At 46.7% G+C, this 51,304-nt stretch carries 43 protein-coding genes and 1 pseudogene; 17 read left to right on the plus strand and 27 right to left on the minus strand.

Annotated elements, in window-relative coordinates:
* Positions 1-512: 512 nt before the first annotated feature.
* From NDI35_RS24975 to NDI35_RS24985, 3 genes are all read right to left on the minus strand, one after another.
* Positions 513-2,501 carry a calcium-binding protein gene (locus NDI35_RS24975; RefSeq protein WP_445315068.1) on the minus strand — a complete coding sequence of 663 codons (1,989 nt, stop codon included), beginning with the start codon at positions 2,499-2,501 and terminating at the stop codon, positions 513-515.
* Between the two features lie 6 nt (positions 2,502-2,507).
* A complete protein-coding gene (locus NDI35_RS24980; RefSeq protein ID WP_333086295.1) occupies positions 2,508-2,693 on the minus strand; it encodes a hypothetical protein in 186 nt (61 codons plus the stop codon).
* 271 nt (positions 2,694-2,964) lie between these two features.
* Positions 2,965-4,098, minus strand: coding sequence for a cob(I)yrinic acid a,c-diamide adenosyltransferase (locus NDI35_RS24985; protein ID WP_333039380.1), 1,134 nt, complete (start codon positions 4,096-4,098; stop codon positions 2,965-2,967).
* 227 nt (positions 4,099-4,325) lie between these two features.
* Here NDI35_RS24985 and fraC point away from each other — a divergent pair, with 227 nt between their 5' ends.
* The 4 genes from fraC to larE all read left to right on the plus strand — a co-directional run bounded on the left by fraC (position 4,326) and on the right by larE (position 7,959).
* Entirely contained in the window at positions 4,326-4,844 is a 519-nt protein-coding gene (gene fraC / locus NDI35_RS24990) for a filament integrity protein FraC (RefSeq protein ID WP_445315069.1), read from the plus strand.
* Between the two features lie 5 nt (positions 4,845-4,849).
* Entirely contained in the window at positions 4,850-5,848 is a 999-nt protein-coding gene (locus tag NDI35_RS24995) for a DUF5357 family protein (RefSeq protein WP_445315070.1), read from the plus strand.
* A 152-nt stretch (positions 5,849-6,000) separates the two neighbouring features.
* On the plus strand, positions 6,001-6,774 hold the full coding sequence (locus NDI35_RS25000) for an ABC transporter permease (protein ID WP_445315071.1): 774 nt from the start codon (positions 6,001-6,003) through the stop codon (positions 6,772-6,774).
* Positions 6,775-7,131: 357 nt separating this feature from the next.
* The gene (gene larE, locus NDI35_RS25005; protein WP_445315072.1) at positions 7,132-7,959 is read left to right on the plus strand and encodes an ATP-dependent sacrificial sulfur transferase LarE; all 828 of its coding nucleotides are present in this window, start codon (positions 7,132-7,134) and stop codon (positions 7,957-7,959) included.
* A 476-nt stretch (positions 7,960-8,435) separates the two neighbouring features.
* Here larE and NDI35_RS25010 read toward each other — a convergent pair whose 3' ends face one another.
* The gene (locus tag NDI35_RS25010) at positions 8,436-10,298 is read right to left on the minus strand and encodes a polysaccharide biosynthesis/export family protein (protein ID WP_445315073.1); all 1,863 of its coding nucleotides are present in this window, start codon (positions 10,296-10,298) and stop codon (positions 8,436-8,438) included.
* 332 nt (positions 10,299-10,630) lie between these two features.
* Here NDI35_RS25010 and NDI35_RS25015 point away from each other — a divergent pair, with 332 nt between their 5' ends.
* Positions 10,631-11,332 carry a class I SAM-dependent methyltransferase gene (locus NDI35_RS25015; RefSeq protein ID WP_445315074.1) on the plus strand — a complete coding sequence of 234 codons (702 nt, stop codon included), beginning with the start codon at positions 10,631-10,633 and terminating at the stop codon, positions 11,330-11,332.
* 7 nt (positions 11,333-11,339) lie between these two features.
* Here NDI35_RS25015 and NDI35_RS25020 read toward each other — a convergent pair whose 3' ends face one another.
* The 3 genes from NDI35_RS25020 to NDI35_RS25030 all read right to left on the minus strand — a co-directional run bounded on the left by NDI35_RS25020 (position 11,340) and on the right by NDI35_RS25030 (position 12,333).
* The gene (locus NDI35_RS25020; protein WP_445315075.1) at positions 11,340-11,696 is read right to left on the minus strand and encodes a DUF4864 domain-containing protein; all 357 of its coding nucleotides are present in this window, start codon (positions 11,694-11,696) and stop codon (positions 11,340-11,342) included.
* Between the two features lie 71 nt (positions 11,697-11,767).
* On the minus strand, positions 11,768-12,010 hold the full coding sequence (locus NDI35_RS25025) for a type II toxin-antitoxin system RelE/ParE family toxin (RefSeq protein WP_445315076.1): 243 nt from the start codon (positions 12,008-12,010) through the stop codon (positions 11,768-11,770).
* Positions 11,998-12,333 carry a hypothetical protein gene (locus NDI35_RS25030; RefSeq protein ID WP_445315077.1) on the minus strand — a complete coding sequence of 112 codons (336 nt, stop codon included), beginning with the start codon at positions 12,331-12,333 and terminating at the stop codon, positions 11,998-12,000. Before NDI35_RS25030 ends, NDI35_RS25025 begins: the two co-directional genes overlap by 13 nt.
* 597 nt (positions 12,334-12,930) lie before the next feature.
* Between NDI35_RS25030 and NDI35_RS25035 the strand changes: the two genes are divergently transcribed.
* Positions 12,931-13,569, plus strand: coding sequence for a histidine phosphatase family protein (locus NDI35_RS25035; protein WP_445315078.1), 639 nt, complete (start codon positions 12,931-12,933; stop codon positions 13,567-13,569).
* 145 nt (positions 13,570-13,714) lie between these two features.
* The gene (locus NDI35_RS25040; protein WP_445315079.1) at positions 13,715-14,482 is read left to right on the plus strand and encodes a YebC/PmpR family DNA-binding transcriptional regulator; all 768 of its coding nucleotides are present in this window, start codon (positions 13,715-13,717) and stop codon (positions 14,480-14,482) included.
* A 9-nt stretch (positions 14,483-14,491) separates the two neighbouring features.
* Here NDI35_RS25040 and NDI35_RS25045 read toward each other — a convergent pair whose 3' ends face one another.
* The 8 genes from NDI35_RS25045 to NDI35_RS25080 form a co-directional block, all read right to left on the minus strand.
* On the minus strand, positions 14,492-15,094 hold the full coding sequence (locus NDI35_RS25045; RefSeq protein ID WP_445315080.1) for a Uma2 family endonuclease: 603 nt from the start codon (positions 15,092-15,094) through the stop codon (positions 14,492-14,494).
* Between the two features lie 120 nt (positions 15,095-15,214).
* A complete protein-coding gene (locus NDI35_RS25050; protein ID WP_445315081.1) occupies positions 15,215-17,089 on the minus strand; it encodes an adenylate/guanylate cyclase domain-containing protein in 1,875 nt (624 codons plus the stop codon).
* Positions 17,090-17,248: 159 nt separating this feature from the next.
* Positions 17,249-20,557 carry a PAS domain-containing sensor histidine kinase gene (locus NDI35_RS25055; RefSeq protein ID WP_445315082.1) on the minus strand — a complete coding sequence of 1,103 codons (3,309 nt, stop codon included), beginning with the start codon at positions 20,555-20,557 and terminating at the stop codon, positions 17,249-17,251.
* Positions 20,558-20,932: 375 nt separating this feature from the next.
* On the minus strand, positions 20,933-24,052 hold the full coding sequence (locus tag NDI35_RS25060) for an AAA family ATPase (RefSeq protein ID WP_445315083.1): 3,120 nt from the start codon (positions 24,050-24,052) through the stop codon (positions 20,933-20,935).
* A 64-nt stretch (positions 24,053-24,116) separates the two neighbouring features.
* Positions 24,117-24,458: a type II toxin-antitoxin system PemK/MazF family toxin gene (locus NDI35_RS25065; RefSeq protein WP_445315084.1), complete on the minus strand. Its 342-nt coding sequence runs from the start codon at positions 24,456-24,458 to the stop codon at positions 24,117-24,119.
* Positions 24,451-24,780, minus strand: a complete 330-nt coding sequence (locus NDI35_RS25070) for a hypothetical protein (protein WP_445315107.1) — start codon at positions 24,778-24,780, stop codon at positions 24,451-24,453. The genes NDI35_RS25065 and NDI35_RS25070 overlap by 8 nt, the downstream gene beginning before the upstream one ends.
* 281 nt (positions 24,781-25,061) lie before the next feature.
* Positions 25,062-26,099, minus strand: coding sequence for a hypothetical protein (locus tag NDI35_RS25075; RefSeq protein WP_445315085.1), 1,038 nt, complete (start codon positions 26,097-26,099; stop codon positions 25,062-25,064).
* Positions 26,100-26,416: 317 nt separating this feature from the next.
* Entirely contained in the window at positions 26,417-26,680 is a 264-nt protein-coding gene (locus NDI35_RS25080; RefSeq protein WP_445315086.1) for a hypothetical protein, read from the minus strand.
* Between the two features lie 148 nt (positions 26,681-26,828).
* On the opposite strand from NDI35_RS25080, the gene NDI35_RS25085 reads away from it, so the two are divergent.
* Positions 26,829-27,368, plus strand: a complete 540-nt coding sequence (locus NDI35_RS25085; protein ID WP_445315087.1) for a cyclic nucleotide-binding domain-containing protein — start codon at positions 26,829-26,831, stop codon at positions 27,366-27,368.
* On the plus strand, positions 27,338-27,511 hold the full coding sequence (locus NDI35_RS25090; RefSeq protein WP_445315088.1) for a hypothetical protein: 174 nt from the start codon (positions 27,338-27,340) through the stop codon (positions 27,509-27,511). The genes NDI35_RS25085 and NDI35_RS25090 overlap by 31 nt, the downstream gene beginning before the upstream one ends.
* Here NDI35_RS25090 and NDI35_RS25095 read toward each other — a convergent pair.
* From NDI35_RS25095 to NDI35_RS25110, 4 genes and pseudogenes are all read right to left on the minus strand, one after another.
* Positions 27,508-27,921 (minus strand): hypothetical protein, encoded by a 414-nt coding sequence (locus NDI35_RS25095; protein WP_445315089.1) that lies wholly within the window; start codon positions 27,919-27,921, stop codon positions 27,508-27,510. The genes NDI35_RS25090 and NDI35_RS25095 overlap by 4 nt on opposite strands.
* Before the next feature lie 112 nt (positions 27,922-28,033).
* A complete protein-coding gene (locus tag NDI35_RS25100; protein ID WP_445315090.1) occupies positions 28,034-28,894 on the minus strand; it encodes an FAD-binding domain-containing protein in 861 nt (286 codons plus the stop codon).
* A gap of 74 nt (positions 28,895-28,968) precedes the next feature.
* Positions 28,969-29,205, minus strand: a complete 237-nt coding sequence (locus NDI35_RS25105) for a hypothetical protein (RefSeq protein WP_445315091.1) — start codon at positions 29,203-29,205, stop codon at positions 28,969-28,971.
* Between the two features lie 21 nt (positions 29,206-29,226).
* A pseudogene (locus NDI35_RS25110) lies at positions 29,227-30,498 on the minus strand (RNA-guided endonuclease InsQ/TnpB family protein).
* Positions 30,499-30,617: 119 nt separating this feature from the next.
* Between NDI35_RS25110 and ribD the strand changes: the two are divergent.
* The gene (ribD, locus tag NDI35_RS25115; RefSeq protein ID WP_445315092.1) at positions 30,618-31,793 is read left to right on the plus strand and encodes a bifunctional diaminohydroxyphosphoribosylaminopyrimidine deaminase/5-amino-6-(5-phosphoribosylamino)uracil reductase RibD; all 1,176 of its coding nucleotides are present in this window, start codon (positions 30,618-30,620) and stop codon (positions 31,791-31,793) included.
* Between the two features lie 52 nt (positions 31,794-31,845).
* Complete coding sequence (locus NDI35_RS25120) at positions 31,846-32,457, plus strand: hypothetical protein (RefSeq protein ID WP_445315093.1); 612 nt, start codon at positions 31,846-31,848, stop codon at positions 32,455-32,457.
* Between the two features lie 284 nt (positions 32,458-32,741).
* Here the strand turns inward: NDI35_RS25120 and NDI35_RS25125 are convergent, their stop codons facing one another.
* The gene (locus NDI35_RS25125) at positions 32,742-33,653 is read right to left on the minus strand and encodes a PPC domain-containing protein (protein ID WP_445315094.1); all 912 of its coding nucleotides are present in this window, start codon (positions 33,651-33,653) and stop codon (positions 32,742-32,744) included.
* Positions 33,654-33,746: 93 nt separating this feature from the next.
* On the opposite strand from NDI35_RS25125, the gene NDI35_RS25130 reads away from it, so the two are divergent.
* Entirely contained in the window at positions 33,747-35,450 is a 1,704-nt protein-coding gene (locus NDI35_RS25130; protein ID WP_445315095.1) for a flavin monoamine oxidase family protein, read from the plus strand.
* 130 nt (positions 35,451-35,580) lie between these two features.
* Here NDI35_RS25130 and NDI35_RS25135 read toward each other — a convergent pair whose 3' ends face one another.
* Positions 35,581-36,336 carry a Uma2 family endonuclease gene (locus NDI35_RS25135; protein ID WP_445315096.1) on the minus strand — a complete coding sequence of 252 codons (756 nt, stop codon included), beginning with the start codon at positions 36,334-36,336 and terminating at the stop codon, positions 35,581-35,583.
* A 232-nt stretch (positions 36,337-36,568) separates the two neighbouring features.
* On the opposite strand from NDI35_RS25135, the gene NDI35_RS25140 reads away from it, so the two are divergent.
* Together NDI35_RS25140 and NDI35_RS25145 are read left to right on the plus strand one after the other, a co-directional pair.
* Positions 36,569-36,961, plus strand: a complete 393-nt coding sequence (locus NDI35_RS25140; RefSeq protein ID WP_445315097.1) for an FxLYD domain-containing protein — start codon at positions 36,569-36,571, stop codon at positions 36,959-36,961.
* 307 nt (positions 36,962-37,268) lie between these two features.
* The gene (locus NDI35_RS25145; RefSeq protein ID WP_445315098.1) at positions 37,269-38,996 is read left to right on the plus strand and encodes an ABC transporter ATP-binding protein; all 1,728 of its coding nucleotides are present in this window, start codon (positions 37,269-37,271) and stop codon (positions 38,994-38,996) included.
* A 211-nt stretch (positions 38,997-39,207) separates the two neighbouring features.
* On the opposite strand, the gene NDI35_RS25150 is transcribed toward NDI35_RS25145, so the two are convergent.
* From NDI35_RS25150 to NDI35_RS25160, 3 genes are read right to left on the minus strand one after another with little or no spacing between them, the layout of a single operon-like run.
* On the minus strand, positions 39,208-39,651 hold the full coding sequence (locus NDI35_RS25150; protein WP_445315099.1) for a type II toxin-antitoxin system VapC family toxin: 444 nt from the start codon (positions 39,649-39,651) through the stop codon (positions 39,208-39,210).
* The gene (locus tag NDI35_RS25155; protein WP_445315100.1) at positions 39,639-39,875 is read right to left on the minus strand and encodes a hypothetical protein; all 237 of its coding nucleotides are present in this window, start codon (positions 39,873-39,875) and stop codon (positions 39,639-39,641) included. Before NDI35_RS25155 ends, NDI35_RS25150 begins: the two co-directional genes overlap by 13 nt.
* A 19-nt stretch (positions 39,876-39,894) precedes the next feature.
* Positions 39,895-44,382, minus strand: a complete 4,488-nt coding sequence (locus NDI35_RS25160) for a WD40 domain-containing protein (RefSeq protein WP_445315101.1) — start codon at positions 44,380-44,382, stop codon at positions 39,895-39,897.
* A 363-nt stretch (positions 44,383-44,745) separates the two neighbouring features.
* On the opposite strand from NDI35_RS25160, the gene NDI35_RS25165 reads away from it, so the two are divergent.
* Positions 44,746-45,102 carry a hypothetical protein gene (locus NDI35_RS25165; RefSeq protein WP_006631047.1) on the plus strand — a complete coding sequence of 119 codons (357 nt, stop codon included), beginning with the start codon at positions 44,746-44,748 and terminating at the stop codon, positions 45,100-45,102.
* A gap of 52 nt (positions 45,103-45,154) precedes the next feature.
* Here NDI35_RS25165 and NDI35_RS25170 read toward each other — a convergent pair whose 3' ends face one another.
* The 3 genes from NDI35_RS25170 to NDI35_RS25180 all read right to left on the minus strand — a co-directional run bounded on the left by NDI35_RS25170 (position 45,155) and on the right by NDI35_RS25180 (position 48,965).
* Positions 45,155-46,123, minus strand: a complete 969-nt coding sequence (locus NDI35_RS25170; RefSeq protein ID WP_445315102.1) for a YegS/Rv2252/BmrU family lipid kinase — start codon at positions 46,121-46,123, stop codon at positions 45,155-45,157.
* A 268-nt stretch (positions 46,124-46,391) separates the two neighbouring features.
* Positions 46,392-47,120 carry a DUF3891 family protein gene (locus tag NDI35_RS25175; protein WP_445315103.1) on the minus strand — a complete coding sequence of 243 codons (729 nt, stop codon included), beginning with the start codon at positions 47,118-47,120 and terminating at the stop codon, positions 46,392-46,394.
* A 240-nt stretch (positions 47,121-47,360) separates the two neighbouring features.
* Positions 47,361-48,965: a metallophosphoesterase family protein gene (locus tag NDI35_RS25180; protein WP_445315104.1), complete on the minus strand. Its 1,605-nt coding sequence runs from the start codon at positions 48,963-48,965 to the stop codon at positions 47,361-47,363.
* Between the two features lie 356 nt (positions 48,966-49,321).
* On the opposite strand from NDI35_RS25180, the gene NDI35_RS25185 reads away from it, so the two are divergent.
* Complete coding sequence (locus tag NDI35_RS25185; protein WP_445315105.1) at positions 49,322-50,497, plus strand: DNA cytosine methyltransferase; 1,176 nt, start codon at positions 49,322-49,324, stop codon at positions 50,495-50,497.
* 487 nt (positions 50,498-50,984) lie between these two features.
* Complete coding sequence (locus NDI35_RS25190; RefSeq protein WP_445315106.1) at positions 50,985-51,203, plus strand: helix-turn-helix domain-containing protein; 219 nt, start codon at positions 50,985-50,987, stop codon at positions 51,201-51,203.
* Positions 51,204-51,304 lie beyond the last annotated feature (101 nt).

Consider the following 51,304-nt stretch of genomic DNA (forward strand, 5'->3'; position numbering starts at 1 on the left):
ACAAACCGAAAATCACACCGATTTACGGTTCAATGATTATTAAAAGCTATAGTTGGGCAAGTTATAGTCAATAAAAAGTTATGTGTTGCCGAGCTTGAATTGCCCATCAAGTGCGATCGCAATTTTTCCTAACTTATTCAGTAAGCCCTAATTGTTTTTGAAGGACAAAAGAGAATATTAGTCGGCTACAATAATCGACTTTTACTCATATGTCAATTATATCGTCTTTGAGTTGGAGGGCGGGTTTATCAAAATTATTGAGGGGTGGTAAAATTCATGGGTGAACTCGCCCCTACAGATGCTACTTTTTGGCCCGATCCCTCCGCTACGCAGGGCGAAGATGCTGTTTGGCGAAGATGCTTTTTGGTCAATGCCCTATTTGGCCGATGCCCAATTCCCAATGCCCACAAAAAAGCCAGGGATGGATATCCCCAGCTCGAAACATACCACAATTAGTTTTGAGAGTTGGTAGGGCGATGTTTCAGAACCGACCCCACCCACTTTTACCCAAATTAAATCAGGGTAATGTCAGCAGCCGTAATGCCCGGTCTGCCATTCAGAATTGCCAGCGTAACTACTCCGTCAGCATTACCAACACCGTTAGAGTCATATCCTAGTCGTCCGGTTTCATTTTCATAAAAGACGAACGGATCTGACGGGGCCGCCCCGGCTGGACCAAAACTGCTGTTGTACCGCCCACTCTCAAGCGCCAAGAACGCCTGCGAAGAAAGTCGATTCGTATTTTGCACTCCCCTCAAGTTGGGGAAGCCGTCGGAGCCATTGATTTGGAAGATAAACTTGTCTTGGCCGATCGTAAAATCGCCGATTTGGTCTGGGTTAGTACCATCGGCGCCCTCGCCGAAGTTGTTGTAGTAGAAACTGTCATTACCCGATCCGCCAATCAGGGTGTCAGCACCAGGCCCGCCGCCGAGAGAGTCGTTACCGTCGCCGCCGATCAAATAGTCGTTCCCAAAGCCGCCCAGCATGGTGTCGTTTCCAGCACCTGCATTTAAGGTATCGTCCCCGGCTCCTCCATCGGCGTCGGTAGCATCGAATGAGTCGCCGAACAGGATGTCATCCCCGTTACCAGTAGTGATCACATCAGTGCCGTTGCCACCAATAATGAAGTTGCTGCCTAAGGTATCGCTAATCAAGTTTGGCGCTGTAATATCGTCAAAGCTGACGCCGCTAGCGTAGGAGATGAAGTCGTTACCCGCAACGTTGCCAATCACGCGATCGCGCGCGCTGCCAAATATGATGGTGTCACTTCCCTCACCACCGTTCATCAGGTTGGTGACGGTGAAGCTGCTGCCAGTAGTAGGATTGGTGTAGCCAATTAACAGATCGCCGCCGATCCCGCCTTCGAGAGTAATCAAAGCAGTACCAGTACCAGCAAAAATGGCCCTGGTAGCATTGATAGTATCGTTGCCATCTCCACCGGCTGCGTTAGTAAAGGTACCGCTCAGGCTGTCGTTGCCTTCGCCGCCGACCATTGTATCAGTCACAAAAGCTGCAACGATCGTGTCATTGCCTACTCCGCCGTCGAGCAAGTTGCGACCCGCGAAGCCTCCAAATGAACTCTGGGCGCCTCCGCTCAAAGTTAGATTCGATACCCTGGATGACTCGATGAAGTCGTCGCCTCCACCTCCCAAAGCGGTATCCTGCGTGGCAAAAACCGTGATCGTGTCGTTGCCGTCGCCGCCGTCTAACAAGTTTCTGCCGGCCTCAAACTCGCCGATACCGCCGGTGAGAGAATCGTTGCCGCCACCACCAATCAAGGTGGTTCTCTCAATTCCGATCGTAATGACGCTGCCCTGAGCAAACGGGCTGCTTTGCGTACTGTTGGTAATGAATAAGATGTCGTCGTCAAGATCGCCCGACAGGTAGCTGTTGCTGGCCACACCTCTTAGGGTGTCGTTGCCTCTACCGCCAAAGAGACTGTCTCTTACATTGATACCTACAACTAAGTCGTCGCCCAAATCACCGCGCAAGTAGTTGCTGCCTTCATTGCCAGCGAAGCCAATACCCAAACCACCGTCTAAAGAGAGGTTGTTGCCACCGCCTGCGATGAAGAAGCCGATCTTGTCATTGTCCTTACCACCGTAGAGGGAGTCTGCTCTCTGCGCCCCTCCCAGCATCGTATCTTCGCCCTGATTACCAAACATCAGGTTAGCTTCGACAGTACCTTGGAGGATGTCTTCTCCCTCGCCGCCGGCCAGGGTAGCGCGGGCTTCAGCGATTATGGTGTCATTGCCTGCGTCGCCAAACAGCAAAGCCGGAGTCCGCTGAGATCTGATTGAATCTTCGTCGTCGCCGCCGTATAGGGTATCGTTCGGGCCAACTGAAATCAGAGTATCGTTATCGCCTTGGCCAAATATTAAGCTGCCCCCCAGGGTGGAAGTTCTAATGAAATCCGCCCCCTCTCCGGCGAATACTGTATCCGGGCCTAGTCCCGGAAGGTTTAAATCTAGTTGATTAGGATTGTCATCTAACGTTGTCATAAAGCTTCACTCCTCTACTTGTTGGTCATCGCTGGTGCGACTACAGACACTGCCTAGAACACCGAATGTTTGGATTCCGCTGTAGTTTAACCTGTTTGCCAGCCGCAAGTCTAGCCTACTGGCGTTAACCCTGTCTAGACTTTCTCCCTCGCGGATTTTTTGCTTGTAAGCTTTTATTTTCAAAGTCTTCACCCTTTAATAATCCTGGTGCACTGTCTCATGTGCTCACGCTCCATAAGACGCGGCTCATATTCTTAATGTTCCATTCTGGATTAGCGCTCGGGGATCGCGTCCGGGGGAGGAAATTAAAGATTAAAAAAGGCAGATCTGGGTGATCGGGAAGACAAGGGAAATTGGGAGATTTGTTACTTGGTAACAAGGCTTTGTGGCAATTTCCGGTTTTCCAGGCAGGGCCATCATTTAATAATTCTGACCCGGATTGAATTTCGTACCGCTCCGGGCTTTAAAAGTCTACGCCACGCTTTAGTTCTACGCCCCGATCGCCGTAGTGTTTGTGACAGTATACCTCGGAGTGTACGCTTGCCAAGTCAAAGTAAGCGTGGGGTTTGTGGCAGCGCCCGGTGATAATAATTTCTGTATCCCGCGGCTTGCGTAGCAGGGCTTCGACGATCGGCTCTACCGGCAGCAGTTCTAAGTCTACTGTGGGATTGAGTTCGTCGAGAATAATCGTTTTGTACCAGCCGCTGGCGATCGCACATTTGGCGATTTCCCAACCGCGTTCTGCTTCTATGCAGTCTAGCTCTTGCTGTTGCCCCCGCCAAACTATAGCATCTCGGCCGCACCGCTGGTGGTCTACTAGCTGCGGGTAGCTTTGCCGCAAAGCTGCGATCGCCGCATCTTCTGTATAACCGGTGCCACCTTTGAGCCATTGCACGATTAACACCCGGTGAGATTGGTCTTGACTGATACCCCTACCTATTGCCTGCAAAGCTTTGCCCAAAGCGCTCGTAGACTTGCCTTTCCCCGCTCCCGTGTATATTTCGATACCGGAAATATGATGCTCTGCCGCTGCGGGATGATAGTGGGGCTTCATTTCTGAGTGTAAGTCGGCAATCTCCAGCAAAGCTTCGGGGGCCGCTCGGCCTGTGGCAATGACTTCTAAATATTCTGGTTTGTTTTTGAGGGTTTGGACTACTTCGTCAACTGGCAGCAAACCCAAGTCCAATACGGGGTTTAGTTCGTCTAGTACCACGACGGAATAGAGCTCGCTGGCGATGGCTCCTTTGGCGATATCCCAGCCTCGCTGAGCTTCTGCGCGATCGAAGCGGGTGATTGCTTCGGCCCCAAAATATTCGGCTCTGCCGGTACGCACTTGGTCGATCAAGTGCGGAAATGCCCGTTGCAAGGCTTCTATTGCCCCGTCTTCGTCGTAGGAGCGGCCGGGGCCTTTGAGAAAGCGCAGCAACAAGACTCGCGTGGGCGAGTCAGAATTGATACCCAGCCCGATCGACCGCAACACTACTCCCAAAGCTGCTTGAGACTTGCCTTTACCAGCGCCGTCGTAGACGTGAATCTGACCCGCGGCCCGTTCCGACCGGGATGAGGCTGTCCGAATACCAATGCCATTCCTTACCATAATCAGCAGTTGTTTGAGTCTGTATCGGGGTGGGTATTCGATCGCGCGCCTTGAATGTTTAATTTTTCCATTCTGTTGGCGGATCTCAACAGATTATACGATAAGTTCTAACACCCAATCTTTTAAGCAGCGATTTAACGCAATCAGGTGTTCAAATCTCCGGTTAAGATTATTCCGTTTGTGCTGTACAATTAAAATTTAACACGGACTGATATACCTAAAGGCTTATGATTGCGAGTGTTTTCCCATTTCGGACTGTTTTGGTGCAAATTTTAATTATGTTTTTGGCGATCGCGATCGAATCGTGGTTTTTGCAAAAACTACTTAAACTCGGCCCCAAAACCAGCATTGAATATACAGCCATCCTCAATCTATCTTGCACTTGCGTAGGCTGGTTAGTTTTCTTCGGCATTGAAAGCGTTCTTAGCAAAGAATTGCGGGAACAGCTTATCGGTTATATTTTATTAGGACGTGGGGATAATGTTTACGCTCCAATAACTATGATAGCACTCTCAGTATTAGCAGTAACTTTTCTAGCTAAATGGCAGGGATTAGAATTCATAGAAAACATGGTTACCGGCAATAAAAAAGCTTCCAAGCCTCAGTTTTTAGGGCCACCCACCCTCACCCGCCGTCCTCCCAAAAAAACTTTTCAAGTAACTACCCAGTTTGGGGGAATTTTAATCGCCCACACTGTTAGCAATGTCGTTATTTTAACCGTGTTGTTTTTGCAAAGCGTGTATTGAAATTTATGATGAAGCAATTTTTTGATGCCACTCAGGAACTCATAAAGCTGAGGAAAAACCTTTGGGAAACCAATAAAAAATTCCAACAGGCGATGATTCCGCCTAGAGTTGTCCACTGGAAGACGCCTTTACTGCTCAGCATCTTTTTAGCTTTGCTGACAGTGGCGGCAGTCACTGACTGGCGGACGAGAACTCTGCTTTTTGATATGAGCTGGTTATTATTTACACTTTCAATGGGTTTGCTGACCAGCCAGAAACCTTTTGTGATTAAAGGAGTAAGTCTGAGTCCGTGGGTGACAAGCATCTTAATTGGCTTGTGGTTACTGATAAGATTGCCGTCGGATAGGAAGGAAATAGCATGGATATCCGGCCCACTTATAGCAGTAGTAGTTCTTGCTATCATACAGATTTGGAAGAGCGAGTCAAAACGGGAAGGTATCAGGTCGTTGGTGCGCCCTCAGTTTTTGATGATTACTCTAGTTCACGTGCTGTTTTCCTGTTGGTTTGCTTTTCACTTTTTAATTCAAGGTTGGATAGAACAGTATCCGAGCGTTTTATCGCAGGATTTAAGGCAAAGCGATTATGTGGTGACATTTCAACGGCCAACTATTAATCGATCCCGAGGAGTTGTCATCCTCAATGAAATGGAGCGATACCTGCGAAATGAAGCCCGCACTAAACCGTGGGCGCAGGTAGAGCAAATGTTAATAGATATTGACAACGAGCGATTTTTTCTGAAGAATCAAGCCTTACAAACAATTGGGGTAGTCGCAGAAGATGCGAGGTGGGATGTCAAAACTGCGATCGTCCAAGGAGAGTCCCGCTATCAGTTAGATATGCAGGCAACTTGGCTGGGAGTGGTTTTTAGACCGGAAATATATTCGTTTACCAAATCTTGCGAGGTGTTCCAGATAGCCAATAGGGCGACTGTAACCTGCGATGCCATCAAACGCTCTCAACCCGGACAGAAAAAAGATGGAACGGCGGGGGACAGTCAAGTTTGATTCTGTCTCTGTTAACTAATTGCGATCGGTATAGCGGGAGAGTGGGAGAGTCTGAGAGTCTGAGATGGAAAAAATCTTCCCTCTTCCTTCTTCCTTCTTCCTTCTTCCTTACACTAAAGTATGGCGAAAGTTTCCAGCGGGTTAATAACTAGATGAATTTGAGAAGAATCTTGACAGTCGCGACCAATGTATTTTGGGAAGTAATTCGCGATCGCATCCTTTACTTAATTATTATTTTTGCTCTGTTGATGGGCGCATCGGTACGGTTGATACCGGAATTGGCGGCGACAACCGAAAAGAAAATCATCTTAGATATCGGTTTGGCTGCTATGAGCCTCCTCGGTCTAATTGCCACAGTCTTTGTGGCTACCGGACTGGTCAACAAAGAAATTGAAAAGCGGACTGTTTATCTGTTAGTTGCTAAGCCGATAAGTCGGGCTGAGTTAATTGTGGGCAAGCACTTAGGGCTGTCGGCGGTGCTGGCGGTGCTTGTAGCAGCAATGACTGTTATCTATCTGGCTATTCTGAGTTTGAGCCGCATTCCTTTCCCTTTGGAAAGCATTTTAATCGCTTCGTTGTTTGTCTGGTTTGAGCTGTGTCTCATGGCTGGTGTCGGGATTTTATTTGGGGTTTTTAGCAGTTCGCTGCTGGCAACTTTACTGACATTTGGCGTTTATTTAATGGGACATTCGACGCGGGATTTAGTGGCTTTGGGTAAGTTAACTAAAAATCCTGGCCTTGAACAATTGATGATGGGACTTTATCTGGTTTTGCCTGATTTAGCCAGATTCAATTTGAGAAACGATGCTGTTTACGGACAAGTTCCTTACTTGGCAGGTTTGATTACAGATGCTGGCTACGGTTTGCTGTATGTGGTGCTGCTGCTGTCAATTGCGATCGCCATATTTTCCCGTAGGGAATTTTAAAAGGCACCTGCCCTACTTTCAAAAGTTTGAGTATATCTATCAAATTATCACGCTAAAATATCAAGGAGGTGATCGCTCAGAAATCTCGACTAAAACTCAAACTTTTAATTGATCCCGAATAAGCTGGTCTGTATTTAAATACTACCTTTGGGCGGGCTTTTCTGCCCTCCCCACAAGATCGGGACTTACGCATCGTGACCCAGAAACCGGGTTTATTACCGAATTTGCGGTCTACAACGCGTCTTTTCGTAAAAAAATCCGGTTTCTAAATAATCGTGCGTAAGTCCTAAAGATGTTGGAGAGAAATCACCCTGTAAATTAGATTACGATAGCTTAGCAGTAATAAAAATTGAAATTATGTTAGTGGAAAAACTCGAACCATTAAAAGATATTTTCGCACAGATGGAACGGGCTTTGATTGCCTACTCCGGCGGAATTGACAGCACTTTGGTGGCAAAAATCGCTTTTGATGTGTTGGGCGATCGCGCTTTGGCAGTTACTGCTGTTTCCCCGTCTTTACTGCCCGAAGATTTAGAAGATGCACGGATTCAAGCTGCAGAAATAGGGATTGCTCACGAGGAAGTAGAAACTCAGGAAATGGCCAATCCAAATTACACTTCTAACCCGGTTAACCGCTGCTATTTCTGCAAAAGCGAACTGCACGATACTTTGAAACCCTTAGCACTAGCAAAGGGTTATCCTTATGTGGTGGATGGGGTGAATGGTGACGATTTAAAGGATTACCGTCCCGGAATTCAGGCTGCGAAGGAACGCGGCGCGCGATCGCCTTTAGCAGAAGTAGGCATGACTAAATTGGAAGTGCGGCAGTTGGCCAAAGAATTGGGTTTGCCTTGGTGGGACAAACCGGCTCAACCTTGTTTGAGTTCGCGCTTTCCATACGGCGAAGAAATCACCATTGGAAAATTGCAAAGAGTGGGGCGCGCCGAACGGTATTTGCGACAGTTGGGACTGAAAAATTTGCGAGTGCGATCGGACGGAGATACGGCGCGCATTGAGTTACCCGCAGAGGAGATTCAGGAGTTTGTGCTAAATACGGATTTGCCTGCATTGGTGGCGGTGTTTCAGGAGTTTGGTTTTGTGTACGCGACTTTGGATTTGGAGGGGTTTCGCAGCGGCAAATTAAATCAGGTTTTGCAGCCGCAGTTGTTGGAGGCAAAAGGTTGATTAATTTTCCCGAATACAAAAAATTTCTCATGATTGATGTAGTTTGGAACATGGACAAAGGGGAACAATGTCAATCGAACCTTTAGCTTTGATTTAGCAACTTATACCTTTCAAGGCTCGAATTGTTAGGATTACAGGATTTACGCAAAAGTAACGTATTTCTGTTGCCCAGCGAACTCAGTGAAGCAATCTCAAAGTGGCGTTGCTTAATCAGGGTATGAAAAAAATAACTTTAAAATCCAAAAGCTTTGTGGCTACTGGTTTCTCTGACGGGCATATTTAACGTTTCATACCGTAAATCAGCAACGCCTAGGATGTTTGCCGTAGATTTGGGATGTGCCATGTAATAGCAAATCCGGTTTTAATACCCCCTTTATTTCTTAGTCCCCCTTAGTGCGGACTTCGTTTGACTCTATGCAGCGGTTTCAACCGCCGATTCATAAAGAGGGTGGCTAACTTTCAACGCCCGAGTCTTATCAAGGAGTAGTTGGTTGAATTTGCTGCGGCTGCATTTGCTGCAGCTGATTCTGCTGCTGAAGTTGCTGCTCCTCGATCTGAATTCGCCGATTCTCAAGATCTATTTGCCGCTGTCTGTCTTCAAGCTGCAGTCTTCTGTCTTCAAGTTGCAGCAGTCTGTCTTCAGCTTGCCGCTGTCTTTCTTCACGTTGTAGCTCTCTTTCAAACAGTCTGTCTTCACGTTGCTCTTGTCTGTCTTGACGTTGTTCGCGAAGCTGTCTAATCTGATTTCGCCGCTCGAAATCCCCTCCCAAAAATAAGTTTTCAAAAGCGTTGATGGTTGTTTGAAACCCAGTAAAAACACCGCTAACAGCGCTGATCCCAGTTGCAACTCCTGCGATCGGCTGCACGAATCTGTTGATATTGTCTGCTACCCTAGCATAGCCCGATCGCGCTACCAGAATCACATCGTCGTTGCGGAGAGTGGGGTTATTATTAGGATTCAACGCTTGAGCAAAATCCACCTCGATCGTGCGGCGAGAAACAGTACCGTTGGGGTTCAATCGCAATAGTTCTACCTTGTCTTTTTTCGCCCGCAATTGATTGAAACTGCCGGCAGTGAGTAAAGCTTGGTGCAGGGATGTACTAGGCCGCACCTGCAAAGCCCCAGGTCTAATTACTTCTCCTACAATATTGATGCTAATCGCGTTCGGAGAAAAACTGCTATTTGCGACTTGAGAAACTTCAGCTAAGTCTACAGTTGCTGCTGTCGGGATAATTACGCTATCTCCTTCTTGCAGCAAAATATCTTGAGTTGTGTCGCCTTTTTGCAGCAAATCCCACAGATTTACCATGATAGTTTGTTCGTTGCCACCTCTGACTCGGCGGCGGATTTGCACGCGGCGAATGTCAGCTTCTGTAGTGATACCACCAGCAATTTTCAGTGCTCTAGTTATTGTTGGTAAGCCCACAACTGCTCCTTGCTGTTGGTCGATAGATACAAAACTCAACTCTGTTTGTTGGTTGCTCGATCGCACATCCGAAGCAAATACAGTATAAGGCCCCGGCCGGTTCACTTCCCCGACAATTACCACGCCAATTGGTTTAGTAATATCAGCGGAAAAATTAGCACTGGCTCTTTGACGAACTTCTTGAGTATTCAGGGCCCTTGCTGTCGGTACAAAAATTGTATCTCCATCTCGAATGGTGACATCTTGACGCAAATTTCCCGTGTCTAAAAAATCCTGCAAATCAACAGTAGTAACTTGCTCCGGGCCGCCTCTGCGGGGACGACGAATTTGGACATTTCGCATATCTCCTGCTGATGTCACCCCTTGTGCAAGTTGCAGCATTTCCATCAAAGTCGGGAATTTTACTCCTCCTCCTTCTCTAGTGGGATTAATCTTGTAGGAACCCGGGCGAGTAACTTCACCCGCAAGACCTATATTTAGGGGGCGAGCGACGATCACAGTCACGGTAACAACCGGAACATTGATGAAGGGTTCGTATCGCTGGGTAATCACATTAGCGGCTTGTTGCAGCGTCAACCCTTGAATTGAGACGCTGCGAATGATTGGCAAATTGAGTGTCCCGTCAACTAACACTTGATATTCCTTGCTGAATTCAGGGACGCCGAAGATATCTAAAGCAATGCGATCGCCCGGGCCTAAAGTATAAGCTGCTTCTGGTGTCAGCGAACCAGAATTGCCGATCGGCGGCAAACTCGAACCCGGAGGTGGCGGCGGTACTCTCGGTTGGTTTGGGTTCCTAGCAGGTGCAGGATTTCTGACGGCAGGTAACTGAGCTCTACTGGGCAGCGAACTCAATAGCACCAGGAGTGCTGACAAACTAAGACTTGTAGCGGTTTGAATGGTATGTTTCATCTTTCTTCCCTGGTTGCCGCCTGCCAATGAACAAGAGCAATTTAGCTAGTTGATTTTAGTTTATTTTCCCTGCTGTCCAGTGTAGCCTCGCTTCGCTGCAAAATCCACAGGTGGAAGCATAAAAATTGTGCGATCGCACTTAACTATTTTGCCCCTTGTTTGTAAAGAAAGTGTAAAGCCCGCCAACTGTTCTCAGGATTAGGCTCTCGTTTGAGCAAAATTCTTCATACATAACTCGCGATACAAATCAACCCGCCACAGAAAGGAGATAGGAAAAAACCCCCGGATTTGAGGTAAAATGTTAAATAATTCTCTCTGCAGGACAAAGACAAGTGTCACTAAAATTGGATAAAGTAATTCCCTGGGGGCGCTGCTTGGATGAATACATAGGAATGTTTAGCTTGACATCAAGTGACCTCAAGCTAGCAATTCTGGATTGTGCGGGCGGCCCGGCGAGTTTCAATGCCGAAATGACTCGCCAAGGTAAAAAGGTAATTTCTTGCGATCCAGTTTATCAGTTTACTGCGGTGGAAATTGGCGATCGCATCCAAGAAACATATCAAACTGTGATTGACGGTGTTAAAGCCAATTTAGACGGCTACCTGTGGAATAATTTTGAATCGCCCTACCAGCTAGGCGAAGTGCGAATGAAGGCGATGCAGGAATTTTTAGAAGATTTTCCATCAGGCTTGCAGCAAGGCCGCTACCTGAATGCTGAGCTGCCAGTTTTGCCTTTCGAGAACGATCAATTCGATTTAGCTTTGTGCAGCCATTTTTTATTTGCTTATTCTCACCTGCTTTCGGAAGAATTTCATCTGGAAGCTATTACAGAAATGTGTCGGGTTGCAAAGGAAGTCCGGGTATTCCCTCTATTGCAGAGTTTTAGCGGGGAGGAATCCGATCACTTAAACCCGATCGTCGCCGAATTGAAAAAGAGAAATTTTAGTGTAGAAATTCAAGAGGCTCCTTATGAGTTTCAAAAAGGTGGGAATAAGATGCTGCGAATTAGGAAAAAAAGCTCCGCAGAAAGGTAAGTATAACTTATTCTTCTGGTAGGGAAACCAAATAACAGCCATTAATTCGCCAACTATTATCAAACTGTTTTTCCATGAGATAAATGGCTCGGATTGGGATGCCTTCCGAGTCCAGCAACAGCACCGGCTGAGCGGGAATTCCTTCTACAGTGGCGAGGTTTTCAAATAATACCGAGCGCGGACGGTAGACAGCTTCATAAGCAATTTTTACCATGTGCATAAAGTTTTCGGCTGTGCGAAACTGCTGCTGAATTCCGGGACTGGCGAAGGCAAAAGCCCCAGCAGCATCGTCTTTTTGAAATGCTTGTAATTGCTGTTCTACGACTGAGCGAATGGTAGTGCGATCGCGATCGGTAATTTGCATAATTTTGAGCGGAACAGGCAATTTAGGTGGGACGTTGTTGTCGTCCGTAGTAAATCTGTAAAATCAGGACTTCATCGTTTAAGATAGCGTAATGCAGAACAAAACCAACTTTCCCTGCATGTCACAATTAGTTTCCGCATACCAGGGGTTTGTTCAACAAGCGCACCTCTTTGCGGGTATGTCTGCAAACTTTCTCCCACCTCTACAATCTTTTGAATTGCTTTAACAGCAAGATTGGGGTCAGTTTCAGCAAGGAATTGGCGATGCCGCTCAAGTGCTGTTAGGGCTGGGCGCGTCCAAATTACTGAGGGCATGGCAATTCGCGATCGCTCCCTAGACTATCTGCCCATTGCTTAACCCGATCGTGTCCAATGCCCGTCTTGTTTGTCTGGTAATCTTGCAAGGCTGCCAGACTATTGGCGATCATTTGTTCTTCGCTGAGGGGTTGAAACTCGTTTGCTGTGTCAATTTCGCCCCACTGATATCCCTCCGTTTCCTCCGCAATTTCTGCGATTAAGCGTTCAAAGTCGCTGAGATTACCGTTGGACTGATTCAGCCATGAAAGCACGATCGCCTTAACCGAATCGCTGGGCATGGCTTGAATTTGGGCGTGGAGTTGCTTTATAGATTGAGCCATTGGACAATAGAGAGTGACTGATTTAATTTTAGCGCAGTGTCAAATAGTTGTGGAACTATAACGCACAGTTTCAGCATATTTTTGATAATTTTTAAATCCATGTTAGAGTGGATGCTTGAAAAAACTGCCGCACGGATAGAGGGACGAGCTTTTTTCTCAGACACTACGTTTTCTTTAGTAATTCTAATCAAAAACCGCAGAGCTTCATTCACTGCTTCTGAATCGGGAAACATCTCTGCAACATCCGGTTATAAACGAATATTTACACCACCAAAGGTCTTTCGTTCAGATCCTACCATTCTTACACGCAACTGCCTCAAATCATATTCCGATCGCAGTTCATCGTTCATCCCTGTTTTAATCTTATTCATCAACTTCAATATCTTTGATATACAGCATATTCCATGTATATGTGATACACATAATCTTCTCGTCAGTAAGGTGCGTCGCCCTCAAAAATCTGCAAGTTATATCTAAGATATCGCAGCGATGCACCCTACGGATTAACTTGTTTTCATCCCACTCGAGTTTCATAAAGATCCTAAATCAGCATCTTTGATATAATATTACATCAAGAAGCCAAACTCAAACCAACTCATGCCACAAACAGTCTGGATCGCACGACACGGAAACCGCATCGACTTCGTTAACCCCGACTGGTTTCTTACAGCAGAACGCCCCTATGACCCCCACCTTTCCGAAGACGGTCACGTTCAAGCTAAACAACTCGCCAATCGCCTCAAAGGAGAAGGAATTTCTCATATTTTTGCTTCCCCTTTTCTGCGAACTGTCCAAACAGCAAATCACGCGGCAGAAGCTCTCGATTTGTCAATTAAACTAGAGTGGGGACTGTGCGAATGGCTGAATCCGGAATGGATGCCAGAAATGCCAGAAACTGAGTCCGTCGAAGCTTTGTGCAGGCGTTTTCCCAGGATTGATGCTTCCTACAAAGGCGGTATTGCTAATTATCCCGAAACTGGGGAAGCTTGTCTCAAAAGGGCGGGGGAAACTGCTAAACGCCTCGCGGCTGAGTTTCCCGAAGATATGTTATTAGTAGGTCACGGCGCGTCGGTTTTAGGAACTGCGATCGGGCTGGCGGGCGGTGCGGAAACGGAAATTAATGCTTCTTTGTGCTGTTTGGTGAAAGTGGTGCGGGGTGAGGGAGAATGGTCGATCGCACTTAATGGCGATACTTCTCACCTGACTGACTCTGAAACCGTGATCCGGTTTAATTAAAGTTGAGATTCGTGCCAAAAATCGCATTTTATGCTATGTGTGTAAGGTGCGCCGAGGTGCACCCTACGTTAATCTGATTAGTCCGAATCGGGGTGTTATTGTTTAATCTCGATCGCACATTTTAAATCGAAAATCTTAAATCGGTATGGCTGGACACAGTAAGTGGGCGAATATTAAACGCCAAAAAGCTAGAGTTGATGCCGTTAAAGGCAAGGTTTTTGCTCGAATATCTCGCGAAATTATTGTCGCGGCCCGCAGCGGAGTTCCCGATCCTGCTGGCAATTTTCAACTGCGGACGGCTATTGAAAAAGCCAAGGCGGCGGATATTCCTAATGAAAACATAGAAAGGGCGATCGCCAAAGGTGCTGGCTTGGCCGGGGGAAGTTCGGATTTAGAAGCTATTCGCTACGAAGGTTACGGCGTTGGCGGAGTTGCTATTCTGATTGAAGCGCTGACAGACAATCGCAACCGCACCGCGGCTGACTTGCGAGAAGCTTTTACTAAAAATGGCGGAAACCTGGGCGAAACTGGTTGTGTGGGCTGGATGTTTGACAACAAAGGAGTTTGTACGGTACGCGGGCCGATTGATGAGGAACAATTGTTTGAAGCGTCGCTAGAGGCGGGTGCGGAATCTTATGATTTGATATTAATTGATGAGGATACTGAAGGTGCAGAGGTATTTACAAGTGTCGCTCATTTGGAACAACTGGCTGATGTTTTGAAACAAAAAAAATTTGCTGTTGTGCAGTCGGAAAATCGCTGGATTCCGAGCAATACAGTGGAAATAGACACTCCTGAAAAAGCTCGCTCGCTCCTTAAGTTAATGGATGCACTGGAAGATTTGGACGACGTGCAAAGTGTGACGGCTAATTTTGAAATGACAGATGAATTGATGTCTTTGAGTATGGTATAACGCTCTAAATCACCAGATTTTTGCCATCCGCAAGACAAATCCCGGTAACTCTGGATCGCCGCTGACTGTTTCAGGATTATCTAAGATTTCAGGTTCGCGATCGGGACGGTAGATGTAGGCTTTTCTGTTTTGGCGATCGAGCAAAAAGCCGAGTGATACACCGTTCTCAATATATTCTTGCATCTTGTTTTGCAATCCCTTGAGAGTGTCACTAGCAGACCGCAATTCAATCACAAAGTCTGGACAAATCGGTGCGAATGAGGCTTTTTGTTCTTCAGTTAAGGCATTCCAGCGCTCTAGTTTAATCCATGAGGCATCGGGGGAGCGGGTTGCTCCATTCGGCAAGGTAAAGCCTGCACTGGAGTCAAACGTTTCACCTGTGCCATCTTGTTCTGCCCAGTCCCCTAATTGTAGGGCAATCTTACCGTTTCGATTCCCTGTATCTGAAAAGGCGGGTGACATAATGATAACTTCGCCACTGGCTGTACGCTCAATTCTCAAATCGCGATTAACTAGACAGAATTCATAAAACTGTTCAACAGTCATTGATTGGAGCGCAGGGAAATTGACCGTCAGTGGGACGCTTTCGGTTTGAATTAGCAGCGTCGTCATGGTTTTTCCTCAGTTGGTGCAGGGGTGATAGAATAGCTTGAGCTTACACTATTTTAGCTTTGCGATCGAAAGTCTTAGTCGATCGGGGATTCGGAGGCTTGTATCCGTTTTTGGGCTGAGTTAATAATCTTTTTTCCCAGTCAGCAAATAAGTAACCATGTATCCCTTGCCCTTAACTTGAATAGCGCCGCGCTTCTGAAAAGTGTATTTATCCTTTAATAATTCGTAGGTTTCGGCGGTGACTTGAATGCAGCCGGTAATCCCGTGGGATTCCATGCGCGAAGCAATATTTACTGTGTCGCCCCAGAGGTCGTAAATAAACTTTTTTAAGCCGATAACGCCGGCAACGACAGGGCCACTGCTAATCCCGATCCGAATGCTGAAAGGTTCCGAATGTTCTAAACTCAGGAGCCTAATTTCATGCAGCATATCGATCGCCATGTTCGCAACCGCCTCGGCGTGATCCTCTCTGGCCGTAGGCAAACCGCCGACAACCATGTAAGCGTCACCAATAGTCTTAATTTTCTCCAAACCGTGGCGATCGGCCAAGTGGTCAAAAGCCGAAAAAATATCGTTGAGCACTTCCACCACTGCCGTCGCTGAAATTCTCGACGAAAGCTCTGTAAACCCCACAATGTCGGCAAACATCACAGTTACTTCCGCAAAACTTTCGGCGATATTGTGTTCATTGTCCTTCAAACGCAGGGCGATCGCAGCCGGTAAAACGTTCAGCAGCAGTTGCTCGGATTTAGCTTGTTCGAGTTCCAACTGTAGGTAAGCAGCCTGCAACTGTTCGGCTTGGCGAATTCTTTCTCCGGCTAGCTTTTCTATTTGGGCCGTGCGGCTCAAAGATGTCAGCATATATGTCACCGGAATCAGAGTCCACAGCATCCCCATCGTCAGAGTTCCCCAAGAGCGCCAGTGTTTGCGAAGCCTGCGAATTTCCGGCGTTGCCGACACGTACATAGACCACTGGCGGCCGCTAATTTTCAGCCGCCTTCTGCAAGCTGTATAGTTCGGGCCTGGATTGTCAAGAATCGGGCAGTTTTGCATCAGGGATGGTGCCGCAGCGGCTGATGCTGGAAGCACTTGTTGGCTCGCCGATTGGAACTGCACCGCAAATTGCTGAATTTGCCTCTCAGTAGGGAGATTTTTGAGAAGCGGGTTGGCCCTTTGGGGTAACAGTGGCGCTGCTTCTTGCTTGTCTGGAGCCTCGCTAACGAGATAAATATTGAGGTAGTCGGTATTGCGTCCTTTTAAAGACGTTTGGAAAATATCTTTGCCTCGAAATACGCCCAGAACAAATCCTTGTAGCAGTTGGCGACGGGATTCCAGGGTAGTCGGGTTACTGCTGTTTTCGTAAATGGGAACTATGGCCAAAAGACCTAGTTCCGGGGAATTGCCCTGAGTTAAGCCGATGTAGTTGGTGACAATCATTTCTCCTGTATCGCGCCCTCGATGGAGCGCGGCGCGGATTTCTGGGTGGGAGGCGAGGTCAAAGCCTAATACTGTCTCGTTTCCGGCTGGTGGTTCGACGTAGAAAGCCGGGAAGTATTCGGAACGCTGGAGGGCCTTGCGGAGTTCTCCTCGCGGGCCGCGCTCTGTAATCTCGAAGCTGGGCTCTGTTTCGGTTCTAGCTTTGGTTTCGTAGTTGCGCCGTTCGGAATTGGGGACGCGGGGGGCCCAAGCCAGGAGTTGCAGGCTGGGGTGGACGGATAGGGGACGGGCGACAAACCTAGCAAAAGAGGAACGCTCGACGGCGCTGAAGGCTTTCATGTAGTCGCTGAGGGCGAGAACAGTATCTAAGTCGGAGTTGAGCTGGCGTTCGATGCCGATCGAAATATCGTCAATGCGGCGGTGCATTTCGTAGTCGCGGCGCTTGTCTTCCCAGTCCCAAACCAAGGCGAATGTCAAAACCGACAGCCCGACACCCAAAGCCAGCGTCAACCCGGCTGGAATGTAGCGAGACCAGGATAAAGGTAGTTTTTTCAGCATAATTGCCTAGCGAATAAGGGCAGCAGATTAGCACACCGCTGAGTGCGATTTTTTCCGGCCTCTGAGTGCGGTTAATTCAAAACCCTGATAACTCAAGCACCGACGGCAATTGGGAATTAAAAGTTAGATATTTAAACTTTTAGATTAATGGACGATCGCTCAGCAGGGGATTTCAATCCAGAATTCCGCTCCCTGTCCGGGCGCTGAGATGCACCGCAGGCTTCCCTTATGTTTTTCTACCACAATCTGATGGCTGATGGATAATCCTAAGCCAGTGCCAGCCCCTACGGGCTTGGTGGTGAAGAACGGGTCAAATAGTCGCTTGCGAACGTCTTCGCTCATTCCCGGGCCACTGTCGGCGATGCAAATTACAATGCGATCGCAATCACTGACCTGGTTTTTACTGTGGCTTTTCAGGTCAGCTTTTTTCATGAGGGTGCGAATCACGATCGTCCGAGGTTCCGGTTGGTTTTCTAGAGCGTCGATCGCATTGCTGATAATATTTAGAAATACCTGGTTTAACTGCCCCGCACAACAGTATATTTTCGATGTTTTTCCGTATTCTTTAATAACTTCAATCCCGCTTTTTATACTTGCCTGATGCAACCTGTGCTGCAAAATTAACAGTGTACTGTCAATTCCTTCATGAACGTCTACCAACTTCATTTCTGATTCATCCAATCGCGAAAAGTTCCGCAGCGACAACACAATATTACTGATTCTTTCTACTCCTACTCTCATGGAATTTAGCATTTTTGGCAAGTCTTCCTTCAGAAAATCTAACTCTAAGTCCTTAACTTTTTCAGCAATCTGAGGCACTGGGGACGGGTAGCATTCCTGGTAGAGACTTAACAGTTCAATTAAATCGTGAAAATAGTTGTATGTATGAGAAATATTGCCGTTAATAAAAGTTGCTGGATTGTTGATTTCGTGGGCAATCCCAGCCACCATCTGACCGAGACTCGACATTTTTTCGGATTGAACTAATTGGATTTGAGCGTTTTGTAGCTTTTCGTAGGCTTCTTGCAATTGGGCGGCTTGTTTTCTTAATTGAGATTCGGAAGCTTGGAGTGCGGCGGCGGAAATTTTGCGATTGGTTATATTTTCAATCATCCCTAAGTTGTAAATAGGTTGTCCTTCGCCGTCTCGAATCAAAGTAGCTGTCACATTTACCCAAACAATTTTACCTGTAGCGGTAATCTGGCGGAGTTCGATTTGATAGTGAGTAATTTCTCCCCGTTTAAGAGAATCAGCAACTTGGACATTTTTTGGAGAATCTTCGGGATGCCCAAGTTCAATAAATGTTGTGGCGAGCAATTCTGCTGCGGTATATCCCAGCATTTCACAGTAAGTTTTATTGACTCGTACTAACTTGTTATCATCTAAATTAGCTAAGTAGATAGCGATGGGTGCATCTTCAAAAATTGTGCGAAATAGTTCTTCGCTGGCACGGACTTTAGCTGCTAGTGAAAGCCTATCGGTGATGTCTTCAAACGTAGACAAAATGCCGACAACATTGCCGGAATTGTCGTGTAAAGGTATTTTATTTGTATCCAGACAGCACTGGGTGCCGTCGGCTTGCATTTTGGATTCTATGATGTGATATTCTGGGGTGTTGGTTGCCATGATGCGGCTGTCGCAGGCTCGAAAAAATTCTGTCTCTTCCGGCTTCCAGGGCATATCGAAGTCGGTGAGACCGGCGATTTCACTGGGGTGATTGAAACCTGCGACTTTGGCAAAGTTTTTGTTGCCTCCCAAGTAAACTAAATCTCGATCTTTCCAGGCGATTAACTGAGGAATGTTATTGATTACCAACCACAGCATTTTTTGTGAGGTTTCCAAGGCTTCCGTGCGTTCTTGGACGCGCTTTTCTAGTTCTTGATTGGCTTGTTGCAGGGCGATTTTTGACTCGCTGAGGGCGATTTCTGCTAGCTTGCGATCGCTGATGTCGATTGTCACCCCTTCCCACAGTATATCGCCCCCAGGCTGCAGTTCGGGGCGGGCGATGCCGCGAATCCATTTCAGTTTTCCCGATCGGGTTACAATCCGCCCTTCATATATCCAAGGTTTTAAAGTTTCGCCGGAAATTGCGACTGATTCTAACATGGGTTTTAGGTCTTCTGGATGCACCATTGACCACATTAAACCGGAGTTTTCTTGAATTTGTTCTGGCTCTAATTCGTAGAGTTCCCAACAGCCTGAACTGGCATAAATGAATTCATCGGAACCGTCGGGATGCAGCAAGTATTGATAAATCATTCCCGGCACGTTGGCGGCCATTTTTTGGAATCTGGCTTCGCTTTGCCGCAATGCTGATTCTGCAAGTTTGCGATCGCTAATGTCAATCAACAAGCCGTCCCAAATAATGTTATCTTTTTCGCCCTGTTCTGGTCGCGAAGCCCCGCTAATCCACTTAATCCGATCGCCCGGAAAAACAAATCTGCCTTCCCACCGCCAAGGCTCTAAAGTTTTAGCTGAGATAGCAACAGATTCCTGGAAGCTTGGCGCATCGTCTGGATGAATCATTTCGATCGCGGGAATAGCTGAGTTTTGGAGTACCTCTGGTTCTAATTCCCAGAGCTCGCGACAGCCGGAACTGACGTAGGGAAATGACACAGTGCCGTCTGCTGCTAACTGAAATTGATAAATCATTCCCGGAACGTTGGCGGCTAGTTTTTGAAACCTCGCTTCGCTTTGCCGTAATGCTGTTTCTGCTTCTACGCGATCGGTAATATCGTAAAATGCTGATAAAATTGCGGCTTCGCCATTAAAATTAATCGCTCGCATCGACATTTTTACCCAAAACAAACTGCCATTTGCTTTTTTGAGGCAGATTTCTTCGCTGTCGCTAAAGCCGTTTTGTTTGACTAATTCTATCAATTGACGGCGGTCATTGATATTGGCATAAAGTTCAATTTTTTTGCGTCCGACAAGTTGTTCGTAACTCACACCTAAACTTTCTCCGAGGGCCGGATTTGCATACAAAATTACGCTGTCTTCTAGGCGCGTAATTGACATGGGAACGGGAGTCACAGTGGTGATCGCCCGCAATCTTTCTTCGCTTTCTTCCTTGGCTGTTTCCGCTGCTACTCTTTTGGTAATATCGTTCTGAACTCCGATAAAATGAGTTAATTTTCCCTCATTGTCTAGGATGGGGGAAACCATTAATTCGTTCCAAAAAGGAGTTTTGTCTTTGCGATAATTTTTGAGAACTACCTGAATTTCCGTTCCCGCTTCCAAGCTGCGGCGGAGTTTATTTAATTCGGCCTGATCGGTATCGGGGCCCTGCAAAAATCGGCAGTTGCGTCCAATAACTTCTTCGGCACTGTAACCGGTCAGTTTCTCAAAAGCAGGATTGCAGTAGATAATAGGTATGTCAGGCTTGCGAGCATCCGCGATGAGGATGCTGTTGCTCGACGCTGCGATCGCCCGTTCTAGGAGAGACAGGTTGAAAGAGTCTGTTGTCATCTGTGGCAATATCCAAATTCCCAGGGAGCGGACAGAACAATAAAAAATTATAAATAGCTTGAGCCATTCTTATTGTATAATTTTATTTTTAATTTAGCCTTGTTAACAAAGTCAGCAGCCCAAAAAAGCCCGCGAGGGAGACGAGTAATACCATTTTAGATTTTAGATTTTAGATTGGCAATGACTGATTAGATCATGGTTTGAAGCTTGCCTACATTTGCCTTCTGGTTTAAAAGTAGTATAACCGAAGGCATTCGGCACTTATGCAGAAAACAGAAGGTGAAAATACCGAAGACGGAAAGAAAACAGAAGATGAATATACTGATATTTTCAACTTTTTTTTTTCTCCTCCTTCCATCCGGCTCGTCACCCCTTTTAAATTGACAAGTTGATGCAAGAACCCTGAGCAGTTTTGCTTACTTCAATTCTGGCTTGAAAAGCTTCTTTCAGGTGGGGCATATGGGTAACGGTGAGGATGCAGGCGAAGTCGGAGGCGATCGCATTAATTGCAGCAATCAGTCGATCGCACCCTTCAGCATCCTGAGTCCCGAACCCCTCATCAATAATCAACATTTGTAAAGCCGTGCCCGCCCGCTGAGACAGCAGTCTCGCCAGCGCCAGCCGAATCGCAAAATTAATCCGAAAAGCTTCACCGCCCGAGTAAGTTTCGTAGGCGCGAGTACCGCGAGCATCAGCAATTAAAATGTCTAAAGTGTCAATCAATTTAGTTGCTTTTTTAGAAGCAGCCGCCCGCTGAGTAATAAATTGAACGTGCAATTGATTCGCGCTCAATCTCGACAATATCTGATTGGTTTCAGCTTCGAGTTGAGGCAAAACATTTTCAATCATTAAAGCTTGAATGCCGTTTTTACCAAATGCTTGACCCAACTCTTGATAAACTCGCTGCTGGCGTTTGGCAACTTGCATTTGCTCTTTTTGAGCTACTAGCTGAACTTGCAGAGTTTCCAGATTTTGCTGCTGCTGCTGGAGGCGTCCGAGACTTCCCAAATGTTGGTCTAGCTGCTGGCGGCGGCGACTGATTTGCTGTTCGATCGCACTTATTCTGGCTGTGGGATCGGGATGTTCTTGCAATTGCTGGTTCATCGCTGAAGTTTGAGCGCTGACAGCTTGCAAATCTCGATCGCGCACTGCGATGGAATTTGCTATTTCATTAACCCGCTGCTGCACTTGCGGGTACTGCACAGTTGCCGATCGCAATTTTTCGGCGCGCGCAATCCAAAACTGCGATCGGCGCATTTCGCTCCGCACGTGTTCGTGCTGTTCCAAATTATAGCCAATTTCCGCAATGTATCTATCTAAAGACAGAATTTGCTGCTGTATTTCCGAGCTATTTTTTTGCTGTTCTAACTGTTGCTGTACGGTGGCTAATTGAGTTTGCAAATCTGGGCGGCGGGCATTAATTTTATTGAGTTTCTGCTGAGCATCTTTGATTTGAGCTTGCTTAATTTCCGCCCACCGCAAGCGCTTTTCATCGCTGCGGGCGAGGGAGTGGCTGCGATCGCTGTAATTGAGCTGTTGCAGTTGCTGTTCGATTTGCTGGAGTTCGCCCAAATCCTCGGCTGCATACTCGCCGGTGCGTAGCAACCGCTCTATTTCTGCCGCGTCTTGACGCATACTTTGCAGTCGGTTTTCATCTTGGCCCAGGCTATCTAATTGTGCTTGCAAATGGCTGCGGCGTTCGCGCAATTCTTGGTAGGGCGCTAATTCCTCTTCTAGTTCGCGGTATTCATGTCTGAGAACTTGAATTTCGCGCTCGGAGACGGCCAACTGTTCGCGCACAACCCACAATTGGTTCCAGATTTCCTGCTGTTGGGTGTGGTGTTTTGTGACTACCAAATTCCAGTAGTGTTCGTCTAAAGGTCGATCGCACAAAGGACAATTGCCAAAATTTGTATCTCGCACCATTAAAGGCGAATTCGATGGCTCGTTTTCGGCAAAATTCGAGGCTTTACCTTCACCCGCGCTGGTTTCTCCTTCATGTTTCCGCAGCAGTTGCAGTTTTTGGTCGATCTCGGCGAGTCTGGTTTGATAGTCGCGGCTTTTGGCTTGCAGGTTTCCTAGAAAGTCGTGCCTTTCTTGACCTTTTTCTCGCACTCGCTGCTGATAAACTCGCTTGTTTTCCAACTGCAAAATTTGATTGCCGATGGCGGAGATTTCCTGCTGTAATTGCGGCTGTCGCTTTTGCTGCTGAACTTGTACCTGTCGGTTGATTTCCTCTAAGCGGGCGGTTAAACCGGCGCGGGCGCGATCGAGCTTTTGTTGCTTTTGCTGCTGCTGTTGTAGCAGTGGCGAAACTTGCAGTTGCAGTTGCTCTAGTTCGTTGAGGCGCGATCGAACTGCTTGCAACTGTGCGAGTCCTTTGTCAACATCCGGCTGCTGTTTGAGAATTTCCAGAACATCTTTTTCATCTTGTTCTAAAACCTCTAATTGAGCTTGCAACTGCTGAATTTTGCTTTGCAAAAAGCTCAGTTCTTGCCGCTGCTGTTCTTGTAATTGCTGGCGCTGATTTTGGGCTTGTTGGTTAGCTTTAAATTTGCCAGCCAGAGTCTCTTCTGTGGCTTGCAAGCTCTGGAAATACGCGATGCCTGCTGTTATTTCCTTTTCTTGCCCTAGGAGGGCTTGTAGCTCATTTTGCTGCTGTTTTGCTGCGCTGAGTTCTTGCTGCAAGCGGCGGCATTCTTGAGTGATATTGTAGTGCTGTTGCTGGTGGCCGGCGAGGAGTTTTTGCCAAGTTTGGCGGTTGTGGTGCTGGAGTTGCAGTTGCTGTAACTCGGTTGTGTCTGCTTGCTGCTGCTGCTGAAGCAAATCGGTTGCTTGCTGCAATTGAGTTTGTTCTGAGGCGATCGTCTCTTTTTGTTGCAGTTGCTCTTGTACGGTTAGCAAACTCTGTTTGAGCACTTCGACTTGAGCTTTAAATTGTTTGGAGGTATCCTTGGCTTGTTCGGATAAAGTATCGTAGGAGTCGAGCTTGAGCAGGTTGGCTAAAACTTGTTTGCGTTCGATCGGCTTTTTGAGCATAAATTCATCAGCTCGCCCCTGCCGCAAATACGCCGAGTTGATGAACGTATCGTAATCTAGTTTGATGTGTTCGAGGATTTTTTGCTGAGTGGTTCTCAGACCTTTGTCTGTGAGGGTGCGAAAATTAAGTTTTTCCTCACTCTCGGCAGAATTCAAGCTGACTTGAAATTCCAAACTTCCCGATTGTCCGCGTCGGCGGTTGCGAATCACCCGGTAGATTTGGCCGCCGATGGAGAAAGTGAAATCAACGCGCACATCAGTTTCGCCGATATGGATGATATCGTCTTCTGTATCGCTGCGGCAACAGCCCCAAAGTGCCCAGGATATGGCTTCTAAGAGGGAGGATTTGCCAGCACCGTTAGGCCCGCAAATGCAAGCGGTGTGCAGGCCGCGAAAGTCTAAAGCAGCTTCGCGATAGCTGAGAAAATTTTTGAGTGTAAGTTGTATAGGAATCATTTAGGCCATCGCGCCATACAATCTATCTATAAATAACACTATTTGTACGCTGTTGCCTAGTTATTCAATCCAGTTCCAGAACAATTGTCAGTGCTTCTGCAATTTCTTCCATAATTGTCTCGGACAGGGTTCCGAGTTGTCGGACAAATCTTTGTTGCGAGACGGAACGGACTTGAAAAGTATCGGCGGCGGAGACTTTAGTCAAGCCATTTTCGTCGCTGGGTTCTAGTCGAACCATCCAATTTCTCTCGGTGTATCGCTCTTTCCAGTCAGTGATGGGAACAATAACTTCAAGCAGCAAAATTCCAACCGTTTCATCACTGACAATTACTACCGGACGGGTTTTGCCCATTTCGGCGCCCACAGTAGGTTCAAGCGCAACCAGCCAGATTTCGCCTCTACGCATTAGTTTTTATCCCTGCGTTAAGGTATTCTTCCTCGGATTCAAAATAAGGTTCGCTATCAGCCGACCACAAATCATGTAAAGCACCTCCCGGCATATAATCTTTGACTGCTGCTTCTGCGGCGGCTCTGAGTCTCCGCTTTCTCTCGGCTTTGCGCTGGGCTTTTTCTTCTATTTCTTCGCGCATCATCCGCGAAGCTGCTTCAATGATTTCTAGGCGTTCTTCTGCTGTCAGGTTTTTGAGTGCTGCTAAGATTTCTGTTTTAGTCACGGTTTTTTCGGGTGGTGGGTGAGAAAGTGCGATCGATCCCATATCTTGCACCATTTTCAAGAACAGGCTTTCCGGCCTGTTCCACAAAGAGTGAATTTGATTGTGGGATGGGCATCCTGCCCGTCCCTAAAAAGCTTATTGAAAATGGTGCAAGATATAAGATCGATCGCACCATTATTATATCTTTCATAAAAATCAATCTCGGCGCTCTCTGCTGGTGGCGTACCCTACATCGATCGAATTGGCAGACTTTCCATCATCAAAAAGGGTTGACTGTATTCCTACAGCCAACCCCACGCCTATTTATTTGTCCTGCGTTTGCTCAAACAGCAACACTACCTGACAACATTAGGGAACGTATAGCCGACACCGACTAACAATCCCACTTCAGCTCCATCGACAAAACCAACATTCAGTCCCGCTGTTGCTGTAAAATTTCTCGACAGTGGCACATCTACACCGCCCGAAATCAGGAAGCCAAAATGACCGTCATCGCCGGTAGAAACTATCACGCCAGCACCTGCATAAGGAGCAGCAGTAATCACAAAATCATCGCTGAGTTCGACGGTTTCTTGAGATACAAAATCGAAGGTAACGGGAACTAGAACAGTTAAGTTGTCGCGGAACAAAACAGTCGGTCTCACCGACAAATTGTTCGTCAAACCGATTTTGCTAATAATCGCAAATGAACCGTCGCCTAAAGCTGTATCTCCGCCAAAACCTAGATTGCCGCCAATGCCGATGTAGCTGGGTCCAGAACGGGTTGCTCGGCCTGGTCGGATTTGAGTTCCCTGAGCCACTTCTTCAGTTGCTTCTGAGGGAGTTGCCGGTTTTTCAGCAACTTTCGGTTGGTTTGTCAAAGCTGAGGCGGAAGTGCTGACAGGATTGCTCAACAATTCTTGTGCTGTTTGGACTTCTTTTTCTTCCTTCGTTGCTGTTACTTCCAGATTATTGCTCTGAGCAACAATAGAGGTAGGTCGATCGCTCTTTTTGGCAGTCTCGACTGTTGACTGCACTTTGACGCTATTATCAGCAATTTTAGCGGTTTCTTCCGACTTTTCAGTCTCAGCAGCAATGGAGGTATTTGGCGCAGTTTCTGTCTCAGCAATTTCAGATGTTGCTGCTTCGGATTTTTCGGGTGCAGCAGTAGATACTTGCAAGTTGGCTGCAGGTTCGGAGGCGACTGGCTCTGCAGATTCTGCTAGTTCGCTCCAACTGATAGAATCAATTTTTTTATTACTAGCCGTTGTTTCTGCGTCGGCTTTAACTGCTGAAGTTGCTGTCGGCTCAGAAGTTTGGTCAATATTTTGAGCCGCTATTGTTGCAGTTGTAGCGACATCGGGCAAGTTGCCAGTTTCAGCTTTCGCTGACATGGTACTGCAACAAACAGCTAAAGCTGCAAGATTTATTAACGCGAAAGTAGACTTGGAAAACAGACTATTCATAGAAACTCCTCAATGAACCGTGTGTTAAAAGTGTAAGTGTTTGAGGGCGACCGTGGAGAGCTTTGCTAAAAAAAGACACAAATATGAGTTGTGTTGTTCCTAGATTGGCACTCAACCGTTGAAGAGTCAACTCTCAAGCTGATTAGATTTAAGAACTGACGGCCGGTTTAGAGGCTAATTTAATTTACCTATCGATCGGCTAAAAATCAATCCTAAGGATGATTGCACCCTTGCTCCTGTTTAATTTAGAGGTCGATCGTGCGCCTCGCTTGCATTCTACAATACTGTACTTGGGGGCGCTGCACTCGCAGCCATGCCGAAAAAATCCGGTTTTTGAGGGCGCACCCGCTCGAAATCAAGAGACAACAAGCTTTCAAAACAGTTTTGGCAGCCCCGCCGTCCAAAGCAAGTCCAGTTAAAACAACGCGATCGGCTGCTGCACAGTCCATGACAATTAATGTAGAATAATACCACCGATCCGAGAAATATTTGTGGGTCGATCGTGTCAAAATTACTGAATATTATGAAAATTGTGTAAAATTTAGTGTTCTATTTGTAAAGTTTAGCCTTCGCTTTCGCTCAGGGTCTGACCATCTAACAACAGTACGCAAGTAAACAAGTAAAAAAATACAAATTATCTGATCTCAACCTGACTTTATGAGCAAAGTTCTAGTCATATTAGGCGAATTGAGCGATCGCGACATCGATTGGATGCTCGCCAACGGCACCCGCACCCAAGTCCTCCCCGGCACAACCCTGATCGCCGAAGGTAAGCCCTTAGACGCCCTGTACATAGTTCTGGAGGGAACTTTGAGCGTTGCTGTATCATCTTTGGGCGACAAAGAAATTGGAAAAATTATTGCCGGGGAAGTTTTGGGCGAAATGTCTTTTGTAGACGGGAGGCTTCCTTCTGCTAGTGTCACGGCAATTGAAGAGTGCCTCATCCTGTCAATTCCCCGGCGGCTGCTAACTGAAAAACTAGAGCAAGACGTGCTTTTTTCCCTGCGGTTTTATCGGGCAATTACCAAATTTCTGTCGTCGAGACTGCGGGGTACAGTCAAACGATTCGGCGATGATAGTGATGGTTTAATATATCAAGAGCCAGACGACGAGGGCGCTATCCCGGAAAATGTCGAAAATCCCGATTTGGCTGAATCGAGATTTCAATGGCTGTTGCAGCGTTTGAAGGGGTGTTGAAGGAAGAGGGAAGTTCGGCAACGAGCACTGTACAAGATGTAACGGATGTAACGGATTTCAGGAAGAAGGAAGAGGGAAGAGGGAAGAAGGAAGAAGAGAAAAAAACACCTATTTCCAATTACCAATTCCCAATTCCCAATTAGAAAACATATTTTTCAGCGACGCGCCAATAGCGGGAAAAACGCTTCAAATCAATGTAACCATCGTAGCGGACAAAGGCTTCGGGTGGCAAAACTTCTACAGGGTGCGAGATCTTAATTTCCCGGCAAATATCCTGAAACCGAGGACTGGGGCTTTCCGCAGTTACCACTTGATTTGCGCCGGATTCGATCGCAAAAGCGATAACTTCGGCAGCCACATCGCCCCGCCGAATAACTACCGGCAACTCCAGCAAACATTCGTAAATAAACACCATTCGTTTGAGACTCAACTGCCATTCATCAATCAGCGCATCATCCCAAACCCAGATTGCCGGTGCCTCTGGGTGCGCTTGAAAAGCCGGGCCTTCAGGACTCAAACAGTCGCCGTGCAGCCAAATAATCGGATTGTTCATAAATTAGTAATTGTTGACGGTTGACTGTTAACTGTTAACTGTTGACGGTTAACTGTTGACGGTTAACTGTTAACTTATGACAACTGACAACAGTCAACAGTTAACTGACTTTTTAATTTGTGCGACCTTTTTTAGATCCTTGCCAACTTTTAGAACCGCCGCTACGATCGACCTTTTCTCCATGAGGAAACAACTGCCCTTCCAAATATTCGTAAGTTCCCTCAAAATCGCATTGCCCATAAAAAGGACAATCGCGACAATAAACCGCCTTAGTGTAACGCTCCAAATTTTCCCGATTAAAAAAATAAGGTTTGTGACTAAAAGTGCTTGCTACCCACTGCCAAGAAAGATTATTGCTCGCCGGATCTCCATCTAGCAAATGTTGCAAAAACCAGCGAGCTCCGGCTTGCCAGCGCACGCGGCGCCAGTGTACCAGATAAGCCGCAGTCCACATCCGCTGGTGATTATGTAAATAACCAGTTTCTCGCAACTCACGGCTGAAACTGTCGATGCAAACCAAACCAGTCGAGCCCTCGATGACATCCTCCGGCAGAGTTTCGCTGTAATCTTTAGCAGTGTAACCAGTTTTGTAGGGTTCGCGGTCTTGCCAAATCCCGTTGCCCAATTCGGCGTACAGTCGCTGCCAATAATCCCGCCAACCCAACTCGTTGATAAGTTTTACGGCCTCTTCTCGATGCCGCACCTTCTCCAGTACGGCATCCCGGACTTCCGCAAGACTCAAAACCCCGTACCGCAAATAGGGCGACAAGCGCGTTACCGCACCGTTGAGGAAATTGCGGGTTGAGCCGTATTTGCTGGGGTCAATTTGTTGCAGGGCTGTCTCGGCTGCTTTCCGCCCGCCTGGGGTTGGGGGTACGCTGCTGTCCCGGCCAGCGGCTTCGGGGAACTGTTCACGCACGTAGGCAATTAATTCGTCGCGGCTGGCAAATTCCCGCTTCATGTCCTGACTCATTGTTTTCTCAAGCGCCTGCAATTCTTTCTTAATGTTAAAGCTATTCGATCATCGGGCGTGCGGGGTCGATCGCCCTAAACCCTTCGCTCCTGGTAACTCACATCTTGCACCATTGTCAGCAACAGGCTTTCCGGTCTCTTCCACAAAAGATAAATTTTCTTGTGGAACAGGCCGGAAAGCCTGTTCATAAAGGCTAATTGACGATCGTGCAATATCTCAGTGGTAACGTACAGTTTGCCCCAGCAGCAATTGATCATCGGTTCGCAGCCAAAATTAGCATCAAAGTCAGTAGATTCAGGGATAGATATCATAGCTAGTAAAAGTATAGTCATTTATTGCATGACATGGGAGGCGTTAAGTCCCTCCCCCTTCACTTTTACTTTGAGCGGATTGACCCGCCTCGGCTGAACTACGCAGCTCTCTATCCCATTGCTAAACGCATTTGGGAGTGCTTTTCTCAGGAGGTTGTAAGAAGCATTAATATCGGAATTAATTAATTGACCAACTGATGTCTTGTACAAACCTCTTTTGATTCGCTTACCACTAAATACGACATCATCAGCGCCAGTATGCCCATACACAGGAATCGGATCTAGATTCAGGAAACTTGAGATAGAGGTGTAAGATTCCTCTTGCACGATCACCTTAATTCCAACCAATCGAGCCTTGTATTCCAACATTTCAATCAGTTGAGCGTGAGGAATGCTGACAAAGTTTTGATTGGTTTGCTTTCCCAAGCCCATCTCGGTTTTCCATTGTGCATTCTTGCCAACTACTAGCGTCCCAATTTGTTTTGCAACTAAAAGATCGACTATCAATCGACTGGCGTGATGCAAGTAATTATCGACTTTTTGGTGGCGACAGCGAGTTAAACGCTGAATGCGAGGTGAACTCTTGTGGCTTCCTTTTAACTAAAATTGTAACTCGGCTTTACGTTTGTTATAGAACTGATTAATCGATTTCACTGGTCGCCCGTTAATCAGGAGAGGGATAAAACCAGGCTGATTTGAAGTTAGCGCCACCACATTATTCAGTCCTAAATCAATACTAGCTATAGATTTATCGTCGCTGACGGTGGACTCCGGTTGATTATAAATTACCTCGACTATATAAGAATCGCATTTGGGAAGCCGTCTAACTTGACAAATCCGATCGGGATTTACTTTGGTCTTGATTAGGATTTCCGTACCCGAAAGTTTGATGATTCCTTTCGGCAATTTTTTGATACTAATTGCCTGAATTGTATAGACAAGAATGTTTCGACCTTTGACTTTATCTTTGTACTTCGGTAGCTTCGGGCGACCCGTGAATTTAGAGTCATCAATTTTGTAAGCTTTGACTGCTTCAAAAAACGATTTCCAATTCTTGTCCAATACCATCAAGATTTGTTGGCTGACCTTAGCTGGTAAAGCCTTGTATGCTTGATGAGACTTCATCAAACGGTTCATCTCGTTGTAGTTAATGTAACCCCACCCATAGACAAAACTCTGACGGATGACGTAGTTGGCGGCATTGTAGGGATTCTTCGATTTAAAGGCCAATTCATCAATCTGGGCGAAACGGAGTTCCGTCGTTTTAATAATATGCCTCTCTGCTAGTTGCATTTATAGTCCCCATTTTTTGATTTATTAATTGTTCTTTATTTGACTTTCATGACTATATGATACTACTATTGTTTATAGATGCTTAAAATCTTATTGAAGTTTCACAATACCAAAATCTCATGGAAACTTTTCCGGCGGACGCTCAAGCGATCGCCAGCTTAGCTAACGGACACCAGCAAGGTACAAAACAACTGGAAAACAGCGAAGTTCAAGAGTTCGATCGAGCCATGATGCGCCGCTGCATAGAATTGGCTCGCCGCGCTCTGGGCAAAACCGCACCCAACCCCCTTGTCGGTTCTGTAATTGTCCGAGACGGCAAGATTGTCGGCGAAGGGTTTCATCCCGGTGCGGGTCAACCTCACGCCGAAGTTTTTGCGCTCCGGGAAGCGGGGGAACTCGCCGAAGGAGCGACTGTCTATGTGAACCTGGAACCCTGCAACCACTACGGCCGGACTCCCCCCTGTTCCGAAGCTTTAGTTAAGGCCAAGGTGGCAAAAGTAGTGGCTGGCATGGTCGATCCGAATCCTTTGGTAGCTGGAACTGGGCTAGCTCGGTTGCGAGAGGCTGGCATTGAAGTGGTGGCGGGAGTGGAAGGGGAAGCTTGCCAAAAACTCAACGAGGCTTTTGTGCACCGGATTTTGTACCGCCGGCCTTTTGGAATTTTGAAATATGCAATGACTTTGGACGGTAAAATTGCTACCAGTAGCGGCCACAGCGCTTGGGTGACAGGCGAGGAGGCTCGCAGCGAGGTACACCGGGTGCGCGTCGGCTGCGATGCTGTGATTGTTGGGGGAAATACGGTGCGTCTAGACAATCCCCTACTGACGAGCCACCAGCCTGATAGGAATAATCCCCTGCGGGTGGTGATGAGCCGCACTCTGGATTTGCCGAAGTCGGCGTGGTTGTGGGAAACCTCTGTGGCGGCTACTTTGGTGCTGACTGAGCCTGGGGTTAACCCGGAATTTCAGGAATTTTTGCTCGCCAAAGGGGTGGAAGTTGTGGAACTCTCGCCTCTGACACCGACTAATGTTATGGCTTATTTGTACGATCGATCTTTTCTTTCTGTACTCTGGGAGTGTGGCGGCACTTTGGCGGCTCAAGCAATTACTGAGGGTGCAGTTCAAAAAATTATGGCTTTTATTGCTCCTAAAATTGTCGGTGGCCAAGGAGCTCCAACTCCTGTAGGAGATTTGGGCTTTTCGGCAATGACTCAGGCTTTGACTTTAGAGCGGGTTTCTTGGCGCACAGTGGGTGCAGATTGTGTGGTAGAAGGCTATTTAAAAATTAAAGATTGAAAGTTAAAAGCGAGTCTTTTGAGTTTTTGATTTTTAACTTTTAACTCCTTTTATGGTTGAAATTCTGATTTGGAGTTTGATGATTGGCAGTCTCGGCTTGGAGGCTGCGCTTGTGGGTCTTTTGGTGAACCACGAGCAATTGGATGCGGGGCAAAAATGCGAGGAGGAGGAGGAAGTTTTGACTCGGTACGAATCTCAAGAGGATAATTTTAATGCGCCTGAAAATGCGCGATCCAAGGGCAATCCCAAGTCAGAGTCCAATCCTGCTGATTTGACGGTTTGGGAGTACAAGATTGTGCGGGCTAGCAACGATTTGTTCCGCAATCCTGCGATTTTTCACAAGCTATGCCAAGAAGAGGCGCAAGTTGGCTGGATTTTGCTCGAAAAGCTAGACGACAGGCGGGTACGGTTCAAACGTCCGATCGCGCTGCGGGACGCTCCGATGCCTAATTTACCAACGTTTGACCCTTACCGCACTCATTACGGCCCGATCTCGAATGCGATGAGTTGGGCTGCGGCGATCGTGTTTCTGAGTGCGATCGTCCTTCCTGCTGTTTTGGGCTATGCTTTGGTGTCTACTACTCTAACCAGAAGTCGCTCTAATTGGCCTCCGAGACCCGCTCAATCTTTGCCTTCTCCCAGCGGGCCAGCAACTAATAAGTGAAACCTGGGCATTAAGGAAGATGAAAGATGAAAGATGGAAGAATGAAGAGAGAATTGTTTTTTTTATCTCACGTCCGGTCAACAAATTATAATTAAGTTTGTAGTGAGGATTTCAGTCCTCTATTCTCTTAAAAAGCTGACAACAAACTATTATATTATAAGCAATTAACCGGAAAACTTCCAACTGACAAACCAGCAGAATTATTGAATTATAAATTTCTCTCTAATTCTGCCTTCTGTCTTCCACCTTCCAATTTTTTCTGCCTTCGACTGTAAACCATCCTGTCATACAAGCGGCGTGGGAGAAGGAGCGGCTAGCAATCTCAAGTCATAATTTGTATCGCCTTGAAATTGAGAAACGCGGACGAAATAAATCCCCGCAGGTAAAGGCCCATTGCTGACAATTGTTTCTGAAGCCGTGCCTAAATTGTTAGACGAAGCAATAAGGTCGTCTGATCCAACTGCGCCGTTGCCGTTGAGATCTTGAATTAATTCAACATCAACATCTGCACTCAAACCGTCAACAGTTACACTGAAAAGGCTGGGAGTATTGAGGATGAAACTGTAAATGTCGGCTGGTTCTGCATCTCCCACAAAATCGCTCGCAGTTTGAATTTCTGTGAGAATGCCTAGGCTTTTTGCTGCGTTCAAATTGTCGGCGGGATCGGGGAGAGTGCTCAACAGTCCTTCTTGTTGACCGAATTGAATGTAGTGGTCGATCGCACTTTTAACTGCGCCGCTTTGGACTGCTGCTGCTACCAGCGGATATTTTTCTAGATAAAAGCTGGGATCGAAGAAAACGCTGGCTTTGCGGTTTTCTAATTGACCGGCTTTGAAGTAGTGTTCAAAAGGGGTAAATTGATTTGTTTGGACTGCTGTCTGAACATCTGGGTTGCTTGCTAAATAGAAACCAACATCGAAGAAAGGGTTGGGGTTGCGTCGTTCAAATTGACCGAATCTAATAAAGTGATCGGCTGCTGAAAAGCCATTGAGTTTGGCTGATACCGCTACATCTGTATTGGTGTCTAAATAATAGCTGGCGTCGAACAGGGCATTCGGGTCGCGATTTTCAAATTTGCCAATTTTCCGGTAGTGATCGAAGGGACTCGATACCGTGCCTCTGGCAACTGCTACGGCGACATCTGGGTTGTTTTCGAGATAAAATTTGCTGTCGAACAGTGTTCTGAGGGTTAGCATTATTAAAAAAATCTCTCTGGACTTTAGTCTGGAAAGTGCACGATCGAGAATCCAGTTTACATCAAAGTTTTGTTTTGTGAGGATGTCTTAATTATGGCTAAATCTGGACTGATGGCAATGCTGCGCCGCGCTGCGAGTATTGCTCAGAAATCAAGGGAAACGGGCATTCCGGCTGATGAACTGCTGGGAATGCTGAGCGCTGGCATTCCCCATTCTCCCATATCTCGGCGCCGCTTGCTGCACGGGGGCTTAGCTGCTGCGGGGGCTGTGGCTGCTGCGACTTTTACCAGGGAGGGAGGGGGAGCTTTTGCTCAACAGGGCGGACGATCGCCGATTTTGGTTGTGGGTGCGGGGATTGCGGGTTTGACGGCGGCTTATCGCTTGCGTCAAGCGGGTGTGCGCGCCGATATAATCGAGGCAACTAACCGCGTGGGGGGGCGGATTCGCACTATTCCCAAGGTGGCTGGAACGCTGATTCCTGCGGATCTGGGGGGAGAATTTATTGACACCGGCCACACTAATTTAATCTCGCTGGCGACGGAATTGGGTTTGCGGGCGATCGACTTAGCCCAAGTGCAGAGTGGACTGGTGAAGGATACTTTTTTCTTTCAAGGGCGCCGCTTTTCTCTTGAGCAATTAATCGCAGAATTTGCGCCGCTAGCGAGTAAAATTACTGCTGATTTGGAGGCGGTGGGCGATGAAATTAGCTATCAAGATTTTACAGAAGCCGCGGAAAGATTGGACAATCTTTCCATCGCTGAATATGTAGATCAAGCTGAGACTAGCACGATTGTCCGGCAGTTACTCCGCATTGCTTACACGACGGAATACGGTCGAGATCCTGAAGAACAGTCGGCGTTAAATCTGCTGTTTTTAATCGGTTCTGAACCTGGCAGTTTTGAATTGTACGGCAACAGCGATGAGCGTTATCAAATTGACGGCGGCAACAGTCAAATTATCAACCGTTTGGCGGGTCAATTGTCTGGTTCGATCGAGGCGGGGACGGTTTTGGAAGCGATTACTCTTTTGCCGGATGGCCGCTACCGGGTAAATTTGCGATCGGGACAAAGCGCCTTCGAGCGCACTTACGAGCGAGTTTTGTTAACTTTGCCGTTCAGCACTCTGCGAGACGTTAGAATTAACGTACCTTTGCCCCAACCAAAGCGCAGGGCGATCGAGCAGTTGGGTTACGGTACTAATTCTAAGTTAATTACCGGCTACCGCAGCCGAATTTGGCGGGAACCTTATCGATCGACTGCTTCTGTTTATAGCGATTTAGGATTCCAGAATACCTGGGAAGCTACGCCTTTTGTTCCTACTCCTAACGGTTTAGTTACTAATTTTACAGGAGGAAAGCAGGGTTTGTCGATCGGTGCCGGAACTCCCGAAGACCAAGCACAAAGATTTTTGAACCAATTTGAAAGAGTTTTTCCCGGAGTGAGAAATTTGCGATCGGGCAAAGCTGTGCGAGCTTATTGGCCGGGAGAACGCTTTTCTAAAGGTTCTTATTCCTGCTATTTAGTCGGACAGTGGACGCAAATGTACGGGGTTGAAGGCGAACGAGTTGGCAATTTATATTTTGCCGGGGAACACACTTCGCTGGAAAATCAAGGTTACATGGAAGGCGGTTGCGAAACTGGACAAAGGGCGGCTGTTGAAATTTTGCAAGACTTGGGTTTGATACCTTCTGCTGATGCTTTGAATGCTCGAACTGCGAGCAGTTTGAACAGTCGCCGTCCCAGCCGGAAAGTTCCCGGAGCCCGGAATCTTGGCAATAGAAAGCCGAGTATTAGATAATCTCGTAAGGTGCGTATTTAATGCTTGTTTGCCGTTGCTCCTAGCCCGTGCATCTAATTCTTGTGGGGTGGGCTTCTAGCCCGCCCAAAAATACAATTTAGATGCCCAACAGCTTATGGCGTACAACTTATCAAATAATCTCATCTGGGTTAATTCCCCGATCGCGCAAATATTCAGCCAGTCGTTCGGCCCGTTCACGTTCGCGATCGGCCCGCTGGCGTTCTGCTGCTAACTGTTCTACACCCCATAAAAGCAGATTTCCTGCTTCATCCCACCAGCGCAACCAATAGCCTGAACGCTGTTCTTTCTCCCCTCGCCACGTTCCTAAATACAAACCAATATCTGCCATCCAGTGGCGACCTTCCGCGTCGGGAAATTCTAATTCGTATTTGCCATTTTGCAAGCGATATACTTCCAGCAAGCCAGTTTCTGGGTCAAAAATGATGTAAGTTGGCACTTGCAGAATTTGTTCGTAAAAAAACCACTTTCCCGGAGGAAAAGTACGTTTGACAGAATATTCACCGCCGTCTGTTTCGGACAAGAATTCCATGACAATGGTGGGAATTTCTCCTTCCAAGTTTGGGGTATAACTTTTGCGGTCTCTTCTCGATTCGGCGGGCAATACCGACGGTACATAAACCCAATCTGGTGCTTTGATTACCAACTCGCCGTTGACAGTAGCGCAAATGCCAAAGTTGCTGGCTATCAGCATTCGTGGCCCGATCAATCCTCTCAGTTCTAAGATTTCTCGCAGTGCTCCAGCAATTAGCGGTTGACCTGTATTCTCCACTGGTTTTTCTTCTAATTGGAAGTCGTCTGGCAACTTCTCCCACGTTACGATCAGTTCTAACGTTTTTTGTCCTGGGTTATCTTGAGTAACGACCATGACTTTACTTTACTTTCTCAAGTTTGATGTCTTATCATAGCACAATGCAGCGTGAGCAAGGCGCGCCATAAATATAGATATGCTAGCCTAAAGTTTAGCTGCATTATATTATATAATTTATTTCATAAAAAGCAGAAAAAACATGATTTATTTACCTTTATCAGGAGCTTTATCGATTTGGCTAATGTCCCCGATCTCCGCTCGCCCTTTGCTTACAGACTTTACAAATACAATGGCTCAAACTTTACCAGTTGATGAGCCGTTTTGCTACATGAAAACCCCCGACGGCAAAACAGTAGACTTGGGCAAGTTATGCGAGAAACAGCCAGCGTTAGGAAATTCCCAAACTTGCATTCCCGGTTCCAACATCGCTGCGAAAGTGTCTATTGCTGCGAGTAATTATGACGGCAAATTTTTCAGCGGTCAAGTGCTTAATCAAGGGTGCAAAATAATCAAGAATGTCAAAGTCAATTATGAAGTTTTGGACGAGTCAGGCAATTTAATTGACAACGGATTTATCTACGCTGAACCAGTTACTCTTGCACCCGGACAGTCAGCCGCCTTTCGGGGCGAAGTTGTCGCGGGGGCTAAGGTACTAGCGACTCATGCCGACGGTCAAGAATGATTTTAGATTTTAGATTTTAGATTTTAGATTGAAGAATTGGACAATGAACCCCACGGATAAATCCGGGGGCTTTCTATCCCGGATGCTTTTGGTGAAGAATGATTGTTGAGATTTGTCCGATCGCTGTTATCATATTCTGGCTCCGATATCTCTATGACTTACGCAGAGATCCCCCTACATCCCCCTTCAAAAGGGGGACTTTGAATAATAATCTTGTCCCCCCCTTATTAAGGGGGGTTAGGGGGGATCGAAGTTTGAATATTCTTGCAGAGATCCCCAAAAACAGAATTTGCGAGGGCAAAATATCTTGAAAACTCGATCGACATACTGGCAAATCTTACCCTACCTCCGTCCCCAAAAACAAACCATCGGTAAAGCATTAGCTTGTACCGTAGTATTTACCATATTTTGGCCAATTATAGCGTGGCTAGTTGGCGAAACAGCCAAATTTATAGGCAAAGGAGATTTACAAGGGTTCGCTCAAATTGCTGCACTCAGCGCCATTATCTTTCTAATTCGCGGTACAGCCCAGTACGGTCAAGATACGCTGATGGCAAAAGCTGCTTTGACTATTGCTTTAGAAATTCGCAAAAAAGTCTACTCCCACCTGCAAAAACTCAATATCGGCTACTTTGAAACCGCCAAAACCGGAGACTTATCCTACCGCCTCACCGAAGATATTGACCGCATTGGCGAAGTCGTAAATAAATTTTTTCATCAGTTTATTCCTTGTGTTTTGCAGCTAATTGCGGTTCTGGGATATATGATTTATCTCAACTGGCAATTAACTTTAGGTGCATTAATTATTGCACCGCTGATGGCTATTTTAATTGGCTGGTTTGGCGAAAGACTGCTGAGTTACTCGCGCCAAAGTCAAAATCGCATCTCTGATTTATCCGCTTTGCTGACAGAAGTATTCAGTGGCATTCGTTTAATCAAAGCATTTGTGGCTGAAGACTACGAAATTGCCCGCTTTGCAGAAGAAGCAGAACAAAACCGCCGCGCTAAGTATTTGTCAGAAAGAGTAAAAGCTCTTCAGTTCGTTGTAGTTGGCTTTCTGGAAGCGATGAGCGTGATTTTGCTTTTTTTCCTGGGAGGTTGGCAAATTTCTCAAGGAAATCTCACAGGTACTCAATTTATCAGTTATATCGCAGGGGTGGCACTTTTAATTGACCCGATCGCTATCACAACTGCTAATTACGGGGATTTTAAGCAGGGAGAAGCTTCTAGCGATCGCATTTTTGAATTATTAGCAATTCAACCAACAGTAGTCGAAAAGCCGGGGGCGATCGAACTTCCCCATGTTACAGGCAAAGTCGAATACCGCAATATTAATTTTGCCTATAACTCAGAGACACCCATTCTGCAAAACATGAGTTTGTTGGTGCTTCCCGGAGAAATGATTGCTCTCGTGGGTGCATCCGGTGCGGGTAAAACTACTTTAGTAAACTTGTTACCACGATTCTACGATCCGCAAGCGGGACAGATTTTAATTGACGGTATTGATATTCAAGATGTCACCTTAAATACTCTGCGGCGGCAAATCGGCATTGTACCGCAGGAAACTATTCTTTTTTCGGGTACGATTGCTCAAAATATCGCTTTTGGTCGATCTTATTATGAACTGAAAGATGTGCAAAAAGCTGCGGAGATTGCTAACGCTCATCAATTTATTAGTGAGTTTCCTGACGGCTATCACACTTGGGTAGGAGAAAGGGGTGTAAATTTATCTGGGGGACAAAAACAAAGAATTGCGATCGCCCGTGCAGTTTTGCTTGATCCCAGAATATTGATTTTGGATGAAGCGACATCGGCGCTGGATTCGGAATCCGAAGGTTTAGTGCAGGAAGCGCTGGAAAGATTGATGCGCGATCGCACTGTGTTTATTATCGCGCACCGCTTGGCTACTGTGCGGAGAGCCGATCGCATTTTAGTTTTGGAAAAAGGCAGAATTGTCGAATCGGGGACGCACGAGGAGTTGCTGGAAAAGGGCGATCGCTATGCTGGCTACTACGCTCAACAGTTTAGTCAGTAGGCTACTTTAGAAACCGGGTTTTTGGCTGTTTCTGCTGGCCTCAACGACGTATTCTCGTAAAAAACCCGGTTTCTGACCACCCGTGGGTAAGCCCTATCAGAAATCGTATTTTGTCATCTGCCTTCCCCGAACTCAACCTGACGGTTGAACAGGTTTTCAGATATATCCAAAGGGAAGAATAGCATTCCTTTGGGAATGCGAGCGCCTATGATTATGATGCCAAAACATCAGTCAGGATGACAACAGATAGATGGGGAACATTACGAAATCCATTGTCATTGGTGAGAAACAGCGTACAACCTTCACTGATGGCTGTCGCAGCATGAATAGCATCAGGGGTTTTTAGATGGGTATTAGCCCTTAAATTAGCTGCTGTTCTCAGTACAGATTGAGTGATGGGAACTAGCTGTATATCTGAGGATAATAAAAGTTGTTCGTAGTCACTGACTAAGATAGTGTTAGCATTTTTCAGAGGGAAAACTAAGGTTTCCAGTAACGTCAATTCACTGGTCATAAGTTCAATTTCACCGGTTTGAAACTTCAGCCACAAGGGTTGAAGAAGCGAATAGTAATTCTGGTTAGCTTCAACGGTGTAAATAATGACTTGTGTATCCAAGTAAATTGTAGCAGAGGATGGTAGGTTTAGTTGTCCCATGAGTTTCTTTCTTCTTCTAGTTCCCGGTCAATTTCTTCAACAGTTCTGGAAACATGACGGCTGCGGATTTCTGTAAGCAATTCCAACACTTTACGCCGCCCCGGAGGCTTTTCTGGTATAATCACAAACACTTCAACCTCTTCGCCCACAGATCCAGGCGGCACTTGAATTTCAAGTTTATTTCCTGCAAGAACTTTGGTGGTAATCCGTATTGCTGATTGCATATTTCCTCCTTGGCGATGATTAATTTTCAACAGCCCCTAAAGCTTTGAGCGTCGCTTTTTCAGCCTCCGTTAAACCCATAACACCCGTGATATTCATCTCCTCATAAAGTCCATCTGTGAGAGTCTTGATGCACTCCCCTGTTTTGACATCCCAGAGTTTAATCGTGTTGTCACCACTGCTACTGGCAAGCCATTCACCGCTGGGACTGAATGCGACTGAAAGAACGGCGTTTTCATGTCCGCTTAAAGTCCGCAAACACTCTCCTGTATTGCTATCCCAAAGCTTGATAATGTTGTCATCACTGCCACTTGCAAACTGTTGATTGTTAGGACTGAAGGCGATTGAATAAACCGAATTATCATGTCCGGTGAAAGTCCGCAAACACTCTCCGGTATCGCTATCCCAAAGTTTGATAGTATAGTCATCACTGCCACTTGCAATCAATTCACCATCAGAACTAAAAGTGACTGAATTAACCCAATTATTGTGTCCGGTAAAAGTCCGCAAACACTCTCCAGTATGACTGTTCCAAAGCTTGATAGTATTGTCACTACTGCCACTGACTAGCCATTCACCACCGGGACTGAAAGCAACTGAACGCACTCTACATTCACGATCGGTGAGAGTCAGAAAACACTCTCCGGTATGGTTATCCCAGAGTTTAATAGTATTGTCATAACTACCACTAGCTAGCCATTTACCGTCTGGACTAAAGGCGACTGAATAAATCCAACTTTTATGTCCTGTGAAAGTCTTAATACACACTCCAGTATGGATATTCCAAAGTTTAACTGTGTTGTCCCAACCGCCACTGACAAGCCATTGACCATCGGGACTGAATGCGACTGAACTCACTCTATTTTTATGTCCTTTGAAAGTCTTTATACACTTTCCGCTATGCCTATCCCAAAGCTTGATAGTATTGTCACTACTACCACTGGCAAACCAGTGACCGTCGGGACTGAAGGCGACTGAAAAAACCGCGTTTTCATATCCTGTCAAAGTCCGCAAACACTCTCCGGTATGCCTATCCCAAAGCTTGATAGTATTGTCAAAACTGCCACTGAAAAGCCATTCACCGTCGGGGCTAAAGGTAACTGAACTCACCCCATTTTCATGTCCGGTGAAAGTCCGCAAACACTCTCCGGTATGGCTGCCCCACAACTTGATAGTATTGTCAAAACTGCCACTGGAAAGCCATTCACCGTCGGGGCTAAAGGTAACTGAACTCACCCCATTTTCATGTCCGGTGAAAGTCCGCAAACACTCTCCGGTATGGCTGCCCCACAGCTTGATAGTTTTGTCATAACCTCCACTGGTAAGCCATTGACCGTCGGGACTGAAAGCCACTGAAAGAAGCGAATTTTCATGTCCGGTGAAAGTCCGCAAACATTCTCCAGTATGCTTATCCCAAAGCTTGATAGTATTATCAAAACTGCCACTGGCAAGCCATTCACCGTCGGGACTAAAGGTAACTGAGCTGATAGAATTTTTATGTCCGGTGAAAGTCCACAAACACTCTCCTGTATGGCTATTCCAAAGCTTGATAGTCTTGTCATAACTGCCACTGGCAAGCCATCCACCATCGGGACTAAAAGCAACTGAACGCACTGAATTTTCATGTCCGGTGAAAGTCCGCAAACATTCTCCAGTATGACTATCCCAAAGCTTGATACTATTGTCAACACTGTCACTGGCAAGCCATGCACCATCCGAACTGAAAGCAACTGAATGCACTGAATTTTTCCGTGCCCGACAAGTTAAAAGTTCTTTGGCACTGACTGCATCCCACAAACGAACAACACCATCACTACCACCTGTGGCAAATTGTTTGCCATCTGGACTAAATGAGACAGAATTAACTGTACGAAAGGCTTTAGCAAAAACAGACTCTGCTAAATTCGCATCAGCAAAATTGACACGTCGCAGGCTAGCCTTTGTAAAATCAGCACCTTTAATGATGGTATGAGAAAGGTCTTTTCCTTCCAAAACAGCATTGTCCCTTTTCACCAACAGCGTCGCCGCATTCCCTCCCACATAACCCACCTCGCTTTCAGTTTTACCTCGCGTTGCTTCTATAATTTCGAGTAGGGGCGACTTCTCTAAAGCCCCCCTTGTTAAGGGGGGAGAAATTGCATCCAACATCGGCAACAACAAATCCATCACAGCCTTCGTCAGTGGTGCTTGTCCGAAACTCTGAAGAAGTTGATCTAAATCTTCCGCAACAAATCCTTTCAAAGGCGCGATAAGTTCGTTCTTATTTCTCTTCTGGGCCTGAAGCCGACAATAATTAGACCAAGTGTATTCTTGAGGCGCTGCATTAGCATCTAAACAAGACTGTTCAGGCGCAACTAATTCGGTAAAATCTGCCGCCAAAACTCCCAATTCTGCTGCAAATTTATAAGCGACAAAAAACTCTAATAACGAACGGTGCGCCGGAGCATAATCGCCATCAGCATTGCGGATCAGCATGGTTTGACCCATCATGTCGTAGTGCCAGTGGTCTAAGTCTTTTTCCTCTTGGACGACGGAACCAAACAAGCTGCGGATGCGATCGGGAAAACCGCGATAATTGAGACTCATTTGGTCGGTAGACAGCATTTCCCAAGACAGTTCGCACAAAAAGTAAAGCTTATCTGCTACCGAAGTAAAAGTACGTTCTGCTTTGATATCTCTCTCTATCTTCCGCCGCACCGCATACAGATAAATCCGCGACATATCGACGGGTTTTCCAGCTTCAATATCGGGCAAAGCTTCCAAAATTAATTCGGTCATCACAGGGCGACGCGCTAAATCCAATAACTGCGGGTTTCCCATCACTTTTTCGACGGTCGCAGCTTCTGTTTGAAATGACAGCGCTTGCCCAATTTGCTCGTCGTTAAATTTTTCTAATTCTAAGACTTCAAATTGGGGAGTTTCGCCTGTTAAAATGGTTGTTGATGCTTGCAGTTCTGCATTGAACAATGCCCGTCCTTCCTTGCCTTCAGGAAAGTGTTCGGTACGGCAAGTGAGGATGACTTTTGCGCCGGGAACAACGGCTTTTGCTAGTTCCCAAAAGTTGTTGATGGTTTCTTGCCGATCGCACTTAGCGGCCATTTCATCAAAACCATCGAAAATCAACAAAAATTTACCCATGCGATTCAGTTGTTCAAAGGCCGAATAACCCGCCAAAGGTATCTCGTGCTTGCGAAAGAAAAACTCGGAAAATAGCGACTCGACACTAACTGCTTTCGCGTAATCTCGCAGCGGAATTACTAACGGCAAACGCGGACGTTCCAAGCCGCGCTTTTGAGCTTCTTTGTAGCGTTGCAGCGCCATCCAAGCATAGTGCATCGCAAACCAAGTTTTCCCGGTTCCAAATTCTCCTAAAACTGAAATATGTTCTTTTACTGGATCATTCAACCACAGGTCAATATAACCTTCGATCCAGCCATCTCGCCCGTCATAATGACTCACGCCTATCTTGCGGTGAGTATCGGGGTCAATTTCTTCTTTCGTACAGGCTAGCGGCACATATTTGGTATCAATTTCTCGGCTGGTAATTTCAGTTTCCAGCCAGTTGAGATAAGCGGTAAAATCGGCATCTTGGTCGAGTAATTCATCGAAGGTATAGCAAGCTAAATTACGATTTTCATCTTTTTCTACTTCATCCCGCGCGGCGCGACTGATGCGGCGGGCGGTGACTAACCAGCCTTCATCGGTGCGCTGTTTTTCCACCGACTCGCGCAGGGCTGAGATGTCTCTGAGTCCGGCTTCTCCGGCAATTCCGCGCACTAAAATGCGATCGTACCGATTGCGTCTGACGGGAACATTGATAATCCATTCAAAATAGTTATCTTGCCAAATTTCATATTTCTCAAACCGATAACTTAATGTTTCAAACCAACCTCGAACTTGTTGCGATAAAATAAAAACTTTAGACTTTTGGATAGTGTTTGATTCGGCTGCGGGAAGTGCGGGACAATCTTCAGCTTCCAGTCGTGCAAATTCGGTGCGAATTCCTTCGATAGTGGGGAGGCGTTCGATGCGATCCATTACCATAGATAGGCGTTTTTGCAAAGAGGCGAGCGCATTTCCCACCATCACATCTCCCAGCGTCCGCGTCCGCTTTGCTACTTCCATAAACACGGCGGCAAATGCCATGAATTCCCGTCGGGGGTCAATGCCTAAATCTCTAATTTCTTTGCCTAAAGCACTCTCATTCAGATATTCATCGCCTGCTTGAATTAAAATGGCTGGGCTATCGGACTCGAAAGCTTTGCGAAATGCTGATTCAATCTCTTTTTGGCGAAACAGTTCTAAAATCTGCTTGGGTTTGCCAGCGCCATACTCTACTAAAGTATAAACATAAACTCCGCTAAAATCTGCGGGCGGAGCATCGGGGTCGAGGTTAAATCTTTTTAATAATTTGATGACTGTTTCGTTGCGCTGAAACTTGTCTTTGACGGTGCCGAAGGGAATTGCCGTCAGGAGGCTGATAACTAAGTCAAGACTAATTGGGATCATGGAGGTATTCCTATTTGTCCGTGGAAGTAAGGCTCAAATCGGTAGGCTGTGTCCCTGAAATGCGTTGCGACAGCAAAATGCTGTAATTCTATGTTAACAGGAGTTACGCACTCCGGCAAAAGAAACCGGGTTTTTACAGACTCTGCTGGCTGGAACGAAATTTTTTCGCAAAAAACCCGGTTTCTGACTACCCGTGCGTAGGTTATATTCAGTTAATTAGCTTAGCATATTTTACAACAAATGACGATAATAAAACCGAGCAAAAACCGACATATTTTGTATAAAATTCACTGTCATATTAGTTGTTATATCCTGAATGCAAAAGCTAAAATATAGATAACTAACAAATAAATCTTGCTAACTATGAAAATACAATCTTCTGTCTTAGTCCACCTGGGATTTGGCAAATATGTACGCTCCGATCGAGTAACAGCAGTAATACCAATTGAAGAAGAACGCGGGCCCGGTCGGCGCACTTTCGTGCACGTAGACGGCGAAGCAGACCCGATCGTTGCTTCGCGCGCGGAAGATACAATTGTTCGCGATTTGGTGCAGGAACCCCGCGAAATAACTCAAGCTCGGCAGCAACAAGAAATCCTGCAAGATTTGCTGGCAGATTTGAGCAATGTTAACGTCACCGTGCGCCGCATCAGCCGCGATGAAGGTGGACTCGATCTCGAACGTTTGGAGCGCCGCATTCGCCAAATTTTAGACGCCTAAAAATGAAAGACCGCCCGGGCGGTCTTTTTTATTGTTTGTGTCGCTAAAAAATTTAAGTTGAGGGTTTCAAGGTAATTTCGATGTCCGCTAAACCGGTGAGTTTTTCCACCGCTTGCTCTTCTTCAATTCGCGGTACAAAAATAGTTAAACCTCCCGGAACGCACTCAATAGAAACCGGAGTCATGCCGATGATTTCGCCGTCTACAACCACTTTTTGAGGCGGATCGGCACTAATTTTTACTTTTTTTGCCCGCAAATAACCGATGTCGTCGCGATCCGTAGGATTGCCGCTCAAAGCTGTTTGCAAAAGGTGATAAGAAGCTGCGATCGCCCCAGCTTTATTCTCAGGCGCAACCAGCGTCACGTCCAGCAAGCCGTCATCAAAAACAATCCCCGCCGGGCCTTGAGCTAAAATGGAAGTAGGCGGCGCTGCATTCGCCACTGTCACGGCCACAGCAGTAAGGTGGATAATTTTATCGTCGGTTTCGATTTCCGCTTCAAATCTTTCTAAATTGTTTAACTGTTTAATTCCTGACAGAATGTAAGCCAGCATTCCCCAGCGATTCTTCATTTCGCGATCGGCTAGTTCGACAGTTTCCGCCTCAAAACCCACTCCAGCTAACAAAACCATCGGCATTTCACCGTTACAAATCGCCGCATCCACCACCCGCGTCAACCCTCCAAAAATAGTGGCGCAGGCGGTTTCAATTGTATTCGGAATATCTAAAGCATTAGCAAAAGCATTAGCCGTTCCCCGCGAAATAATTCCTAAAGGAATATTTGTGCCGACAATCGCCCCAGCAACTGCAGATAATGTGCCGTCGCCCCCGCAAGCAATAATTGCCTCAACTCCTCTATCAACTGCTTCGCGGGCAATTTGATCTGCGTCTAATTCTGGGGTTGTCAGCCGAATGTCTAAGTCAATAAAAGGCTCTAAAAGTTCCTGAATTTTAGCTAAGTCTTGGTCGGGATCGCTGTTGCCGGCGACGGGATTGAAAATTAGGCAAGCTGAACGTTTCATAGTTGATAATAGGTAATAGGTAATGGGTAAGGGCTGAACTGAAACTCTAGATTTTTTTCGTTTCGTTTGTATCCAAGTTTCGAACGCCATCGCATCCCCCTTAATAAGACCCATTTTGAGTGTTCTTATCCCCCCCTTATTAAGGGGAGTTAAGGGGGGAGCAAGACTCAACTATAACCCTGATTTGGACATGGTTTTAACATTAAGTTAACACAAATGCCATGCCCGCTAAACTTCGACAACCCTCACCTATTTTTCAAAGGTTTAGTTAAGACTTGACAAAAGTCCACTCTAAGACTTCGCGGGGAGCTTTGTGCAACGCTTCCTTGATTTCCTTGTTGCTGTCGAACTTGACTTTATCCAAAAGGCACGCTTCGACGTTAACAGTAAACTTATCGTCTTCAAAAGGCCAAGGAGTTACAGTCACGAGTTCGTTGCTGTGCTGTACAATATCGTAGCGCTTGCCGTCCGGGCCGACACTAATTTCTAAAGCTCGTTCTCCGGCGGGTAACTCGCGGCTGCAAAGAATTAATGATAGCCGATCGCACCACTGGAAAAAAGCATAAGCTGCCTTAGCATCTTCCTCGGAAATATTCAACTCTTTTTGCCATTTTTTTTGATTTGCCAGTTGCTCGTCCAAAAACTCGTCGAGTTCCTTCGACTCTCCCCGCTTTCCTTCATTGAGATAGCTCATGTGCATAGAAATCAGCATGGCTACCCACCTACCGCGATATAGGGAATTCTCGGTCATGGCTTTAATTTTCGGCAGAGAAGTTTCCGTCTGCAACGTAAAATCAAAGGGCGCGCCCGCTTCAGTTAAAATATTTTCTTCCCACTCTTTCTCCAAATCATCGTGATGCGAAATAGCCGCTATGGTTTCGTACAAGCGAAGCGGAGATTTCGAGCGCTTCCACTGTCCGCCAAGTTGGGCGGCGAGCAAAGCATGGGCGCGGTGGTAAATAATTTCCCAGCCCGTTGCGGTTAAGTTAGCAATCATTGAATTTTTCTCCTGAATTAAATTGATACGAGTATTTTGTGCGAGCATTCGGCTCTTGATCCCCCCTAACCTTAAAAAAGGGGGAACCGGAATCGGTCAAAGTCCACCTTTTTATATCGTTTCCGGTTGCATGGGAATGATAAAGTCAAGGTCCATAATTCCCCATTCCCCGACTCCCCATCATTCCGGTGTAACCGGAATTGATATTAAGGGCGATCGAGACTTGCAGAAAAACGAAAGTTAAATCACAAAAGGTTCGATCGAGATCTCCTGCCATTTCCCCTCAAATCGTTCGACAACCATAGGTCGGATGCGGAACTTCGGGGGACACCCGTCGAGAACATCAATCCGCAAACACGAATAAGGACGGCGTTTGTGGGAACCTTGACCGCTGCGGCCGACAAATAGCAAAGATTCCGCTATCCGCCGATCGGCTTTTTGCGATCGCCCGCCCTCACGCGCCAAGCGATCGGCTTCAGGACTCAATGGTTCCTGCAACATCGGCCCTTCCGGGCGCTGGCGGCGGAGACTGTGGCCGCTTCCCCCGCAGATAATCCAATTAATCCCAGAGTCGCCGTGTCCGGTATTCCCAGTCCGCAGGTATTCCAAACAGTGAGCGTGGCCAGTCAGCACCAAATCTACTAGCGGACGCCCCCGCGCCGCCTCCCCAACAGCATCGGCCACCCCGTCGAGCACCTCGCGCAATCGCCACCGAACCGCCAAAGTTTGAGCTTGATTCCACTTTGTCGCCTCAGTCACGTAGGGGGGATGGTGCAGGTAAATTACCCGCCCCCGCACCTCGGAATCGCGCCAAGAGTTAATCAGCCTTTTTTTCAGCCATTCGAGCTGTTCAACGTCCGTGGCGGCTGTTTGGTGGGGCGACAGTTGTTTGTCAATATCCATCAACATTTCGTCAAGTTGCTCTAACTTGGCGCCCAAGTCGTCTAGCTGTTCGGCTTCTTCGGGAATTTCGGGGTTGAGCCGATCGCACATTTCGAGCATTGCCAATTTTTCTTGTTCCAACTTCTGGCGATCGAGTTCCAAATTCTGGCGGCGAATGTCGCCCTGTTTGGTTTTCGGGATCGGTAAGGGCTCGTTGAAGGTGTTGGAGTCGAGGGCGAAGAAGTCGATGCCGCCGCTGCGGAAGGTGTAGTAGCGGTTGGGTAAGCGGGTAAAGCGTCCGGGTTGGTAGCGGATGCAGCGGCCTGTGCTGGTGCTGGCGGTGTAGTGGGCGTCTAGGTGGCGATCGAGCTCTCCCGGCATTTTGTGAGCTTTGAGGTAGTCGAGAAAGGCTTTGGCGTAGGTGTTTCCGCGATCGGAACCGTGCCAGCCGACATCGAGATCCAACTTGGAACCCAACAGCCGGCGCAGCGGCAAAGCTGTCGCCGACAGAATGCCGTAGACTATGGGCAAGTCGTAATAGTCGTGGTTTCCCGGTACGGGCAAAAACGGAAAGTTAAACACCATGCGATCGTAGGCAATCCGAGAGGGATGCTCGCCGCCGACTATAAATTCTCGGTAGGGGCGAATAAAGTTTTGCAAGTAATATTCGCTGGAACCTACGAGATAAACTACATCGCCGGTGTGGAGGACGAAACGGCAGGTTTCGCGCTCGGAGAGCATTTGTTCGGCAATCTGCCGCTGGGGATTGTAGCCGCGGTGGTTGCCCGTGCCGCTATCGCCTACGACTAAAAACGAAAACTCTGGAGAGTCGGTGGTTGGAGATTCCAAAACCATCCGAGTTTGGTCGATTCCCCGATGGACGATCGACTGTTCTTGCCACCGCACCCGCTCGTTCATTTTGCGGATTTTGACTTTTATTTGCGGGTCGGAAACGAATTTCAATTCACCTCTTCTCCAAAATTGCTGAGTTCCTAATTATTAATATTGCAGCGATCGGGCGAGTTTTTACATCTCTCTAAAAGCTGAAAATCGAGGCGCGGGTACTCAGAAACCTGGTTTTTAGGAGAATACTGCCTGACAACTGACATATTGCACCATTCTCAATAAGCCTTTTATGGGCTGGCTCTGGGGCCCACCCCACAAGAAAATCCACTCTTTGTGGAACAGCTCGGAAAGCCTGTTAAGCGAGAATGGTGCAATATGTGAGACGATCGCACTCTCCGACTCCAAGGGCGATCGAGCCCTACACCCTGCCCCAAGTGGGTAACATCAGATAGAACGCAGTAAACAAATATAAAATGGAAGCAATACAACTGTCTTTGTTCTCAAACGAGGAAGAATTAATTCCTGCCAAAAAGCAGAAGAAAGCAAAATTAGGGCGTTACGAACGCATCCAACGCGAACTAGAAGCAAATGACTGCGACCCCTACAAGATATTCCTTGATGTTGAATCTCAGTCACTGCCAAAATCAGACTATACATTTGTCGATCTTTTTTGCGGTGCGGGCGGCATGACCCAAGGTTTATTGCAAGCAGGTTTTCGACCAGTAGCAAGCGTTGAAATTAATCCCATCGCCTCGGCAACTCATACAAAAAACTTTCCCGATTGCCATCACTTGTGCGACGATATAAAAAACTTAAATCCCCAAAAGTTGCTCGCTGAAATTGGTTCGCCAGAAGTTCATCTTGTTGTAGGCGGGCCGCCGTGTCAAGGCTTCTCAGTTGCAGGAAAACGCGACCCCAACGACCCTCGAAATCGCCTCTTTAGAGAGTTTGTCCGCGTTGTCTCTGAAATACGTCCTTGGTATGTTGTCATGGAAAACGTACCCGGAATATTGACTATACAAAAAGGAGCTGTTAAGCAAGCCATTTGCGAGGCTTTTCAGGAAATTGGCTATCCCCATATGTCCGTTGCTGTTCTAGAATCAGCCGCCTATGGAGTCGCGCAAATCCGCCCGCGAGCCATTTTTATTGCCAATAGATTTGGGATGCAAAATCCCTATCCGAAGCCGCAATTGTTGCCAGAACAATACAAAGCGATTGAGTCAGCAATTGATGATTTACCAGAGTATACTCCCATACCCGAAATTAACCACGAATGGACTCGTCATTCTGTTGAGTACATGGAAAGACTTGCTAAAGTTCCACCAGGCGGTTCTTTGTATGAAAGCTACGCCGATGCTTTCAAGCGACAGTATCCGGGAAAACCGAGTATGACTGTTAAAGAAAATCACGGCGGCACTCATATTCATCCTTATCTCAATCGCGTAATTTCAGCTCGCGAAATGGCGAGATTGCAAAGTTTCCCGGATTCATTTATTTTTGAAGGTTCGATGAAAAAGGCAATGTGGCAAATTGGAAATGCTGTGCCTCCCCGTTTAGCAGAGTGTATCGGCGTTGCACTTATTCCATATTTGAATGATATTGCTTTGAATAGATTTACGCAGCCTGAAATAATTGTTCTAGCTTCTTAATTGCTGGCAACGGTTTACCTTCCGCACTTTATCAACAGCTTGAAGAAACTAGCGATGATGAGTTGCTAGGGTTGTGTGAGAAACTGCTGATGCTGATTGAAGTGGGTAAGCGTTCTAGCGATCGCTACGAGCACATTCAAGCGGCAAAAGCCAATAACCCTGAAACTACCGTCAGCGAAGAGTTTTAGAGAAGCATTATCCACTTCCAAGCTGGGAGTGGATGACTTTTTCAGTCAGCAAGGCAGTTTGCCATAACGCTAGGCACGGGTAAGCTCTGAGGTAAGCGATGTCAGTTCCGTAATACTTTGCTGAATCTGGGTTACAGCCTACCGAAATAGTAGGGAGATTGCAAGGCCCCTGTTCCCCTTATCTAAGAAAAGGTCAGATATCCTAATGTTACTCGCATAAATTTTGCCTTTTCCAAATTTTTTTTGCATATATGCTATAATCGGTTTATGTCTTATAGCATATATGATGGAATAGCGTCATGACAGATAGCATACATGATTTTCCGTTCGACCTGGGGCAGACTCTAGCTGAGCTGAGAAACGCAGCAGGTAAGACGCAGACTGATATCGCTGGAAATCTCAAAATAGATCAAAGCCGTGTCTCGCGTATCGAGAAAGGGACTGTCTCTCCCACTCAAAGCGAGATTGATGGATATTTAAGTGCTATTGGAACAGATGATGCAAAGCTGACGGGGTGACAACCCTGTTAAAACATAGACTGAATCAAGGACATAGCTCTCATACCCTTCTGAAAAAATGGCAATTTATTAGGTCTTATTTTCATTAATTCAACAACTAT

This window comes from Microcoleus vaginatus FACHB-2002 (assembly GCF_040004035.1).
GTDB classification, from domain to species: Bacteria; Cyanobacteriota; Cyanobacteriia; order Cyanobacteriales; family Microcoleaceae; genus Microcoleus; species Microcoleus vaginatus_C.

Excerpts from the sequence above, each read along its gene's own strand:
- NDI35_RS25035 (WP_445315078.1), top strand. The coding sequence starts at position 12,931 with ATGCCACAAACAGTCTGGATCGCACGACACGGAAACCGCATCGACTTC.
- NDI35_RS25030 (WP_445315077.1), bottom strand. The coding sequence starts at position 12,333 with ATGGCTCAATCTATAAAGCAACTCCACGCCCAAATTCAAGCCATGCCC.
- NDI35_RS25140 (WP_445315097.1), top strand. The coding sequence starts at position 36,569 with ATGGCTCAAACTTTACCAGTTGATGAGCCGTTTTGCTACATGAAAACC.
- NDI35_RS25075 (WP_445315085.1), bottom strand. The coding sequence starts at position 26,099 with ATGTCAGCGAAAGCTGAAACTGGCAACTTGCCCGATGTCGCTACAACT.
- NDI35_RS24995 (WP_445315070.1), top strand. The coding sequence starts at position 4,850 with ATGATGAAGCAATTTTTTGATGCCACTCAGGAACTCATAAAGCTGAGG.
- ribD (WP_445315092.1), top strand. The coding sequence starts at position 30,618 with ATGGAAACTTTTCCGGCGGACGCTCAAGCGATCGCCAGCTTAGCTAAC.
- NDI35_RS25150 (WP_445315099.1), bottom strand. The coding sequence starts at position 39,651 with ATGGGACAACTAAACCTACCATCCTCTGCTACAATTTACTTGGATACA.
- NDI35_RS25170 (WP_445315102.1), bottom strand. The coding sequence starts at position 46,123 with ATGAAACGTTCAGCTTGCCTAATTTTCAATCCCGTCGCCGGCAACAGC.
- larE (WP_445315072.1), top strand. The coding sequence starts at position 7,132 with ATGTTAGTGGAAAAACTCGAACCATTAAAAGATATTTTCGCACAGATG.
- NDI35_RS25155 (WP_445315100.1), bottom strand. The coding sequence starts at position 39,875 with ATGCAATCAGCAATACGGATTACCACCAAAGTTCTTGCAGGAAATAAA.
- NDI35_RS25045 (WP_445315080.1), bottom strand. The coding sequence starts at position 15,094 with ATGACGACGCTGCTAATTCAAACCGAAAGCGTCCCACTGACGGTCAAT.
- NDI35_RS25020 (WP_445315075.1), bottom strand. The coding sequence starts at position 11,696 with ATGCAAATTACCGATCGCGATCGCACTACCATTCGCTCAGTCGTAGAA.
- NDI35_RS25190 (WP_445315106.1), top strand. The coding sequence starts at position 50,985 with ATGACAGATAGCATACATGATTTTCCGTTCGACCTGGGGCAGACTCTA.
- NDI35_RS25065 (WP_445315084.1), bottom strand. The coding sequence starts at position 24,458 with ATGCGTAGAGGCGAAATCTGGCTGGTTGCGCTTGAACCTACTGTGGGC.
- NDI35_RS24985 (WP_333039380.1), bottom strand. The coding sequence starts at position 4,098 with ATGGTAAGGAATGGCATTGGTATTCGGACAGCCTCATCCCGGTCGGAA.
- NDI35_RS25120 (WP_445315093.1), top strand. The coding sequence starts at position 31,846 with ATGGTTGAAATTCTGATTTGGAGTTTGATGATTGGCAGTCTCGGCTTG.
- NDI35_RS25175 (WP_445315103.1), bottom strand. The coding sequence starts at position 47,120 with ATGATTGCTAACTTAACCGCAACGGGCTGGGAAATTATTTACCACCGC.
- NDI35_RS25185 (WP_445315105.1), top strand. The coding sequence starts at position 49,322 with ATGGAAGCAATACAACTGTCTTTGTTCTCAAACGAGGAAGAATTAATT.
- fraC (WP_445315069.1), top strand. The coding sequence starts at position 4,326 with ATGATTGCGAGTGTTTTCCCATTTCGGACTGTTTTGGTGCAAATTTTA.
- NDI35_RS25125 (WP_445315094.1), bottom strand. The coding sequence starts at position 33,653 with ATGCTAACCCTCAGAACACTGTTCGACAGCAAATTTTATCTCGAAAAC.
- NDI35_RS25040 (WP_445315079.1), top strand. The coding sequence starts at position 13,715 with ATGGCTGGACACAGTAAGTGGGCGAATATTAAACGCCAAAAAGCTAGA.
- NDI35_RS25060 (WP_445315083.1), bottom strand. The coding sequence starts at position 24,052 with ATGATTCCTATACAACTTACACTCAAAAATTTTCTCAGCTATCGCGAA.
- NDI35_RS25070 (WP_445315107.1), bottom strand. The coding sequence starts at position 24,780 with ATGGTGCAAGATATGGGATCGATCGCACTTTCTCACCCACCACCCGAA.
- NDI35_RS25085 (WP_445315087.1), top strand. The coding sequence starts at position 26,829 with ATGAGCAAAGTTCTAGTCATATTAGGCGAATTGAGCGATCGCGACATC.
- NDI35_RS25100 (WP_445315090.1), bottom strand. The coding sequence starts at position 28,894 with ATGAGTCAGGACATGAAGCGGGAATTTGCCAGCCGCGACGAATTAATT.
- NDI35_RS25160 (WP_445315101.1), bottom strand. The coding sequence starts at position 44,382 with ATGATCCCAATTAGTCTTGACTTAGTTATCAGCCTCCTGACGGCAATT.
- NDI35_RS25105 (WP_445315091.1), bottom strand. The coding sequence starts at position 29,205 with ATGATATCTATCCCTGAATCTACTGACTTTGATGCTAATTTTGGCTGC.
- NDI35_RS25165 (WP_006631047.1), top strand. The coding sequence starts at position 44,746 with ATGAAAATACAATCTTCTGTCTTAGTCCACCTGGGATTTGGCAAATAT.
- NDI35_RS25010 (WP_445315073.1), bottom strand. The coding sequence starts at position 10,298 with ATGAAACATACCATTCAAACCGCTACAAGTCTTAGTTTGTCAGCACTC.
- NDI35_RS25025 (WP_445315076.1), bottom strand. The coding sequence starts at position 12,010 with ATGCCCTCAGTAATTTGGACGCGCCCAGCCCTAACAGCACTTGAGCGG.
- NDI35_RS25130 (WP_445315095.1), top strand. The coding sequence starts at position 33,747 with ATGGCTAAATCTGGACTGATGGCAATGCTGCGCCGCGCTGCGAGTATT.
- NDI35_RS25090 (WP_445315088.1), top strand. The coding sequence starts at position 27,338 with ATGGCTGTTGCAGCGTTTGAAGGGGTGTTGAAGGAAGAGGGAAGTTCG.
- NDI35_RS25000 (WP_445315071.1), top strand. The coding sequence starts at position 6,001 with ATGAATTTGAGAAGAATCTTGACAGTCGCGACCAATGTATTTTGGGAA.
- NDI35_RS25055 (WP_445315082.1), bottom strand. The coding sequence starts at position 20,557 with ATGACAACAGACTCTTTCAACCTGTCTCTCCTAGAACGGGCGATCGCA.
- NDI35_RS24975 (WP_445315068.1), bottom strand. The coding sequence starts at position 2,501 with ATGACAACGTTAGATGACAATCCTAATCAACTAGATTTAAACCTTCCG.
- NDI35_RS25095 (WP_445315089.1), bottom strand. The coding sequence starts at position 27,921 with ATGAACAATCCGATTATTTGGCTGCACGGCGACTGTTTGAGTCCTGAA.
- NDI35_RS25050 (WP_445315081.1), bottom strand. The coding sequence starts at position 17,089 with ATGCTGAAAAAACTACCTTTATCCTGGTCTCGCTACATTCCAGCCGGG.
- NDI35_RS25135 (WP_445315096.1), bottom strand. The coding sequence starts at position 36,336 with ATGGTCGTTACTCAAGATAACCCAGGACAAAAAACGTTAGAACTGATC.